Origin of the sequence: Actinomadura sp. NBRC 104425 (assembly GCF_030269545.1) — a bacterium.
Lineage (GTDB): Bacteria > Actinomycetota > Actinomycetes > Streptosporangiales > Streptosporangiaceae > Spirillospora > Spirillospora keratinilytica.
Map to the genome: position 1 here is coordinate 1 of NZ_BSTN01000036.1, position 54,443 is coordinate 54,443.

Genomic DNA, 54,443 nt, shown 5'->3' on the forward strand with positions numbered 1-54,443 from the left:
CATCCGGATACTCGTCGCGGCGTCGTGCGCTGAACCCGCCGCCGTCGCCCTCCCCCCAGATGAGGTCCGGGACGAACCGGTGCCGCGGCATGGCCAGGAACGCCGGACGCCACCGGTCGGACAGCACGCCGCGGTTTTCGAGTTCGCCGATGAGCTGCTGGTTCAGGGCTTCGGCCTCGCTCACTTGCCCTTGCCGCCCTTGCCCTCGTCGTCCTTGGCCCTCTTGCCTTGCTCGGCTGCTTGGTCGGGTCGACGAACGTGCCGTGCTCCTCCTTGGGCCTGTAGCCGTCGCCGCTGTGGCCATCGGTGCCGCGTTTGCCCATCTGCTTCCTCCATGTGGTGTCGCTGCTGATCGAAGTCACGGCGGTTGACTGGTGGCTACCTCCCCTCAGGGTCCAATCCTGTAGCGGGTCGGCTGCTCGCCTCGCTGCCCGCGCTCGGACTGTGCCGAGCCGAGCCGCCGTATGACCTCGCGGATCTGCCGGGCGGGGAAGTGCAGGCTGGCGAACTCGGTCAGGCCCGAAGAGCGGAGGCGGATGTTGGGGGCCCAGCCGTTGCCCTTGGCCAGGTCCGCGGTGAGCGCGAGCAGCCGCTGCATGTCGCCGACCGGCATGGTCAGCCAGGCGAAGCCGTCGTAGAACGCGGCGTACCGCTCCCGCCGCTCGGGCGGTATCCGGGTGCCGCCGCCGCGGATGGCCTCGCCGGCGTCCTGGCAGCACATCAGCGTCTGGTAGCCCTCGGCCCAGAGCGCCTAAACCAAGTCGGCCATGCCGACGTCGACCTGGATGGTCTCGCCGGTGGGCGTGCGCAGGTTTCGTGCGGGGTGAATCTGCGGGGCCCGGCGGGCGCCTGCTGCGGGCGGACGGCCCGTACCCCGGCGGCGGCCAAGCACCGCTCCAGCTGGGCGGGCGTGGCCGCGGCGACCACCTGGTCCCCGGCCGGGTGACCGGTCGGCCGCAGCACCATCGCCACACGCCGCGTTGCGGTCGTCCCACCACACCGGCACCCGGTACCGCCGCTGCAAGTGGGCAGTGACGGCGGCGGTGTCCCAGCGCACCGGTTTCGCGTGCACCGATGGCGCGGTCACCGCGCCGCCTCTTCGGCGCGTCGGGCGAGGCGGCCGAGGATGTACAAGGCCGCGTCCCGCTCGTGCCCGCCACCGGTCTCGGAGATCGGCTCACCGTCCCCGGTGAAGAACCAAGTGAGGAAGGGCTCCAACCGGCGTACGGCCACGCGGGCGAAGCCGGCCAGGCTCAACGGCCGGATCCGCGTCCGGCGCGCGGACTTTTGGGCGTGGACGGCCAACCGGCTCACCCGTGGCCACGGGCTGGTCGTGGTCGAGGGTCTGAAGGTCGGCGACATGACGGCCGGTGCGAAGGGCACCATCGACGGGCCCGGTGAGAACGTCCGCCGGAAGGCCGGGCTGAACCGGGTCATCCTCGCCGAAGGCTGGGGTGGACTGCTGCCCGCCCTGGAGCACAAGGCCCGTTGCAACGGCTGCGGCATCGTGCGGGTGCCGCCTGCGTACGCTTCGCAGCGCTGTTGGGCATGCGGAGTGGTGGATGCCGAGTCCCGCGAGAGCCAAGCGGTCTTCGCCTGCACCTTTTGCGGCCATACCGGAAACGCCGACGTGAACGCCGCCAAGAACATCCTCGCCGCAGGGCTTGCGGTGACAGGGCGTGGAGACCTCGCCGCCGGGCGGTCTGTGAAGCGCCAACCACCCGTCACGGTCGCGGCCTAGCCGCAGATCAGCCACGGGAATCCCCCGCCTTCAAACGTGGGGGGGAAGTCAATGGCACCTTCGAGCAATCGGCGGGCCTGCACGAAGTCTCCAACGTGTCGCGTCACTCGTCGGTGTTGGGCCTGCGTGCCGGTCCATCGCCGCCCCGACTCGGCAGTTGCCGGTCGGGCTGGTTCCCTCGGGCAACGCTGTGTCGAGCGCCGGGGCGTAAAGAAGCCGACCGGCGAGCTCCCGAAGGTGGCCGACAAGCGCGGCAGTCTGCCGAAGATGGTCAACGCGGCGCTGGACCGCCCGGACGAAACTGTACGGGGCGCCTACCCGGTGGTGCCGGGCGGGCGCCGGCTCGCCATACCGGCGCCGCCTCGGCTACCCGGCTCTACGGCGCTGAAGAGTGCTCGCCCATCGAGGACGTGGCGCTCAAGACCTGGCCCGATGCGGAGTGTGCTTCTTGGTTTCGTCGGTATGCGCTGGGGGTGAGGCCGTAGGCGGCGTGGAAGGCGCGGGTGAAGTTGCCCGGATGTGTGTAGCCCCAGCGTGCGGCGATGGTGTGGATCGCCAGATGCCTGTGGTCGACGCTGGCCAGCTCGCGGCGGCACTGTTCCAGACGTCGGGTACGGATCCAGTCCGAGACGGTGGTGCCCTGCTCGGCGAACAAGCGGTGCAGGGACCGCAGGGAGATGTGATGAGCGGCGGCGATCAAGCCCGGAGACAGTTCGGGGTCGCCCAGGGACCTTTCGATGAAGGCGTGGATCCGCAGCAGCAGCGTGCGTTTGCGGCTGTCGTGGGGCACGGCGTGCTCGGTTTCGAGACGGTGGGCGAGCACGGCGGTGAGCAGGTCGACGCAGACGCCGCCCAGCCGGGCGGCATCCGCCGGTCGGTAGGTGCCGGCGTTGCGCGTGACCTGGTTGAGGAACTGCACCAGCAGACCACCGACCCCCTCTCGCCCGGGAACGCGGACGGCGCACAGTCGGCCGACCTGGTCCGGGGGCAGTGGGATCAGCTTCCTGGGGACCATGACCTGGATACCGTCGACTCTGCGGTCGCCGGTGTGGGTGCCGTGGAAAGGCCGCCAGGTGTCGTGCAGCATCAGATCGCCCGGTCCGACCGTGGTGTCCCGGCCTGCCTGGGTGGCGTTGGTCGTTCCTCGGCGGACCAGGGTGAGGTGGTAATGCTCGGAGTCAGACTGCCGGATCAGCTTCGCTGTCCGACGCACGTGAATCGGCGACTGGATATGCGCGGAGATCTGAACTGCGCCGAGATTCAGCACGTGCATCGTCGCGTCGAACTCGTCGGCGTGATCGCTGCGGATCTCGTAGGGGACGGGGGCGACCGCCGACGCCACGGTCTCCCGCCACAATGCGAAGCGATCGCGCGCTGGCAGGTCGTTCAGGGTGAGCGATTGGTACATCGACTGCTTCCCGCGGGTGGCGGAGCCCCTTGGGACGGTGGCGCTTGACCACACGGCCAGGGCCGCCTCCTATGGGGGCTTCGTACAGCTTCGGGGGTAGATCGTGTACGGACATGGACCGACGCATACGCGGCAGCAACCGCTGTGCATCTGGACCATCGTGAGCTTTGCTTGACACCTGGCGCCGCGCAACGCCTTTCAGCTGTGCCTGAAAACGGTGGCTGGTAATCGAACAGCAGCGAAGGGCGAGCAGAGCAGCCGCGCCCGTGAAGATCATGCGACTGTTCGGTCACGCGCACGCCGACGCGTCTTTCGAGTCGGCACCTTTCAGCTACCGACTCGGTGATCTGCGGGAACGCTCTGATTTGCGCTCAACGCACTGCCCGGCCACAGGCCGCTGCGCCCTCATGACCCGCCAGGCTCAAGGGTTCTGCGATGCGGGCGCTGCAGGCTCTGGTCAGGACGGGCGGGGAACTGCCGCCACACCGAAGCCCGCGACAGCCGCACCCCGCACACTTGCGCGACCATCTGCCGCATACGCTGCAGAATCCGTAGGTTGGTGGAAACCGTGGTCCTCAGCGTCCCGCTCCAACACGGCACGCACCCGCTCGACCAGGGCGTCACCGACGCTGGGCGATGGCCAGATGGAGCCGCATCGCCACTCCCCTACCTCCATACGCCGCTTCCAGCGCGCGGGCTCTCAGCCGACAACCGGCGGTTCGTGAGCCGACCCGAACACATGTGGGTGGTCGGCACGGCCGAGCACGTCGTCCTCTGCCGGCCTGCGCGGTGGCAGCGCGCCCAGTCGGCGAGGTCGGTGGCGAGGAAGGCGGCGGTGGTCGCGGCCGGCGCGGGTCCGGTAACCGAGTGCGGGCCGCTGACGACGGTGCCGGCTCAGCAGGCGGCCGGTTCGTGGTGCGCCAGTGACAGCGAGGCGGCGCGCGGCCAGCGGGCCGTGCAGGAGGCCGTCGACAGCGGCAAGAAGGGTCACGTTCCGCAGTGCCGGCCACTGCTCAAAGACTTCACCGCCGACCCCGCTGTACAGGTCGTCATCGACGACCTCCGCCATGACCTCCGCGCACTCCACCCGGCCCGCCGTGCAGCGTCCAGGCGGCCTCGGCCTCAGGAACGGACCTGCTCGAACGGTTCGGCCGCACACATCCGCCGCACCTCGGCCGGGGTCAGCGGTGAGATGGATTCCTCCCGGTCAGCAGACCCGCCTCTGGCGGGGCATACGCGATACCAAAAAGTCCCATGTCTCCACCCGTAAGACCAAAGAAAACCTCAGTAAGCCTGCCAGATCGCCTGGTTGGCGTGCCGGCATAAGGAATTGGCGCCGTATGAGAACGACAGCTTCAACGCCATTCATGCAGTCTGGGGGCGCAGAGCAAGCTCAAGATCGCCTTCTCTGCTGAGCCCGAAGCCGCCCACACCAGGTCAGACGGCTTCTGAGTGCTGCGAGGGCTCAGACCGTAAGGGGCAACATGGCACCCCCTCTTCCTCAAGGAGGCTGAATTGCTGTGAACAACCAGCGTCACTCAGGTCATGCATCAGTTCCTGCCAGCGGACGGAACCTACCGCGCCGAATGCTCCGGCTCGGCGTGGCGGCCGCCACCCTCGCCGCCGTGACGGTGCCGATGGCAGGACCGGCCCAGGCCGCATCCGGAGGCGGCTGCAAGAACACCAGCGCAGTCCGATCGTGCATCAGCTTCGCCGGCAGGCCGAACCGGCTCATCGGCGACTTCTACATGCTCCAGTCGCCCGACGCCAGCTGGTGCAAGTACGAGCTCACCATCGTCAAGAACGGCCGGGTCGTTGCCAGTTCGGGACTCCAGAGGATCGCGGGGCTCGGCCGCCACGGCCCGATCGTCAATTACACCGACACACTTCCACCCTCGAGGGGTACCGCGTACACGCGGGTGAACGTCTACACCTGCAGCAACATGTTCCACTTCTACGCCAACAGCCCGATCCAATACTGGCCCTGACCGCGCCCGTCGGGTGACCGAGGCCGCCGGAGGCGGACAGTGTCCCGCCCCGGCGGCCTCGGCCTGTCGGGGTGCAGGTCGGTCAACCGCCGCATGGTGGGGTCGGATAGGTGGGTGACGGCGGCCGGGTGGCGTGTGGCCCGCTCCACGTTCGGGTCGCGTGGTGACGGCCACGCGCACCGCCGGCGCGGGAGCCGTGAGGGGTGGTGTGCCGATGGAGGCGGGCCGACGGTCACCACCAGCAGCAGTAAGGCATGCTGCGCGAGCTGCTCGAAGAGTGCCCGCAGCCGGGCTTCGTCGTTGGGCGGCGGTCTGGTGCGCTGGGGGCGAGGATCCTGGCGGGCGGCGGTTCGCAGTACCGGTAGGGGGCGCGTCCGTGCTGGTCACAGGTCGTGCACGCCGCCTGGTGACCGGGCCGGGTTGTGGTCCGGGCACACAATGATGAGTGGTGACGGTGCCGACATGGTCGGAAACCGCGCGGTCGTTCTCGCTCCCGGGTTGATGCGCCGATCTGCTCGGGTCACTGCCTCAACCCGGGGGCGAGACCAGGAGAGCTGTGCGCCGGTCGGGCGGTGTCACGCCCCTGATGGCTGCCGCCGAATATCGCCGACGATTGTCCGACGGACAGTGGCTCAGGACTGAACTTCACTGGAAGCATCGCCGCGACCATTCCCGAACGCGCCGACCGGCAGGCCGGGCGGGCCCGCCGCGGTTCGCCCGGCGGACGCCCGCCGGCGTTCGACCCGGCCGTCGACCGGCGCCGCAACGTGGTCGAACGCTGCCTCAACCGGCTCAAGCAGTGGCGTGGGATCGCCACCCGGTTCGACAAGCTCGCCCGCAACTTCAGGGCGGCGATCGTGCTGGTCACCGCGTTGTTCTGGATCAACGCATGATCCACCGGACATCCTCTGGAGCGCTCTAGTTGCTGGCCGATCATGGCGCACTCGGTGACGCGAACCTCGAACGCCCGTTCCATCGCCCAGATGCATGCAGTCAAGCCAGGGGTGCTGCCGCCATCCGTCCGCTCGGTGCCAGGGAGTTCCACGATGGATGCGTGTGGCTGGTGGCTGCGGGGCGCCTGCTCCTCTGCTCCTCCCCTGCTGCCCGGCCGGTGGCCGCCGAGGAGTTCGGTCTGGGCCCGTCCTCGTCTGCGTCCCTGCTTGGCAGGGTGGGCCACGCCGGGGGTGGTGGTCGTCGGTCGCCGCGACAACCCGGCATGGGACTCCCCCGCCGAGCCAGGCAATGCTGCAGGCGCTCCAGGACCTGCTCCAGCACGACGCGCTGTTCACCGCCTGTATCGAGCAGCCCCTGGCCACAGGGCTCCACGCGCTCAGAGGTGAACTCCACGCTGGCCGGGGAAACTCGCGTACTGCGGGTCGCTTCAGTGTTCGGCCTCGAGGTCGGCAGTGTTCGGCCGCTGTCACCTCGGTGCCGTAGGTCGGCCGCATCGCCTCGAGCCGACGACTTCTGCCAACAGAGCGGGACCGTCACGGCGCTGCCGTGGACTCCCCCGCGGGTGCATCGCTCCTGCCCCCTGCGAGCCGTCCTGTGACCTCCTCCGGCGCGGCGGTGTCGATCCCGATGCCCGGGGCGCGCGACCGGCATGGCGCCGAACAGATCGTCGGTAGTCACACCTCCGGCAGATCCCCTCTGCGGCCTGCTCGAACCACATGAAGGGGTGTTAGCGCCGTTTCCACGCCCGGACGCATTCTCGGCTGTCTCTGCGGCGACCCCCGGTAGGTGCCGACGCCGAGCACCACCGGAACACCTACACCGCCCGCTCCGGCTGATGGCCGGGGTCGCCACCAGGCAACCCGCTACTGGGCAAGGCGCACGCTTCCAGAGCGGTGTTAACGCCGTTCCCACCTAAGCGCTGCGCACCCCCATTCGCTGAGGAGTGTTAACGGCGTTCCCACTTTCCGCTGTGCCCGAGTCGGGGCTCACACACTTCACCCGGGCCAGAACCGCCGTGCGAGAACTGGGGGGCTTCGGCGAGGGCAACACCCGGAAGGTGCCGATGCCGAGCACCACCGGAACACCTACACCGCCCGCTCCGGCTGATGGCCAGGGGCGCCACCGGGCAACCTGCTGTCGGGTATCGGCCAATCGTCAGGAGCGGGTGTTAACCGCCGTTCCCACCCAGCTGCGCCGACCCGACACGCACGCACTTCACCCGGAGCAAGGACCGCCGGGCGCGAGCTGAGGAGTTCGGCGCTGTCGCGAGGTGTGCCGGTGGAAGTCCAGAGTCGTTCACCGCCTCTCGTGCCACACGCACGTCCGAGTGCTCCTGCCGTCTGTAGTCCGCACGGAGACATCAGCCGGTCATGCCCGAGGCGCTTCGCCCCAGAGCGTGGCTGAGGTTGCCGCCAGGCAACCTGCTGAGCATGGACCACGCTTCCGGGCGCAGGTGTTAACGCCGTTCCCACCTCCCGCTGTGCCCGATCCGGCACCCACGCACTTCACCCGAGGCAAGAAGCGCCGCGCGGGAGCTGAGATGCTCGGCGACGGCGGTACCCGGGGGTGCCGACGCCGAGACCGCCTGAACAGCTGCACCGCCCGCTCCTGCTGGTGGCTGGGGTTGCCGCTCGGCAACGTGCCACTGGCTATGGGCCAGGTTTCCGAGGCGGGTGTTAACGCCGTTCCCACCCGAGCGTTGTGCGCGCCTCTGCGCTGAGGAGTGTTAACGGCGTTCCCACCCTGCGCCCGACCCGACAATTACGCACCCCCTTCCCCAGGCCGAGAACCGCCGCGCGAGAGCTGGGATGTTCGAAGATGGCGACATCCGGGAGGTGCTGACGCCGGGCAGCATCTGAACAGCTGCACTGCCCGCTCCTGCTGGTGGCTGGGGTTGCCGCTCGGCAACTTGCCACTGGCTATGGGCCAGGTTTCCGAGGCGGGTGTTAACGCCGTTCCCACCCGAGCGTTGTGCGCGCCTCTGCGCTGAGGAGTGTTAACGGCGTTCCCACCCTGCGCCCGACCCGACGCCCACGCACCTCACCCGAGGCAAGAACCGCCGCGTGAGAACTGGAGAGCTCGGCGACGGCGGTACCCAGGAGGTGCCGACGCCGAGCCCCTCAGATCGCCTGCACCACCATGCACCACCTGCTCTGGCTCATGGCCGGGGTTGCCGCCTGGCAACCGCCGTTGGGTGTGGGGCCGGTCTTCGGGAACGAGTGTTAACGCCGTTCCCACCGGGGCTTGCGCGCCCCCTTCGCGGAGGGGTGTTAACGGCGTTCCCACCGCATCCCTCGCGCCGTACGTCCGAGTGGTCCTGTCGTCTGTGGCCCGCGCACGGAGGCATCAGCCGTCATGCCCAGAGGTGCCTCGCCCAAGGAGCGTGGCTGGGGTTGCCACTCGGCAACCTGCTGCTGAGCATGGGCCAGTCTTCGGGGTCGGGTGTTAACGCCGTTCCCACCGGAGTGTTGCGCGCCCCCAATGCGGTGAGGAGTGTTAACGGCGTTCCCACCCCCCTGTGCTCGACCCAACGTCCGCGCACTTGACCGAGAGCCGCTGCGCGAGGGCCGGGTTGTTCGGCGGCGACATGCAGGAAGTGCTGAGGCCGGGCACCGCCTGAACACCTGCACCGCCCGCTCCTGCTGATGGTCGGCGTTGCCGTCGGCAACCTGCCGCTGGGGATGGGCCAGTCTTCGGGGGCGGGTGTTAACGCCGTTCCCACCCGGGTCTTGTACGCCCCCTTCGCGGAGGGGTGTTAACGGCGTTCCCACCCAGCCCCGCCCGACCACAGGTCCGCGCACTTCACCCGAAGGCAAGAAGCGCTGCGCGTAGCTGGGCACTTCGGCCGGTTCACTCGCGGGCGGGTGCCTTCGGTGCGAGGAGGTCGGCCATCTTGTACGCGGCGTGCTGGTCCAACTTGGTGGCGCCGCGGTCGTAGCGCTGGGTGGTGACGGGGGAGGCGTGGCCGAGCAGTTCCTGGACGTCCTCGACCGGCACTCCGGAGCCGAGTAGCAGGGTGGCGGCGGTGGCGCGCAGCACGTGGGGGGTGAGCGCGGTGGGGTCGAGGCCGGCGGCGCGGGCGGCGCGGCGTAGCGCGGTGGTCTGCCGCCAGCGGTCGAAGGGACGGCCGTCCTCGCGCACGAGCAGCGGGTCTGCGGCGGCGCGGCCGACGGTCAGCGGACGCACCAGCGCGTGCACGCGGTCGGCCAGCGGCACCCGGATCTCCTTGCCGCCCTTGACGCGGAACTGGATGACGGTGTGCCCGGCGTCGGCGCCGATCCGGCCGACGGTCAGCCCCTCCAGTTCGGCGGCGCGCAGTCCGATGGTGACCAGCAGCGCCACGGCGGCGGCGTCGGCGGGATGGTCCGGTGCGATGGTCTCCGCACCGGCCAGCAGCGCCGCCGCGTCTTCCAGGGAACGCGCCGGTGTCCGGCCCGCCTTGGAAACCTCGGGGCGGTCGACGTGGGCGGCCGGGCTGGCCGGGATCACATGGCGGCGCACCGCGTACCGGTACAGCGACGACAGCGTGGACAGTCGGCGTGCCACGGTGGCGGCGCGCAGGGGGCGTCCGCCGCGGGTGAGTTCGGCGGCGGCGCCGGTGCCGGTGCCGAGTTCGTCGGCGTAGGCGACGAGCATGTCCTCGGTGACCTCCCACAGGCCGGTGCCGGGGGAGGCCAGGGCCAGCCAGCGCAGGAACGCCGCCGTGTCGGCCAGGCGGGCACGGCGGGTGGCGGCCGTCCTGCCCGCGCGCAGCCAGGCCGCGACCGTCGGCCAGCTGGCGGACGGACCGGAGCGGGGAAGCCTGTCGATCAGGTCGACGTCGGCGCCTGCGACCTCGCCGCCGTCTCCTCGGCGTCGGCGCGGTCGCAGGCCGGGGATGTCTCCCACCGACACCAGCAGCGGCGCCGGCGGGGGAGCGGAGTGGAGGTGGGCGGGCTGGAGGCCGCTCGGCCGACCGTCGGGAAGGCCCGGCGTCCCGGCGGACAGGCGGGGGACCACGGCAGTGGGTTCCAGCGTCGGCGGCTCGTCATCCATGGCGGCTCCGGTCAGGGCTGTTGCCGAATCGTAGACGTGTCTGCGATTAGCGTCGGCGGTCGAGTGGGAACGGCGTTAACACTGGGGGACGCGCTCCACCACCCCGGGTGGGAACGGCGTTAACGCTTCACCGCGGGCATGTCCTCCACTGCGGCGGGGGTGGAAACGGCGTTAACACCCTCCGGCGCAGAGAGGCTCGAGAACGGCAGCGAGCAGGGACGGCGTGATGGCTCACCGCGAGCACGCCGCCTCACTAGCCGAGTGGGAACGGCGTTAACACTCAGGACGCCCTCCACCGCTGCCGGTGGGAACGCCGTTAACACCTCCCGCACGGGTGGGCTCGAGGACAGCGGCAGGTGGGAACGGCGTGACGGCTCGTCACGGACGGAGCGCTCCCTCAGCCGGGTGGGAACGGCGTTAACACCGTGCAGGCCGTCAGGGCGGGGCGCGTGGGCGAGAGTGGGGGAGGGGCTTGCCTCCCCCACGTCCCGTCCGTTCGTGGTGGGCACGTCTCCGCACGGCATGACGCTGTGCGGATCAGTGTTCCTGGACGAGCAGCTTCGCGAGCTCCTCGCACTGCTCGCGGGTGAGCCGGGACCGCAGCTCCCGGGCGAGTGCCGCAACGTCCTCGCCGTCGGACGCGACCCGCACCGAGGCGGAGCGTGCGGGGGCGCCCTCGGTGCGCGCCTTCGGGGTGGAAACGGCGTTAACACCCTCGGCCGCGCTCGCCGGCCCGTCGTCTGCGGGACGGGGCCTCTCCCGCTGCCGCGGCACGCGCGTCTGCCGGGCGGCCTTGGCGTCCTGGGCCGCCCCGGCCTGCTCCTCCTTCGGCAGCTTGCCGATCTTCCGGGCGTCCTCGACCGTCAGGTCGCCCGACTTCAGCTCCTCCTGCAGCTCGGGCGTGAGCTCCAGGAGGGCGAGGCGCTGGCTGACCCAGACGTTCGACTTGCCGATGCGCCGCGCCACCTGCCGCTGGGAGCCGTGCACCTCGACGAGCTTCGCCAGCGTGCGGGCCTCCTCCAGCGGGGTGAGGTCCTCGCGGTGCAGGTTGGCGATGAGCGCGGACTCCAGCATGTCCTCGGAGGAGCCGGCGAGCGCGTCGTTGACGTCGGCCCGCAGCTCGTCGAGTCCGGCGAGGCGGGCGGCCGCCAGGCGCCTGTTGCCGTCCAGCACCACGTACGCGGCGGAGCCGATCGCGTCCTCGGACCCGGGATGGGCCTGCAGGAAGGTCTTGCGCGTGACGACGGTGATCGGCTGGATCTGCCCGCGCGACAGCAGGCTGTCGGCGGTCTCCTGGATCTCCCCGACGTCGTTGCGCGGGTTGAAGGGGTTGTGCGCCAGGTCGCCGATCGGGATCGTGCGCGGCGGCCCCTCCTGCGGGGGCGCGACGGCGGCCGGCGCGGCCTCGCCGGTGGCGGTGGAGATGAGCTTGCCGCGCATGCTGCGGGTGCGGGTCGCGGCGGCGAAGGACGGCGAGTCTCCGAGCTGGTCGGCCTTGCTCACGCGATCTCCTTGGCGAGTTCCCGCATCACGGCCGCCTGCTCGCTCTTGGGCGCGTAGGCGAGCAGCGGCTGGTGCTTGCGCACGGCCTCGCGCTGCTCCTTCAGGTCGGGGATGACCGCGACGACCGGCGGGTCTCCGAGCTTCTCCCAGTTGGACAGGGACGAGGTGGCGATGAAGCCGCGGCGGGCGTCGTACAGGTTCACCACGATGCCCAGGTGGTCGATCTGGATCTGCAGGTCGTCCTGGAGGTCGGCGATCTGGTCCATCAGCATGCCGAAGGCGTCGGCGGAGCTGTCCTCGGCCTGCACCGGGATGAGGACGCCCGAGCTGCGCGGACGTTCGCCGTCGCGGCGCCGCCCGTAGTACAGGCCGGCGTCCATCGCCAGGCCGAGGCTGGGCGGGCAGTCGATGATGATGACGTCGTAGTCGTCCTCCAGCGGCGCCAGCGCCCGCTCCAGCGCGGCCTCCCGCGCGCGGACCTGCGACAGCTTCACGTCGAGGAGGAAGCCGTCGGCGCAGGCGGGCAGCACGTGCAGGCGCCCGCCGAAGCCGTCCAGCCGGACGACCAGGTCGCGGATGTGGCCGGTGGCCTCGCCGGACATGTGGCGGGCCAGGCTGTCCTCGCCCGCGGTGATGGGGGAGACCCCGAGCTGGTTGGTGAGGTGGCCCTGGGGGTCGTAGTCGACCACGAGGACGTTCTCGCCGCTCTCGGCGTATGCGGCGCCGATGCCCGCGGAGACGGCCGTCTTGCCGACGCCGCCCTTCTGGTTGCCGACGACCTTCCGGCGCGGCGCCTGCCGGACCGCGGCCCGGGGGGAGGGGTTGCTGTCCAGCCAGAGGCTGACGGCCTGCGCCAGCCCCTGGACGTAGGAGACCCCGCGGGACGCGCAGGCGGGCTTGAATTCGTCGTCGTACAGTCCCGGCGGGAGCCAGGTGCTGAAGGACTCGGCACCGGATGTGTCGACCTCCGCCGGGGGCGTCTTGGCGGTCAGCCATGCGCGGATGCCCGCTTCGACCGCGTCCTGGATGTCCATGCGCAGCTCGGCGGCTCGGACCTTGAGGTCCTGCCGCAGCCAGGTGGGGAGCTTGGAGACGACCTTCTCCCGCTCCTCGCGTTCGTTGTTGCCAGCCATGCGCGTTACCTTACTAACGTCTCATGATTCACTGCAGCAACACGCCGGTACCTATTCCCCAAGCGACGGTCAAAAGGGTGTTAACGCCGTTCCCAGCCAACGACAGCGGGCGCAGTCCACCGCCGGGGCGGAGAGCCGTGCGGGGGCAGGAGACGGCCGTCGTCCCCGATCGGCATCCCAGCGGCGCGGCCGCCGGTCCCGGAGACCGACCATCCCGCCCATCGCCGTCTCCCCGGCGAATGGTCACCGCAGGTCGCCGCAGCGGGGTGCCCCCGCCTGCGCATGGGCGACCGCGCTGCTCGGGGGTATCGGCAGTGCGGCGCTCCCGAGATCGCGCGCATGACCTCGACAAGACGTCAGGGTGCTGCCGGGACGGTCCGGTACGGCGTCCAAGATCAGATCAGTTGGCGCCGCACGGCCCACACCACCGCCTCGATCGGGGTGCCGACCTCAAGCCGCTCGCAGATCTGGCGCAGGCGGCGGTGCACGGTCCGAGCGGACAGTCGGAGGTTGTCGGCGGCGTCCTTGGCGGAGACACCGGAGGCGATCTGTGCCAGTAGCCGGATGTCGTCTTCGGACAGGTCAGGTGCCTCTAGCATGCGTCGGGCACGGGGGGATGGGGGCGCGACGGGTTGCATGGGCGCATCCGAGGTCGTTAACGCGCTCGCGGGCCTACTCGGGCCATGGTGCTGTTCGGGACGACGCCCGCTTGCTCAGACTGTGACGCGCAGACGCCGGAGGACACCGGGAACAGTTATGGCTCTTCGCCATACCGGTGGACCTGAGACGCGTTCTCCTGCAGGCTTCAACATGATGTTGAAGCCTGCAGGAGGGGTCCTCGCATGGCCGCACGGCGCCCGCTCGATCCGCCTCCCTCTCCGGTCGAGGTGGAGCGGATCGTGGAGGAGATCCACCGGCGACGCCTTGCCGAAGACGACGATGACCTGCATCTTTGGTCGGACGCTCCGGCCGACGTCATCACCTACGTCCTCGAGCACCGGCGCGTTGCGCGCCGCGTGCAGGTGGCCGACGCCCGCGCGGCGCTGCGGCTGATCCGCGCCCAGCGCGCCCGGCTGGACGAATTGGAATTGCGGGCGCTGGACATCTGCCGCCAGGACGGCGACCAGCAGGTGCCGTGGAGCGCCCTGGCACGAGACCTGGGAGTGGCCACCCCCCAGGCCGCCGACCAGCGACGCGACCGGCTGCGCGCCACCGTCGCCGACCGCGCACGTCGAACCGAGGAGCCAGCGGACGCCGAGCAGGCCGAGCGGGCGTGGACGCTGCGCAACGGGGCCCGCATCCGGACCGCGGCCGCCGCACTGGTGCGCGCCTTCGACGACATCGCCGCAACGGGCAACGGCGAAGCCCTCGACGTCCTGGAGGACATCGAGGTCGCCCTGGACGGCTACCGGGCCACGCACCGGCAGCACGCCGCGCTGGTGTACTACTTCGGCATGCTCGGCCGGGCGCTGGGGGAGAAGGCCGCCGACCTGCCCGCCGTGCGCACCGCGGTCACGCTGTACCACGAGTTCGACGCCGTCACCACACCAGACGACATCGCATAAGAGAGGCAGACCGCTCTTCCCACATGACCCCCTGGCGCCGCTGGCACCAGGCTTCAGACGATCGGGCTGCTTTCCACCCGCTTGCCGTGACCGTAGCCAAGCACGCAGTGGCTCGCCGCCGTCAGCGGCACGGTGGTGACCTATGCCGCGTGCGGCGAGGGTGCTTGCAGCATCCTTCCCGAGTTTTCGGCAGCCCCCGGCTGCTTCCCGGCGACCGTCTCCGCCTCCTGCAGCTGGGCCAGCACCGGGCCGGGCAGCCCTCCGGTGATCCGGGCCTTGGAGGGGGCGGCGGTCTCCCAGTCCACCGAACCATCCCCGCGTGCGCGGGGCCGACCGCCCGTCCGTCCACAGACGCCAGTGGTCCGGGGGGCCATCCCCGCGTGTGCGGGGCCGACACGGGCGAGACCGTCGCCCGCGCGCTGGGGTACGGGCCATCCCCGCGTGCGCGGGACCGACCCGATGATGTCGAGCGTCCCCACGTACCGGTGCGGGCCATCCCCGCGTGCGCGGGACCGACACTTGCTGACCTGCGAGTCTATGACGGCGAGTTCGCTTTTCATTTAGTTTGATTTCTGGATGGTCTCGGAGGGTGGGGCGTCGTGGTGTGCGGCCGCCCTGTGCAGGCGGGTGAGTACAACCTGCAACATCGGCGCCCGCGCGGCATCGGCGGGACGTCGCTCGCGGAGGCGAACTCGCCAGCGAATCTGGTGGTGGTGTGCGGGACCGGCACGACGGGCTGCCATGGCCGAATCGAATCGAACCGAGCGTGGGCGGAACACGCCGGGTACCTGGTGCGGCACGGCGTAGTCGGGCCAGCGGAGCGGCACGTGCTGGTCGCTGGTGTCGGCTGGGTGCTGTTGGACGGCGATGGTGCTCGGCATCCTGCGCCACCGCCGTCTGCGGCGGGCTGAGCCCGCCGTTCTCCCGTCGAGCCCGACCAACTGCCGGTGATCCGTCGGCGCGTCTCATGCTGCCCGCCGCACCACCGCTCGTCCCAACACCCGTGCCACCCGGCTCCAGCCGTGTCGAGCGATCACAACGTGCTGTCCCGCGCCGGGCGCGTCCCGCATCGACCGCCCAGCCCCCGCCAGGGCCTACGCTCACGCCCGTGCACGTGTGCCGCCTGTTCACCGAGATCGACCAGCTGGTCGATTCCGGAGCGATGCAGCCGGTCGCGTTCCCCAGCCCGCCTCCGGTCGACGACCCCCACCAGATGCACCATGCCCGGCGCGTGCCAGGGCTGGTGCGGCCGTCCACCGACGGCGATGGGGTGGTGTCGGCGGTCACGGTGTGGGAAGAAGGCGCCGCCTACCGGCGGCTATCGGCGCTCCTGGTGATCAACCCGTACACGGCCGGAATGCGCGTCGCCAAACGCGCCCACGTCTATCCGCAGCCCGGCGACTGCCCCTGCGTCACGGTGATTGCGAGGGTGCCGTTGCAGGCTGGGGAACCGGTCGGCCACCGTCACGTCGCCGACTGGCGCCGCGCCCGCCACAGCCGCCGGCACACAGCCGCCCCTCCGCCCTACCCGGCGCCGTGACCCGGCGGTCAGCAGTCCGCACCGAGGATCGCTTCCTTGGCCGCCTGCGCGAGCACGGCCTGCGTGGCGCCCATGAGTCCGATCCGGTTCCAATGGAAGATCACGTGGTGGGCGGTCACTGCGCGGATCCCTCGTGTGAGCCGGCCGCGTTCCCGCAGGTCTTTCAGCTGTCGGCCAGCCTCCTCGAACGCGGCGAGCCAGTCGCCGGCAATTGCATCGGGGTGGACCTTGCCGAGGAGGAGCCGCCGGACGTCGCCGGTGAATGACGCCCACGTCGCGGGCGGCTCACCGCGCAAGGGGGCGCGCCGCTCGGCGATGCGGGCCCACACGTCGCCCTGCTCCTCCAATTCCAGGCCCGCGGCCCGCATGAAAGCGGTGCAGAGGATCAGCGACCGTTCCCTCCGGTCGGTGGGGGTGCCGCTGAGGAAGGAGAGCAGGTGACGGCTGTCGGCGTGGAACAGTCCGTGCGCCGAATCCATGCCGGCGGGGCCGCCGAAGGCGTGAATCTCGGGCTCGTAGATGTCGCCGGTCCAGTCGACGCCTCGGGTGAGCAGGCGATGTACAGGGCATGCGGTGCGGCTGGTCGCCGGCTCGGCCGTCAGGTAGCGGACGCGCCAGCTGCCCTTGCGGATGAACCACCACGAGGTGAGCCCGTTGGCCTCGGCGGCGGGCAGGACTCGGGCGAGGTGGGCGACAGCGTGCCGTTCACGCTCACGGGCGTCGTGGCCGGGGAAGGCGATGTTCACCTGCGTCCAGGGGGTCTCGTCCACGCGATGGCCTTTCGTCAGCAGGTCAGCAGAGCAGCAGGTCAGGTCAGCAGAGCAGCAGGCAGGCGTCCCAGCAGGTCGCCACGCCCACGGCGGTCAGGGTCGCGCCGGCTGTCCCGTCGAGGAAGCCGGGCGGTTCGTCGGGTGCGGCGGGGGCTTGCCGGTGCAGGTTCAGCAGCGGCGTGAGGGGGATCGAGGTGAGGGCATCGGCGGCGATCCGGCGTCCGGTCGCCACCAGGCCGCCGGTTCCGTGGCACAGGCCGCGGCCCGTGAGGCGGTTCAGCTGCGCCCGGTCGCGTACGCTCACGGCAAACGCGGTCTCGGCCTTGCGCTGGCGGCCGATGTCGCCCAGGACGCGGGCGGCGAGTTGCTGGGCGCGTGCGATGCCGGGAGTTCCTAACACCAGGACGGCCGCTGAGGGCCTGGCTGGCGGGTGTCGTCCCGGCGTACCTCATCGAGCGTGATGACCTCCGGCCACCATGCGCCGCCATCGGACTGCCGTTCCCAGTGATCCAGCCACTGGCAGATGCGGGTGATCGCCGCGTGTTGTCCGTCGACCTGGACGCCGTCGCTCACCGCGAGGGCCAGCAGAGCGAGCGGGCCGGTGATCCCGTGCGCCATCCCATGGTTGCTGTGGCCTCTGCCGGGCCGGTTGCGGTCTCGGCCGTTTGCACACCACCAGCCGGGGAGCCCGTCAAGGGGTTCGGTGAGCCGGACCAGGTATTCCAGTACGTCGCGGAACAGGGGGAGGTCGCCGATGCGGCGCACGGCGACGCCGAGTCCGGTCAGCCCGCGGATCAAGTCGAACTCTGCGTAGGTCGCCGGCCGCTGGCGTTGGTCGATGCGGCGGTGGGCCGCCTGCAGGCGACGGCGCGTCACCGTCGCGGTCCCCACAGCGGCGACGGCCTGGGCGCGGGTGAGGCCCGGATGGTCGCACGCGGCGAGGACGAACGCCAGGGCCGGAGCGCCGTAGTAGAGGCTGGCGCCGCCGCCGATGCTGACGCCGCCGGTGACGGCCTCGTCCAGGCTGGCGTACGCCGCCTCCCAGTCACCGGCTTCCAGGTGCAGCAGGGCGATGCCGACGGCTCCCTCGGCGAGGTTCTGTCGGGCGGTCGTTCTGTCGGTCATGACGTCCCCCGGATCAGGTCGGTGTGCGCGACGGCGCGGGCCAACCGCAGACACTGCTTTTCGGAGGCGGTGTCGACACCGATCGTGCGAGCGTGGTGCAGGTGCAGCAGGTCAGCCAGCACCTGATCGGTGTCCAGGCCGTCCCGCTCGGCGAGAGCCCGGTACATGGCCAGCGCCCTGGCCAACTCCGCAGCCAACTCCGCGGGCAGGGCTGGGGGGCGGCGGACGTGGGCGAGCTGGGCCGGCTCCAGGCGCGGGCCGCTGCGGTGCGGCACATGGTCGACGAGCCATCGCAGGCCCGCGCCGCCGGTGAACCCATCAGCGATGGTGATCATCCCAGCGGCTGTGGCGGCCTGCCGGTCGCCCGACAACCGGCGGACGACGGCGGCCGAGTCGGCGGCGAAGACCGCCTCGGCCGCGGCCAGGGTCGGCCCGCTTCCATGACGGGTCTCGGGCCGGTAGGTGGCCAGCGTGTAATCGGCCAGCACGCCGTCGTCGTGCAGTCGCTCCGCCCACCGGGCGAGATCAGCGGCGGCGTCGGCGAAGTGGTCGGCGGTGCGCAGCGGAATCCGTAGCCGCAGGTGGGGCTCCGGGTCGGGGTAGCGCAGGAACCACCAGCCCGCGGGCAGACCGGGGTGCCCGGCCAGGGAGGCGAGGATGTCCTCGGCGCGGCCGTACAGCCGGGCGTCGAGCCAGCGGGACCGTCCGGGCCGGTGCTGGAGCGTGCAGGCGGGACGGGCCGGCCGGGGCGGGGGCCGGCGTTGCGGCGGCGTACGGGTGAGGGTGAGCAGGAGTTCGGCCGGTCGGCCACCGAACCACCCGGAGGGTTCGGGCGCTTCGGTGAGGACGGCGCTGGCGTGCCGGTCCAGGTGGCCGCGCAGCAGCACCAGATGGGCGTCCTCGTCCAGGTCGAGACGCAGCCGCACGTCGCCGTCCCCGTTGGCGCCGCCGGCGCCGATCAGCACCTCACGCGGCAGCCGCTGCCGTTGGCGGAGCTGCTCCCAGGCGGCCCGCCACTGCGGCCACGTCGCGGTGCGGCCGGGCAGCGCGGCCTGGGAGATGATCCAGCGGGCCGGGTGCAGGATGGAGCGGCCCCGCCGCACTCGCGGCAGGAACGGCAGACGGCGGGCGTGCCCCCAGTCGAACCTGGCGCACGGCGCCGCCCACGCCGTCCAGATCTCCGTCAGGAACCGTACGAGCGGCTGCTGCAGGTGCGGCAGCAGCACGCAGTTCAGCAGCAGCGGTTCGACCGGCCGCCCGGTGGCGGCCGACACCAGCCACAGCCGCTGCCCGTCACCGGCCACCGCCAAGTCGTCCACGGTCCACCTCGGGCCGGGGTGAGGGTCGTGAAAGTCGCCGACGGGCAGGACCGGCAGCAGCTCGGGGGCGCGGGCGACGGTGGCCAGTCGGGTGTCCAGCGGAGGCCCGGACAGCTGCAGAATGTCCGCACCCGGCATGGCGGTCGGCAGGCCCGCGTAGACGCCGCGGAAACGCTCCAGCTCCTGGGGGGTGAGCAGGTGCAGGAAGCGCGCGGCCGCCACCCCGGCGTGGCGGGCGCCGCTGACCACCGTCAGCGTGAACGCGCCCCGGTCGAGGTCTTGCAGGGTTGCGGCGGCCAGGGTGAACCGCAGTTCGGTGTGCGGGATCGGTGGCCGGTCGTCGCCGCCGCGCAGCCGACCGATCAGTTCGTCATCGAGCACAACTTCGGCGCAGCCGTCCAGCGCGGACCGCTGGGCGAGTTCGGCCAGCACGGCGTCGCGGGCGGTGAACCCTGCCGTGTCACGACGGGGCGCCCCCCGGTACCCGGCGGGGAACCCCAGGACGTGCAGGACGGTGCGCAGCGGCACGGCGGCGCCCGGCCCCCACCGGTCGATGAACGCACGATGGTAGGCGGCCCAGCCGGGCAGGTGCGGCGCCACGGCGACCAGCGCGCCGGCCGCCTCCTGCGCTTCGCAGATCACCGCGGGGGGCAGCGTCACCGAACAGTCGACCCGCAGATCGACCGCGACCTTGTCGCCGGGGTCGGGCAGGGTGATGTGGCGGGCCAGGTGCGCGGCCGGGTCGGTCACGGTCATCGGCGGCCGGACCGCCGACAGCAACACCCCCGCACGCACCAGCGCGGCCAGCAGCTGCTCGGCCTCCGCCATGCCGCCCGGCACCACATCGGCCACCCGGGCGGCCGCCTCCCCGAACGCGATCGGGCAGGCGGCCGTCTCGACCGCCACCCGCACCGGGACGGTCAGGTCGATCTCGACATCCCACACACGGCCGCCCTCGGCGCGGGCGCAGGGCAGCACCCACACCCCGCCGCGGGCGTATCCAAGGGCGTTCGTCATCACCGCGACCGTGCGGAGGATCGACACGTCCGCCTCGGCCAGCGCGGTGTGCTCGGCGATGAAGCGGTCGTCGGGGCGGGCCACCGCGTGATGCCGCTCCCCCCAGCGGACCGCCGCGCGCGGGCCGAACTCGACCGCAGCCACCCCGGCGAAACGGCCGAACGGCGTCGCGCGCGTCGTCCACCTCAGCAGATACCGGATCGTGGCCTCCACCAGGCGCCGCAACCGGCGTACCCGGATGGCCTGCCCGTCCAGGGCGCGGGTGATCTGGGCGGCCAGGTCGGGAGCGGCGGGCGTGACGGTGGCCGCGAACCCCGGCAGCGTCCACGCCTGCCGCAGCCATTGCAGCCATTGCTCGGGCCGGTCGGCGGTCAGGTCAGGCCAGGCGGGCAGGACCAGGCCCTCGGGGTAGGCGGCGGCTCTGACCAATGCCGCACCCGCCGCGTCGAACATGCGTCGCTCACCGCCCGGAGGTTGGCAGAAAGGGTTGGGCCGGACCAGGAGGCCGGGCCCGACCCCACGTACGGGGGCCGGGCCCGGCAGGGTGAAGCGGGTGTCAGTAGCCGCCGCCGGCGTCGGCGTTGGTGGTGCAGGCGTTCGACCCGGTGTTGCCCGAACCGCAGTCGTCGTCGGTGTTGGTGGCGTACCCGCTCGCCTGCCCGGCGTCGACCAGGCGGACGTTCAGCTCGTAGTCGGTGTCGTTGTCCATCACAGGGTTCCCTCCTCGGGATCGGGAGTGAAAGCCAGGACCAGGCGGCTGTGCCGCTTGTCCAGGACCGCCCCCTCCGGCAGGTCGCCGTCGGGGGTACGCGCCGGGAGGACGTGCAGCACCGGAGCCGGGCTGCCCGCATCCACCCACGCGAGCATGTGCTCGACCAACCGCCCGGCCGCCGCGGCGGCCTCCGGCCCGTGGGCGTATGCGCCGAGGTCGAACATCCCGCCGGTCCAGCGCAGCGCCGACCGGTAGGAGAATGTGCCCTCATCGAGGGCGGCCGGGGTGCCGAACCGCCACGCCGGCGCGACGATGCCGGACTGGACGGCCTCTTCCTGCGCCGACAGGACCACGAACTCGGCCACCTCGCGTGTGAGGCGGGCCGGCAGCCACAGGTCCAGGTCGGCCAGCACGGTGCGGGGCGGCAGGCTCACCCCGGCCCACGCCTCCCGGCGGGGCTGGGTGAGGAGGCCGGCGACCACGGCAGGGTCGACCTGCTGGCCCTGGTCCAGCCGCAGGTGGACACCATCGGCGATGTCGACGTACCGCATCTCGTGGGCTCCGTCGCCCTGCATGGAGACGAACCCGCACAGGCGGTGGCTCTGGCTGACCAGCCGGTCCCCCGAGCGGCGCAGCGCCCACGACCGGGTCATCCCGAACGTGCGCAACGGGACGACGATCACACCGTCGTCGGTGAGCTGCTCGCGCCACGCGGGCGGGATGTCCCACGCCCCGGCCGTGACGATGATCAGGTCGTAGCGGCGGCCCGGCTCGATCACGTGCTCGGCGTCCGCGCACACGACGGTGACGCCGTTATAGCCCGCCGCGGCCAGGCACGTGGCCGCCCGATCAGTCACCTCGGGAAGGATGTCGACGGTCGTCACCCGTCCGGTGGGGCCGACGAGTTCAGCGATCAGTGCTGCGTTGTAGCCGCCGGAGCCGATCTCCAGCACGTCGCGGCCTTCCAGACCGCCGAGCGCGTCCGCCGCCTGACCGAGCATCTCCGCGATCAGGTACGGCGCCGACACCGAGCTGAGGGTCTCCGGACCGCACCGGATCGTGATCACCGCCTTGTTCGCGTACGCGTCCTCTACCGGGACGCCCGGGGTGAACACCTCGCGCGGGACGGTCCGCAGCGCCCGCTCCACATCGGCGCGCATCGCCAGGCCCTTGGCCTCGTGGTCGGCGATGATCGTGTCGACCAGGGCGTTGCGAAGTTCCTCGGCCCGGCTCGCGGTGTCGACGCTACTCACAAGATGTCCTCCCTGTTCGGCCGACCCGCCGTTGGCGGGCGGCCCCGATATTCCTCCGGAAACCCCGGCGACGGGGTTGCACTCAGCGATTGATGACCGGTCGATCTCACCGTTCCGGGGGTCATGCTGCCCAAACGGCCGGCCGCGTCGAAACTGAAAAGGCCGACACGCGTTTTGATCCTGGGGGGAACTTCACCCTTGCTGGCGACGGCCTCTTGCGGCGGTTGACCAGGAACTCGCCGCCGTCGCCCCGGCTGATCAGCGCGAGCGCGCCGACGCGCCTCGCCGGCGGGTCCTTGAACCAGTCACGTTCTTGCTCGGGCACGGCAGCCTTCCTGGTCCGCGGAGTGAACACCGCCCCGTGCGATCCCGGGGACTGTCGCCGCTCGCCGTCGCCGTGGGGGTGCCGCAGTCGTCCTGTCGCTCGTCGCTGGGGGCAGGGCGGCACGCACCAGCCGGTGGGACAAGACAGAGACGGGGCCTGTGGCCAGGCTTCTATGAGGTCACCCCGCCACGTCCGGTGAGTGCACACGAGCACCTCCCGGCCATGGCCGACACATTCCGTTGAAGACCCGAAGTCAGTCAGGCGCTGGGTCAGACCTCGCCAGGAGGTGCTCATCTACATCATCTCTGTCAGGCGGCGGGCAGATCGAGGTCGCCGAGTTTGGCTCGGTCGATCAGCGCGGTGAAGTCGGCGCGGCTGAGCGCCAGCACGGGGCCTCGGCCGTGCTGCGTGCTGTCGCGTAGCCCGCGGGCCGAGCCGAGGCGAGCGATCTCCACACAGGTCACATCCCCGGCCTTGTCCGGGCTGCCGCTGTGGCTGCTCTTGCGCCAGCGAGGGCCGTCGTTCCAGACGCCGTTGAAGTGGTCGGCCATTCTTCCTGTTTCTGCTTCCTGCTTTTGGTTGCTTTGTCGTTTCGGTGGGGTGCGCCGTACGGCCGCGCGGCTCCATTCAGGGGGCAGGTGCGGCCGCCGGCCGTACGACGCCGGGCGCACCGCCGCGCTGTGGGGCTGCGCGGCGGTGCGCTTTCCGGGCGGTCGCGGGGGAGGGCCGCCCGGGGTCTGTCACGGTCCGCTGCGCCCCGCCGGTGCGCGCAGCACGCGCCGCAGCGGGGGCAGGTCGGCGGGTTCGTCGAACCGGGTCATGTCGCCTCCGTCTGGTCCGTCTTGCCCAGCACCCCGACACCGCACAGGAAAGGCAGTGGCTCGGTGTTGGGCGCCGGAGTGTCGGGCCGCCAGTCAGTGAGGTGCACCAGCCCGGGCTCGATGAGTTCCAGCCCGTTGAACAGGGCGCTGATTTGTTCGCGGGTGCGGACTTCGGCGTCTGCGGCTTGATACTTGGCCGCGGCCCTCGTCGTCTGCGGGGTCCGTAGACCGTGCGAGATCACGATGTGGCTGCCGGGCACCAGCCGGTCCCTGATCTCGCGCACGATCCGGTACGGCTCCTGGCCGGGCACGAAGTGCAGGACGCTGACGAGCAGCACGGCGACGGGCCGGGTGAAGTCCAGAAGGCCCGTGACGTCGGGATGGTCGAAGACCGCGCGAGGGTCGCGTAGATCGGCCTCGACCATCACGGTGTTCGTCCCGCTCGCCAGGAGCGCCCGCCCGTGGGCCAGGACGACCGGGTCGTTGTCGACGTAGGCCACCCGGGCCTGGGGGTTGGCGGCCTGGGCGATCTCGTGAGTGTTGCTGGCTGTCGGGAGCCCGGCGCCCAGGTCCAGGAACTGGGTGACACCGGCCGTTGCCAGGTGGCCGACCGCGCGTCGGTGGAAGTCGCGGTTCTGCCGGGCGATCAGCGGCAGTTCAGGCACCACCGCCTCCAGGCTTTCCGCCTCCCGCCGGTCGACCGCGTAGTTGTCCTTGCCGCCGAGCCAGTGGTCATAGATGCGGGCGATGCTGGGCCTGCTGGGGGCGACGTTGGGGGGCGGCTGCTCAGCGGTCGTCATCGTCGGTGTGCCTTCTTCGCACGCGCGGTCTTCGCGCGGTTGATGCGGGTCAGGTGAACGGGCAGTGCCTTGGTCCCGCAGGCGACCAGCGACGGCAGCGGTTCCAGTTCGCCGGGCTTCACCGTCAGGGCCACGTTGAAGCGGTCGAACAGGGCCTCTAGGGCGATGCGGGCTTCCAGCCGGGCCAGCGAGGCGCCGAGGCAGAAATGCGGGCCGTGCCCGAACGCCAGGTGCGCGCCGAGGGGGCGTCGGAAGTCGAAGACGTCGGCGTCGGTTCCGTAGCGGGCAGGGTCGCGGTTGGCCGCGCCGTAGCACAACAGCAGGGCCTCGCCGGCGGGAATGGTGACGTCGGCGATCGTGACCGGGGCGGTGGTGTAGCGCAGGGGCAGCGCGGCGATCGGGGAGGCCCAGCGCAGAGTCTCCTCCACCACCTCCTCCCACACGCCCCAGTCGTCCAGCTGCAGCCCTCGCAGGAGGGTGTACTGCGTCGGGTGGGTGAGCAGCCCGCGCACGGCGTTGGTGATGAGATTGACGGTGGTCTCGTGGCCGGCGCCGACCAGCAGCACCAGCGTGTCGACGAGCTCGGCGTCGCTGAGCCCGCTGTGGGCGTCGTTGGCCAGGGCGCTGGCCAGGTCGTCACCCGGGGTGCGCCGTTTGGCGGCGACCAGGTCGGCGACCGCAGCCCGCAGCTCGGCGAACGCCGCGGCGTGGTCAACGCCGGGCCGCCCCTGGTCGAAGGCGGTGTCGCACAGCCGCTGCATGTGGGGCCGGTCGGGCTCGGGGACGCCGAACAGCTCGCAGATCACCTGCAGCGGCAGCGGCAGGGCGAACTGTGCTTTCAGGTCGATGGGCTGGCCGTCGGCGGCGTGCTCGGCGAGCTGGTCGAGCAGTTCGCCGACGATGGCGGTGATGCGGGGGCGCATCGCGTCCACCCGCTTGGGGTGGAAGGCTCGTTTCACCGGGTCGCGCAGGCGCCGATGGTCGGGGCCGTCAGCAGTGAACATGTTGCGGGGCGCGACCCAGGAGATCAGCGGCCAGTCCCGGGGGATCTGCCCGGTCGTCCAGGCGTGCCAGTTCCGCGGGTCCTTGCTGATGGTGGAGTCGGCCAGCACCGCTCTGACGGCGCGGTGGCTGATCATCGCCCACGCCGGGACGTCCCCCGGGAGCGCGATCCGAACAACCGGGCCCATGCGCCGGAGCCGCGCGGCGATGGAGCCGTCGAGGTCGGAGCGGGCCGGGAGTTCCCAAAGGGCTGGGGCTGCTGCCATCCGGGGCCGCCTTTCTGAGCCGGGTGTGAGACGGGGAACGAGGGGGAGCGCGGGGTGAACTCGACGTCGAGCCGGTACAGCGCACGGGCGAACGGGGAGGCCCGCCAGGTGACCTGGTCGGCGGGGACGGCCAAGCGCAGGTCGGGCAGCTCGCGCAGCAACGTGGTCACCGCGGTCTGCGCGATCGCCAGCGCGTGCCGGTCGGCCGGGCACCGGTGCTCCCCAACACCGAACGCGGGGTAGGCGCGGTTGTGAAGGGGACGTCCGTGAGCTTGGTGGATTCGGTGGCCGGCGGGGCCCAAGCCGAGCAGCACCAGCGTGCCCCGCGGGATGGTGACGCCGTCGACCACGGTGTCGCGGCGGGCCACCAGGGGCGGGTAGTGCGCGATCGGCGGCCGCGCCCACAGCACGTGGTGCACCACGTCCGGTACTCGCAGCGCCGAGGTTCTCAGGTCGTCGCGGACCTGCGGGTCGGTGACGATCTCGTACACCGTGTTGGCGATCAGGTTGGCCGCAGGCTGGCTGCCCGCCCCGACCGTCAGCACCAGCGTGGCAACGATCTCCTCATGTCGCAGGGTGTCGGACGACGCGAGCAGACCCGTGGTGAGCGGGCCGCTGGCATGGCCGCGCGAATGCCGCCGGACGGTGCTGTCCATCAGCCGCGCCAGGTCGTCAGCGGCCCGCGCTGCATCGCCATCGGCGTCCCAGATCCGCCGCATGATGTCGGGCAGCCGCCACCGCTCCATTTCGTCCAGGCCGAACAGCCAGCTCATCGCCATCAGCGGCAGCACCACCGCGTACTCACCGACCAGCTCGGCCCGCCCGTGCTCGGCGCACCGATCGATCAAATCCATGGCGGCCTGCTCGACGCGGGCCTGCAGCTCCCGCATGTCGATGCGTCGCAGTGCGGTGTCGACCGGGGCGCGCAGTCGGCGGTGCTCGGGGCCCTCGGCGAACAGCATGTTCGGCCGCTGGGCGACCATCGCCGCGGTCTCCGAGTCCGGGCGGACCAGACCGGCGGACCAGGCGCTCCACCGACTCGTCCTGCGCGTCCAGGTGTCGCTGGCGTCCCGGGAGATGACCAGGATCAGGTCGTAGTCCAGCACGAGCACCGCACGGACACCGGGCTCGATCTCCACCCACGCCACCCGCCCGCCGGCGCGCAGTCTCTCGTAAGCGGCATCGGGATCAACGTGGAACGCCTGGTCGTACAGCCGCGCGTACGGCGGCACCTCGTGCGCGCCGCCCACCGGCTGAGCTTCACCCCCGCCGTAACGCTCGTCAACCATGGCCCACACCCCGTCCGGTTATCGCGTCGGGCTGGGCAGCCGATTGGAGCCCCTGCGCCAAAAGAACGGGGTCGGTGAGGACCACGTCACCGGCGAGGGCGACGAGGGGTGGCTGGGGCCAGTGCGGCACCGGCAGGTCGCATCGCGCGATTAGGTCGGCCACGGGCCGGCCGTCGGCTATGCAGGGGGCGTCCACGGTGGGCGCCGGAACCGGGACCGGTCCGTCGGCCAGGCATACGGTGCCGGGAACCGCCCAGGTGGCACTGGTGCCGACCGGCACGAGGAACGACAGGGTTCCTTCGGCGGGGTCGCAGATCACGGGCCAGCCGCCGACCTCGACGCCCATGCCCAGGGCGAACCCGCGGGCGATCACCGCCTGCCCGAGCCTTCCGGGGACGCGAACCGCTTCCCAACAGCGGCCGGCGGGCAGTGACGCCGTGCCGCGTTCCCATGCCTCCGTCACCTGGTCGGGGACCTGGTCTGCGCCGATCAGGAACCGGGCTGCGTCGCGCAGTCGTAGAGGGTCATATTCGGTCATTGAGTCGGGCTTTCTAGTGATCCGGCGAGGTCCCGAGGGTTGCCGCTGTTCGCCCAACGGCCCGGGGGCGACTTGCTCGGTGAAGCCGCACGGCCCGGCCAGGGCGCCCCCTGCCTGGGGCCGGGCCGTGCGGCGGTGGGCGGCTCGGGGCGGTGGCCACCCACCCCGTGACCGCGCGCCCGGGGGAGAGAGTGCGCGCGGTACGCCATCAGGCCCCGCGGCCCACGACGTCCGCTGGCCGTCCGTCAGGGCGGCGGTGGAAATTGGAGGCTGCGGTCCCGGCATAGCCTGCGCGCCATCGCCCCGGCCCTGGGCCGCGGCGTCCGTGGAGCCCGTCACCGGTGCCTCCGAGGCGGGTTGGGCTGCAGGACGGACGGGTGTGCGGCGGCCTGGTGGGCGATGTGCGGGCGGGTCTGCCGGACTCGTGTGATCTGCTCGGCGAGCTGTTGCGGCGTCAGGGCCTGCAGCATCGGGCCGGTGCGGTCCCAGGCGCACCAGGTCTTCGTGTGCTCGCCGTACCAGACCTGCACGCCTGGAAAAGCGCGTTCGAGTTCGCGGGTGATCCTGGCGCGTTCGTCGTCCCACCACAGGCTATCGGGGGTGTCCTGCGGGCGGTGCCGTCCGGTGTCAACGTTCATCGGGTGTCGTCCCTAGGGGTGGGGGTGCAATGGACGGCCGGTCGTGTGTCCCGGCGCGGTGTTCCGTCTGCTGCGCAGCAGACCGGTCGAGTACGCGGCGGGCCTGCTGGCCGACGGCCCGGGGCACCGTGCGTAGTTCGGCATCGACCACGGCGCCGACAGCGTCAGCGATCTGCTCGGAGTCGTCGTCGCGGCGTCTCAGGAGTCCCCGGACACCGGGACGCAGGGACGCGACGATCCACTGGGCGACCGCGAGCAGATCGGTGCGGGTGCCGATGCCACGGCCCTCCCGTCGGGGCATGCCGCCGCGGGTGACGACGGCGTCGATGTCCTGGTAGTGGGAGATAGTCAGCGTCGACCCGTCGGCGTCGACACCTATCTGGCGGAGCAGGGCCCGTAGGACCCGCAGCGTGTGCCGGTCGTCCGATCCCGCGACGGTGCAGAGCAGGTCGAGCAGCTTGCCGGCATCGAGGGTGGTGACCTCGGTGGATGCACCGTGCGGCTGCAGAGAACGGCGTGCCGCGGACGGGTTCGCGTCGGTCGAAATGCCCCAGTCAGGAAATACCTGTCCGAACCGTCCGCCGTCGATGACGGTCGCCACAGCAGCGATCTTGCGGGCGTCTTCGGCAGCCCGATGGATTTGTGCGCGAACGCGCTGGTGTCTCGTCGTCATCGAAGTGGCCTCCCGGACGAAAGGAAATCCGAGCGGGAGCGGCCGTCAAAAGGCGTGCGCACGGGGTGGATGCGTGAACTGGGGGGCGTGCGTGACATGGAAAGGCTCGAACACGCGCAATGATCCATGCCACACTGCAGCCACCGGCAGCCCTCAGGAGCACACCGATGGCGTCTAGGAACATCGAGCCCAACCGTCAGTTGGCGGCGTTGATGGAAGAGGCCGGGTTCTCCAACAAGGGTTTGGCCAGCCGCATTGTCAGGCTTGGGAAGCTACGCGGTGCCCCCCACCTGCGGTACAACCACAGTTCCGTGGCGCGCTGGTTGCGCGGAGAGCAGCCCCGCCGTCCCACCCCGGAGATCATCGCCGAAATTTTCACCATCGAGCTGGGACGGCGCATCACAGTCACCGACATCGGCATGTCCGCACCGGTGATTTCGTCCGATATAGGACTGGAACTGCCGACCACCCGGAGCGCGTGCGCCCGGATCGCGTCCCTGCTTTGGAAGGCCGACGCCGAACAGCAGAGGCTGCTCGTCGACGCCGACTTCGACCCGACCGCCTTCGCCTCGGCCGCACTGGGATGGCTCGTGGGCCCCTGGGACCCGCAGCCCGTCCCCGCTGCGGGACGACGCATCGGCATCGCTGATGTCGAGGAGATCCGGCAGGTCACCAACGCCTTCCGCATCCTGGACAACCGGCTCGGCGGCGGCCATGTCCGCGGTCCCGTGGTGGAGTACCTGAACACGCACGTCGCGCCCCTGCTGCGCGACGGGCGCTGCACAGAGGAAGTCCGGCCACAATTCTTCGCCGCCGTTGCCGACTTGACCAAGCTGGCCGCGTGGCTCTATCACGACCTGGACAAACAGGGGCTCGCGCAACGGTATCTGATCCAAGCCCTGGCCCTGGCCAGGTTCGCCGACGACTATGGACTCGCGGGCGAGATCTTGGCCGCGATGAGCCAGCAGGCCCAGTACGTGGCGCAGCCGCGACGAGCCGTCGAACTGGCCCGTGCCGCCCAGTCCGCCGCCCAGCGCGCGGGTATGCCCGTGCTGTTGACCGAGTGCCAGGTGATGGAGGCCCACGGGTACGCCGCCCAGCGGGAGGCCCGAGCGTGCGCGCTGGCACTGACAAGGGCCGAAAAGAGCTACGAGCGCGCTGCCGACGCTGAGATGCCGGCGTGGCTGGACTACTTCGACGAGGCGTACTTCGCCGCGAAGATCGCGCACTGCTTCCGCGAGCTCGGCCGGGGAGAGGAGACGGAGCGGTACGCGCTGCGGTCGCTGGACATGGACCCGTCGTACCGGCGGGGGAAGACTTTTAACCTCGCTGTCCTGGCGATGGCGCTGGCCCTTCAGGGGCGGGTCGACGAGGCCTGCGTCCATGTCCGGACGGCCATCGACATGGCGGCCGGGCTCACCTCGTCCCGCGTGTACCGGTACATCGGCGACGCGTGCCGCACGCTGGTCCCGTACGCCGCGGAACCCGTTGTGCGAGAACTCATGGACTACGCCGAGGATCGGCTGCCTGATCTGCGAGTACGTGGAGAACGCCCATGATCGTGGCAGCGCCGACGATCTCGCCGCGCTCGATGAGCTCCTGAGCCTCCTGCAGCGGCACCCACCGGATCGCCTCGGCTTCGTCGATGTGCGGTTCGCCGACCAGGTCGGCGCCCCGCGCCAGGTACAGATCCTGGGGTGCGTCGGCGGTCCCGACCATCGGCTGGAAGGAGAACAGAAACTCCAGCTTACGGGGACGCCACCCCGTTTCCTCCTCCATCTCCCGCGCGGCGGCCGCGGCCGGGTCTTCACCGGGGTCGGCGTATCCCCCAGGTATCTCCCAGTCCCACCTGTCGATGATGAACCGGTGGCGCCAGATCAGCAGCACGTTCTCGCCGGCGTCATCCAGCGCGATCGTCATGACGCATCGAGGGAGCCGAACGACGTACTGATCGAACTGAATGCCGTTGGGCAGTTCGACGCTGGCGATCGACAGGCGGATGTGGCGATTCTCGTCGACCACACGCTCGCCGTGGATCTGCCACTTGGTTCGTTCGGACGAGCTGTCGTGCGTCACGGATCGACGCTACAGCGTCGTCAGCAACGACCGCACCCAGACGCCCCCCTGTGCCCGCACCCGCGCCGCAGCCGGCGGCTGGCATTCGGGATGGCTGCCGACGCGCGGCGGCCCAACGAGGAAGATGCGCGGCTGCAGAGACAACGCCTTCACAGTGCCAGTCTCCAACTCGCCTCGAGAAGGCGCCAGCTAACCAAGACAGCGTCGCCGTGGTGTGCCGGGCGGCCGGTCTTGAATTTCGCTGACGCCCGTCTACTGCATGCCCGTGCCACTAACGCCTACTACCTGCCGCGCGCCGGGGTCGTGGTGCGCCTGCGCCACACCCGCGGCTCAGCGGATTGGGTGCGGCGGCTCAGCACGGCGGTTCAGGTCACCGCCTGGCTGGCCGCCCGTGGTTTCCCCGCCGTGGAGCCCGGGCCGGCTCCTGCGGTCACCATCGACGGGTGGACCGCCACGTTCTGGCGCTACCTGCCCGTCGACCCGGCCCTTCCCCCCGCAGGCGCGACGCAGTTGGCCGAACTGCTTCGCCGACTTCACGCGCAACCCGACCCTCCCGTGCGACTGGCGCCCACCAACCCGCTGGGCGCGCTGGTCGCCGACCTGGACCACGCCGACCAGGTCCTCACCGGGGCCCAACGCGACTGGTTGCGGGCCCGCGCCGCCAGGATCAGCGATCAGTACTCTCACACCCCGATGCCGCTGGGGCGCGGGATGATCCACGGCGACGCCCACAGCGGCAACCTGCTTCCCACCGCCGGCCGGTATGTGCTGGGAGACTGGGATTCGGTCAGCTTTGGCCCTCGCGCCCAGGACTTGGTGCCCACCCTTGATGGGGTGCGGCACTTCGGACGGCCCCGATCCGAATGGGTCGGGCTGTGCGCCGCCTACGGCGTCGACCCGGACGTCGAGCACCACCCTGGGATGCGGCTGCTGTGTGCTGCCCGAGAACTGCGCTCATTGGCGGCCTACATCCGCTCGGCCGGGGGCGCCCCGACATCCAGGCCGAGCTGACCAAACGTCTGCGCACCCTGATGGACGGCACGCCAGCCCGCTGGCAGGCGGTGTAGATCGCACCGTTCCAGCTGATCCGCGTGCTCGGCCGCTGGCCGTGCGACGCAGCAGACCAGCGGCAAGGAGCATCGCTGCATGCGCCACAGCCTGGTGGTCACCGCGGGTGGATCTTGAGGAAGGAAGTCATATTCCTCACGACGGGCGCTCCGAGACCTCCGCGAGCCGGGACACTCTCCGCTTTGAGCGCCTGCGAGACCGTAGCGTCGCGGGTGGATGTATTGCATCTCGTTACATTGCCCCGGAACCTTCGCTTCCTTGTTGTCCCTGTCGGCCCCACACCGACGGAGCCCTATGGTTCTTCCATTCCTGGAACAAACCGATCACGCCCGTCCACGATGTCGACGAGGCGGTCAGAAGGATTGTTCCTGCGGCGGTGAAGCTCTACGAGCAGGTCGCAGGGGACCCGGACTTGGCTCCGCGCAACCGCACGTTCTAGCTGGCGGCTCGTTCCAGTAGGGCGTGCAGCTGGCGTTCCGCTGCCGACACTGCCGTCGTTAGGTTGGTGAGCAGCGGTTCGGGAATCGTCCCGGCGTCGAGTCCAGATGCGTGGATGAGGTCGGTGAGGTCGCGGTGCCGGTCGGCTGAGATCGTGGAGCGGATCAGCGGATGGGTGAGCACGTCTCGCGCTGCGTAGGCGTCGTGCTGGGCAGTTGTGAGGAGCTTCCGGCGGAGAGGAGAGTTGCGGGGGTCACAGCAAGTCTCGGCGAAGTCGAGAGCGGTCAACCCGAGTCGGCTCTGGAAGACCGCAGTGTGAGGTTCGAACCGGTTCATCAGGGTGAGCACGGCGGTGAGCATCGCTTCGGTGTTGGCTTTATCGACGACTCCGGCGACTCGCTGGCAGAGGACGTGCAGCAAGCTCTGCACCGTCTGCTCCCATGGCGTGCAGATCGTGCTCTGCTCGACCAGCGCGGTCGCCTGGTCCGGTTGTCCGTTCTGTAGCAGGGCGAGGATGGTGATCTGTCGGCCGTCGAGCAACCGCGATCCGACGCCCCGGTGGGCGGCCGAGCGTTCGGCCGCCTGCTTCCAGCGGCCGGCCTGGGCAAGGGCACGGATGCCGTCGGCCAACAACGCTGCCCACACGAGCGTGCAGACGGTCATGTGGTCGTCCGGGCCGCTGGTGAGGCCCTCGAAGTTGACGGCCCTCCCGTCGATCACGGTGCGGGTCTCGTGACGCGCAGCGTGGAAGAGGGCTTCGAGCATGGCGTAAGCGCCGTCGCCGTTGCCTTCGCGGACGAGTTGTCGGGGAAGGTTCAGCAGCGGCTGAAGGGCGAGTTTCGCGGCCGATGCGGGGAGCGGTCGCGCCTGGGCGAACAGCTCGTATTGTGACCAGCACAGGTATCTGACGAGGTCGGGTAGTCCGCAGTCGGAGGCGATGAGGGCCGCCTTGTTGCAGACCTCGGCCGCCCGGGTCATCTGGTGGTGGGCGTCGCCAGTGGCTGGCCGGAGGGCCATGTCCAGCAATTCATCGATCCGGACTCTCAGCGGCAGGCCAGGCGGGCGCGATCGCCGCACCAACGGAAACCATGCCAATGTCCGACCAGGCATCAGTCCGCTGCTGGTGTCGTCCATGCTTCGGTGTCTTTCTGGGGTCGTGGTTCTGCTGTGGGGTCGGGGCCGAACACCACGGTTTTGGCGGAGTGCGCCAGGGCGGCTTGAGCGGACCGTGGAAGTCCGTGCCGATTCCAAGCGAAGATGATGTGATGGGCGAGGACGGCTCGTAGCCCCCGGTGCAGCTGTGCGGTTGCGGCCAGGCCGGCCAGTTCCCGGCCCGCTGTGCTGAATGCGTCGGCCCATCCGGCGGTGAACGCCCGCGCCGTGGCATGGTCCGCCGGGCTCGGAGCGTCAACGGTCATCAGCAGCCTCAAATCGTCGCGCAGTTTCCCGAGCCGACCCGTGGTGGGCTCTCCTGGTGGCTCGCGGTGGTCGGCGACACGTGCCCAGACGTCACCTTGCTCGTACCAGTCGAGGCCGGCGCCGCGCAGCAGACTGATGCACAGAAGCACCGACAACGCACGGCGATGCCCGCCACCGGCGCGGGAGTCGGCGAGGTAGGCGAGCAGGTGCCGGCTGTCGAGGTGGAAAAGCCGGTGGGCGCTCGCCATGCCCTGCGTACCGCCGAAGGCGTGGGTTTCGGGCTCGTACACGACCGGAGTCACCGTGACTATGCGCCGGGCCTGCTGGAGGGGCGACAGGCGTCGCAGCAGGCATGTCTCAGTGCGGGGCGGGTCAGTGGCGGGCAGGTAGCGCATGCGCCAGCAGGGTGCTTTGCGGATGAAGAACCAGGATCGGATGAGCCCTTCGTTTGCGGCTGCGACCATCAGCGGAGCGAGGTGGTCCACAGCGGTGCGCTCGGCGGTGGTCCAGGCGGGGAAGGCGACGTTGAGTTGCCGCCAGGAGTGGACGTCGTCTACTTCCATGTCGTCTGTGTTCGCGCGCTGGTCGGGTGGTCACGCCAGGAGGAGGAAGCTGTCCCAGCCGGTTGCGGGAGCGGTGCCGGTACCAAGGGTGTGCAGGGCGAGCGCGGCGCCTGCGGCGCCGTCGAGGAGTCCGGGGTCGGGCAAGGGTTGGGCTACCTGTGCGATGAGCCGGGCGGTTAGGCGGGGCAGTTCGGCGGCGACTTCGGGGATGTGGGCGTCGGCGGCGACCCGCCAGGCCGCCTGGAGCAGTCCTGCCGTGCCGTGACACAGCCCGATCTCGTCGCCGAGCAGTTCCAGCTGGGCCTGGTCGCGCAGAGCGGCGAGCATGCCGGTTTCGGCGGCGTGCTGCCGTGCGGTGTCTTCGAGCGCCATGCCGGCCAGTTGTTGGACGCGGGCGGTGCCGGCGATCCCGTAGCACCATGAGGGGCGTGGCCGCAGCACCGCGACGCTTCGGTTACGGACGTGTTCGGCGGTGATGAATCCCGGCCACCAGGGGCCCGCGCCGTCGTGCTGACGCCACTGGTCGGTATATGCGCAGATCCGTGCGATCGCCTCATGGCACCCGGGGATTGACAGGCCGCGCAGCAGCGCGAGCGAGAGCAGGGCAAGGACCGCGCCGATTCCGTGGGAGAGCCCGAAGTTGCCGTGCCCTCCCGAGTAATCCGGGCTCGGTTCGCCGTTGGGCGATACGTCGGTCCACCAAGGGGGAAGCCCGCCACCGAGGGGAAGCGGTTCGGTGAGGCGGATTAGGTAGGTCAGCACGTCACGGGTGATGTCGTGCTCGGGGTGGCGGCGGAGATGGTAGACGCCGAGACCGGCCAGGCCGCGGATCAGGTCGAACTCCTTGAGAGCGGGTCGTTCCCCTCGGTCGATACGCGCGTGGGCGTCGGCGAGACGCTTACGGGTGACCATGACGGTGGCGTCGTCCAGCGCGGTCAGGGCGCGCCGGTATCGACGGGTGGATCCTGCGGCGGCGTGGACCGCGAACGCCACGGCCGGTGCGCCGAGATACAGACCGGCGTTGGCGGCCGCGGTCAGGTCGTCGGCGGCAGCCGACGCCAGCCAGGAGTGCGCGGTGTTCCAGTCGCCGTGGCCGCTGCGGGCACGTTCGATGTGCAGCAGGGCGATGCCCGCTGCGCCTCCGGCTAGCGATTGGGGCCACGCCCGTTCGCCAGGTGGTGTCGCGGCCCAGGCGGTGCGAGGGTCGGACAGCGCCGCGGCGATGGCGTCGGCCGCGGTCAGTGCGTCGGTCAACGTGTGCGCGTCCGCGGTGTTCATGCCTCTTCCTTCGCCCGCGTGGTCCAGCTCAGGGCAGCGGCGCGGGCCAAGTGCAGGCACAGGCGTTCGCCTTGCGCATCAGGCCCGGCCATCCGGGTGTGGTGCAGGTGCAGCAGATCGGGCAGCAGAAGCCGGATGTGGTCTGTGTTCGCCCTCACCAGGACGGCACGGTAGGCGGCCAGTGCCTGATGCCGCCTCGCCCATTCGCCGATGATGCGGTCGCCGTTCGGCTGTCCGGCCAGGTGACGATGATCGTTCGGATTGGCCAGGGCGACGGCTTGGTCGTACAGCGTGCGGGGCGGCGCCTCCGACGCGGTGGTGGTATGTCGGATCAACCAGTTCATTGCCTCGGGCGGGTCCCCGATCAGGCCGATCGCGATGTCCAGCATGCTCGCGGCGGTCAGGGCTCGGGCGTCGGGGCCGTCCTTGGCGGCGCCGGCGGCGAGCTGCGCGACGGCGGCCGCGGAGTCCGCCGCGAAGTACGCCTCGGCGGCGTCGGTCGCCGTGCCGCCGCCGAAGCGGGCGGTCTCGGGAAAGTCGGTGTCCCACTGGACACGGTTGATCACGCCGACCTGGCGGAGGCTTCGGCTCCAGGCACCGATCGCCGCGGCGGCAGGCGCGACCCGATGGGCGGGGACGGTCAGTCTCAGCCGCAGATGGTCCTCGGGATCGCGATAACGCAGGAACCAGCAACGCCCCTGCTCGCCCAGACAATCGTTCAGTTCGCCAAGCAGGCGCGGCAAATGGCGGATGAGGATGCTGCTGTGGCGGTCGCGATGGCTGTACAGCTTGAGGAGGAATCGTCCGCCGCAGCCGGGCAGGTGGACGCGGTCGCGGCCGACCGGCTGCCCGTCGCGCAGCCACAGTGGGGCCGGCGCGGTGCTGGAAGTGGCCAGCGGCACGACGATCTCGTGTGCGTGCCCGTTGATCCATTCCGCTGCGTCGTCGTCCGGTGCCGCGCGCAGCAGGACAGTGCCCGCTCGTTCCAGCTCGGCACGCAGCAGTGTCCGATGGGATGGTTCGGACAGGTCAAGGGGGATGCGCTGGTCGCCGTCGCCGAGATGGACCACCGCTGGAGCGGCGACATGGTCTCGCCACGCCGCCAATGCCCGGCTCCACTGGTGGTGGTCGGCGTCGACGCCGGGTAGGTCGTCGGCTGTGAGCAGCCAGCGGGCCGGGGACAGGATGGTCCGTCCGTAGCGCACCGCGGGAAGGAACGGCAGACCGGCGGCGGCTCCCCAGTCGAAAGGACCGCACGGAACGCTCATCGCGTTGGTGACCTCGGTGAGGAACCGGATCAGCGGATGCGTCTGGTTGACCGGTTCCACCGCGTTGAAGGTGACGAATTCCAGTGGCCGCCGTTTCGAGAGCGACACCAGGTAGAGGCGGTTGGCATCAGCGGCGACGGCGACGTCCTCCAACGCGATCTGGTCCTGTTCGCGGCCGTGGCAGGCGCCGAGGGTCAGTATCTGGGGCAGCACCCGGGGGACGCGCGAAACGTTCTCGGTGCTGGCATACAGGGGCGGAGCGGCGATCTGGACCAGGAGCGCGTCCTGAGTCACGGTGGGCAGATTCTCATATGCCTTGCGCATCCGTTGCCGGTCACCGGTGCTGAACAGGTCCAGGAACCGGCCGGTGGTGGTTCCGGCGGCGCGTGACACTCCGACAACCGAGAGGGTGAACTGCCCATTCGTCAGTGCTTGCGCACTGGCTGCATGGACGCGGACGGTCAGCTCCGTGGTCGGCTGCACCCGTGCGTGCGGAGCTGCGGCCTCAAGCTCGGCGACCGTGGCCTCGTCCAGCACGATCTCGCGCTGCCGGTACAGTGCTGCCTTCTGGGCGAGCGCAAGGAGCGTCTGGTCCCGCCCGGTCGGTCCGCCGTCCCCGTGGGAGGCAGGTCCTCCCAGATAGCCGGGCGGGTAGCCCAAGCCGATGTCGGCGTCCACAACGTCCAGTACCGGCACCAGGGCGCGCGGGCCGTACCGTTCCAGGAAGCGGCCATGCCAGGTGACCCATCCCGGGCTCAGGGTTGGACGGGGAGCCAGCCGCACCAACATCGCCGCCGCTCGCGCCACCTCGTCGACGACCGTGCGGGGGAGGACGACATCCCAGTCCAGGCGCAGATCGACTGCGAGTGCGGGTTCAGCGGCGGAGCCGAGATCCCTCATCGCCGCGATCAGCCGGGCGCGTTGCCGGGATGCGGCGGCGGGGGCGGATGCGGTGTTGTGTCGGACCAGCCCGTCCGCGATCTCACGCAGCTGCGCGACGGGGCCCGCCACTTCCGCGATCTGTGCGGCAGCGGCGGTGTCGAGAGCGGCCAGCAGATGGCCGAGGGGATCGGTCGTGGTCATCGCAGCACGCAACCCGGTGACCAGGAAATGCTGTGCCACAAGGTCCGCCAAGAGCTTGTCGATGACATCCGCCGGGACGCCGGGGAAGTCGGCGGCGAGTGTGTCCGCCAGGTCCCGCATCAGGATCGGATCACGCGCGGCAGCCATCGCCGCATTGACCGGCCTGCTGGAAGCCACCCTGACGTTGGTCGGAGGTCCGCCGGAGCTACCGCTGGCGCGATGTTCCAGCACCAGATGGCCGTCCTTCTCCACCACCAAAGCGTTGGCCTGCACTGTCAGATGAGGCCGCAGAGCCGGTTCGGCCTCCAGGCCTTCGACCACCGCGGCCAACCAGGTGGCGTCGACACGGGCGATGGCGCGGTGCCTGCCGCCGACACGCACCGAGAGTTCTGAGGCGGCGGACTCTCGGGTGATCCGGGCTGGGGTCACCCCAGCGAACAGGCCGAACGGCGTGGCGCGGCCCGAGGCACGCAGCAGATAACGCATGACCGCGAGCACCGCCCGACGCACGGCTCGTTCCGGCACCGGCCCCCCTTCGCAGATCTGCCATACGCGGCGGGCCAGAACCGGGCTGGCCTGCTCCAACGCGGCGGCGAAACCGGGCCTCCGCAGCGTCCGCTCCAGCCACAGACGCCACGACGCCGCCGAAGCGGTTTGACCGTCCAAAACAGGCCACGGCCCCATTGCTCGGCTCGGCGGCCAAGCTGCTGCACGTACCACCGCAGCATCGACGTGCTGATACACCGGCGCTCCCATAGGGGTGTTCGACCACGTGGGCGTCTGACCGGAGGTGAGCTCTGTGAGGTGGTGCCCGGCAGGAAGGCCGCCGACCGGACACCACCGGCGCACGGGAATCGGTTTCAGGTGCTCGGCGTGTCCACTACGGGCAGGTCGTCGAGCAGGCGGACTGGCACGTCGAGCCGCAACCGTCGTCGGTCATCCGGATGAGCTTGTCGGCCGACGGACCGGACTCGACGATGGAGACATCCAGGTCCCATTCGTCCAAGTCCGCCTCCGGGATGGCGGCAGGCGGCGCGACCTGTTGAACGTTCAGGGTGTCGTCGAACTGGACGGACATCAAGCCTCCCTCACAAGCAGGAGCGGTGCGGACTTCCCGGACCCTCTGGAAACGTCGCTCGGGGCCGGAAACCTAGGACCAGCAGACCTCCACAGACCCGAGCCGCTTGGCCACAATCCTCGGGGCGGGTTCGGCCGTGCCCGCGGGCAGCGGGGTGTAGCGGATGCGGGCCGCGCCGCGGCGCCGGTGATCGCTCGCCCACCGGCGCAGCAGGTCGACGTACCGTGCCGCCAGAGCCTCGGCCTGCGGCCCGTGGGCGAACACGCCGCTTTCGAACCCTCCGGTCTCCTCGTTCGGCCGCTTGGTGCGGTAGGCGAAGCTCCCGCCGTCGATCAAAGCCGGTACACCGCGCGTCGCCGAAGCGGCGAAGACGCCCTGATCCGCCAGGGCTTGTTCGGCGTGCAGCATCACCATCTGCGGCGAGCTGGTCGCCAGGAACAACTCCAGCTCGTCCGGCAGGTCGAAGGCCGCGCCGGACCAGCGCTCCAGCCGTGGCGAGCGCACCGCGGCCGCCAGCGCCGCGACGTCGAACTCCTGCGGCTGGTCGTCGACCCGCAGCACCACCCCGTCGGTGACTGGGACGAGCCGCTCGGTGTGGGCGCCGGCGCCTTGCAGCGGCACAAAGCCGCACAGTCTGTAGCTGTCGCTGACCAGACCCGCGCCGTCCGCGTCGGGGGCGCGGTCGAACGCCACCGTGCGGGTCAGCCCCCTCATGCGCAGCGGGACGACGATCCTGCCGCCCGGGGCCAGCTGTTCCGGCCACGCCGGGGGAATGTCCCACGCTCCCGCCGTGACGATGATCCGGTCGAACGGCGCGTACTCGGGGACGCCGCCGTAGGCGTCTCCTCGCACCACCTTGACCCTGCCGTAACCCGCCATGTCCAAACATGCGCGGGCACGGGCGACGATCTCGACGTCGATGTCCACCGAGACAACTGTTCCGCGATTGCCGACGAGTTCGGCGATGAGGGCCGCGTTGTAGCCCCCCGAACCGATCTCCAGGACCCGCATACCGGGGGCGATGCCGGCCTGTTCCAGCATCACCGCCTGGATGTGAGCAGCTGACAGCGAGCTGAGGGCCATGCCGTTTCGGTCGCGCTTGATGACCAGAGCTCGGTCGGCGTCGTACACCGCCTCCAACGGCTCTTCGACGGCGAACAGGTGCCGCGGCACGGCCGCAACCGCGGCGGCGACGCGTGCGGAGGTGATCGCTTCGAGGTCGCGCAGTTTGCCGACCATGGCCGCCCGCAGCGAGGCCGCTGCGTCTTCCACATCCGATTCCCGGACTGTAGTCATGTCGTCACCCTAGTGAGTCGGTGCGAGGCTGGAGCCTGTCGTGGCCAACAGTAAGAAGAGAGGAGGGATGGTGCGCGGCGTCCACGGCGACACGCAACGAGGCCGGGGCACGGCGCACGATCGATTCGTCGCGGCCGCGGCCATAGCCCCAGGAGCGCCGATCAACGTGGGCTGGCCGACCTGGGGCATCGTGCGGTCCGGTCGGGGACGGAGGCGTGTCGGTGGGCACGGCTCCACGGTCCGTCCCGGTCGGTGGACAACTCAATGTCGCCGTCCGGTCAGGACATTGCCGCCATCATTGCCGAGGACGGCAATGTCGTATCCGTGGTGACCGGGCTACGCTCCGGCGAGAAGGGGATGCTCGAGGCGCACCGGAGGGCGCGCATGAGGATCAGCCGTCAACGTCGAGCAGAACTCGCCCGTGCCGGGCAGTTAATCCGCGAGCGCGGGCAGCGTGCCGACTGGCCGGTCCGGCAGATCGCTGCGCAGATCCGCAAAGAGCTCCCCGAGGTGCATCCCCTGGAGGCATGGCGGTGGGCCTACGGGTGGTCGCGTGCACAGACCATCGCGCAGGTCGCCCAGTATTACAAGGACCGCAACCTGGGCGTTCCCGGGCTCACTTCCTCGATGCTGTGCCGCTATGAGCACGGGGAGATCACGCCCGGCCCCGACTACGCTGACGCGCTCAGCAGCGTGTATCGGGCCGACCTTGCGGATTTGGGCTTGGAGAGGTCTTACCCGCGACGGGCTGTAACCGCGGGGGGAGCGGAGTACGGTGCGGGCTGGGAGACGGCCTCAACCGCGAGGAATGGACAGCTGATGGCCAACGGCAGCAGCAGCGCCCTACAAGCCCTACACGACTCGATCACTCTCGGTTTGGAGGTCGAAGGGCCTGCGGGCGGCCCTCAGACTCGAGAATCACTGCAGGCGGCCGTGGACTACTACGCCCTCCACTACTCCGCCTCCCCACCCGCAGTGCTGGCCGATGAGGTGCACCGTGTTCGGCACCTGGTCAACGGCATGCTCGCCCACCGCATGGCCGATGCGGCCCGCACCGAACTGCGGCGCCTGGCCGGATGGCTGTCGGCCCTGGTCGGCAACCTGGCCTTCCACCTGGACGACCGACCGGCCGCCATGGTGCACCTGCAGACCGCCGAACGCCTCGGCGACGCCGTCGGTGACCGGTGGCTGGTCTGCTGGACACTCGGCGCCCGCGCGATGATCGCCTGCAAACAGAACCGACACCAGGACGCCGTCGTTTTGGGCCGGCGCGCTCACGCACTGGCCGACACTCCGCTGCGACGTGCCCAGATGACCGCTTGGGCCGTTCTGCGCCCCACCGCCGCCCTCGGCACGTCCGCCGACGAGGTGGGCCTGCTCGCCGCAGAGGCCATGGACGCCATGGCGGCCGCCGACGGCGACCTGCCCGGCCGGTTCGGCTTCGACCTAGCCGAGTTGAAGCTGCACCTGGCCGAAGCGAGCCTGCTCGTCGGCGACCACACCCAGGCGCGCCGCCACGCCCGGGACTCCATCGGCCACCTTCCGCACGGCCGTCCCGGCTGGGCGGCCGCCCAGCTCGTACTCGCCCGAGGCGAAGCCGCACGCGACGGCGGTGACGCGGCCGTGCTCGCAGGCGAGGTCCTCGACACGATTCCGGCGGCCCACCTTCGGGCCAACAGCCGGGAACGCCTCACCGCGCTCGTCGGAGACCTCGCCGAGGTCGACACCGCTGCCGTTCGCGACCTCCGCGAACGAGTCGCGACACTTCCGCCGCTCGTGCCTGCGGCACGAGCCAGCGCCGAACCCAACGGCGCCTAGGCACCTGAGTGGCCCCGGGACGGTACCCGGTGTTACCGGTCCCGGCCGAGCAGTCGGCGGATGTTGTCCTGGCGGCCGCCCATGCCCTCCCTTGACCGGCGCGCGAACACCCCGGGGACGTCATGCGGCGGGAGCGCCGATGCCGGTCATCACCGTGTCCCGGCCAGGATGCCGTCTGCCTCCGCCACCTGCGGGTTCCCGCGGTACTGCCCGCACCGCGTCGGACTATCGCCGGGCACGGGCGGAGGTGACCGCAGCCAGGGCATCACGCAGGTCCAGTACGGTCGCCGCCGCGTCGTTTGGCCGTCCCTGGCGGAGCTGGAGCCGGGCGAGGCGGGCGCCGATCAGGACCCGCGACCGGCGCTCGGCTCCCCGGCGGACAATCTGCGCGTTCGACGTCGCGCTCGGCGCGGTGCAGCAGGTCGCGGGCCCGCCATCGGTCTCCGGTGGCCGCGTGCGCTTCGGCCTGCATGCCGGTGCCCCAGGCGCGCAGCCAGGGCGGTGCATCGTCCGGGAGCGCGGCGTCTGCGGCGTCGGCGAGATGGCGTGCGCCTGGGCGGCCAGGGCGGCGTCGACCTCGACGGTGACGACGTCGGCCCCAGGTGGGTCAGCAGCCCGGCGGTCCATCCGGTGCCGGTGCCGAGCAGCTGGTTACCTCCAGGCGAGCATCCCTGGCGCCCGCGACACAGCGCCGCCCGCACAAGTCCGGACCTCCCCGCGTGTGCGGGGCCGACCGCGTGGAGCTGCTGCCCCCGACACCGATCAACGGATCATCCCCGCGTGTGCGGGGCCGACTTGCAGTCCGGGCAGGGGCGTTCCTCTTCCCTGGGACCATCCCCGCGTGCGCGGGGCCGACTCGACACCGAGAACGTTCGCGATGGCCTGGAGCGGACCATCCCAGCGTGCGCGGGGCCGACATCGGCCTGTGCCCGTGCTCTATGCGGCTGACCGGACCATCCCCGCGTGCGCGGGGCCGACAGGTGCCGTAGCTGGTCGTGATCATGCGTCCGGGGACCATCCCCGCGTGCGCGGGGCCGACGTACCGGGCCTGCGCGAGCGCCTCGACGATCTGGGACCATCCCCGCGTGCGCGGGGCCGACCGCGTTCCAGGCGCCCCGCGCCGCCGTGACGAGGGACCATCCCCGCGTGCGCGGGGCCGACTGGACACGACCTCGGGTGTGCTGCGCCGCCGCAGGACCATCCCCGCGTGCGCGGGGCCGACGGGAACGGCCGGTCACAGCCAGCCGTTGCGCCGGGACCATACCCGCGTGCGCGGGGCCGACACTTGCTGACCTGGGAGTCTATATCGGCGAAGCTCAGTTTTCATTTAGTTGGATTTGCCAACCCTCGGCCGGGGCGGCAGCCTCGCAGGTACCACCGCGTCGCAGTTCTGGCAGCATGAGGCGGCGATGGACACGCCCCATGAGCCGTACTGGTGTGACCCGCACCCTGCCGACGTCGACCTGCTGCCCAGGGACGGGCGTCGTCACCTCGGGGTTTTGGAGCGGGTCGTGCGCCGGCAGTGGGATCCGGCCCGCGGCAATCCACCCGACGAGGTGATCGCGGTGGGGGACAAGTGATCAAGGTTGAGCGAGAGGCTCCTGGGTGGAATGCCGCCTCTGTCGTGCCGACAACCTTCTTTTCCGGTTCTCCCCAACTCTAGCTGGGGGCCTGTCCGGAAGGTTCGGGGCACTTCAGTATGGAGGCGAGGGCGGCGGAGCCGAGTCGAGGTCCAGGTATCCGAACGAGATCACCGTGAGCGTCATCGTTTGATCACGTTCTCAGGAGTGTCCAGCCAGAAATGCTCGCCGGTGGGGGTGACCGTCAGCCCGAACCGGTCGCGTGCGGGGCGGCCGGTTCGAAGCCACCACAGGTAGGCGGCTTGGGTTTCGTCCCACAGGCGGCGTTCCCCGGCCTGCTCGACGGTGTATTCGCCGGCGCCGGGCTCATAGTCCACCGAGGCCCACGATCCGCCGGGGCCGCGGTTGTCCAGCAGCCAGACGGTGACCTCGCCGGACCCGGCTGGGTCGGAGAACGCGCGGCACTGCACGCCGGGCACGTGCGCGGAGATCGCCAGGTCGGCCGCGGGCGGGCCGTACGCCACCGCGCGCGGGTCCAGGCGCGTGCGGGAGACCTCGACGGGGCCGCCGTGCTGGACCCACTCGTCGGCCGGAAGGCGGGGGCGGCGATGCGCGCGGGCCATCATGTACCCGGCGCCGCTGGGGAACCGGCCGCTCGCGGTGCCGTCGCCCAGCACGTCCAGGACGAGCTTGTGGCCCCAGCCGAAGCCGGGCTGATAGGGCGCGACGATCCGGCCGCCGGGCCGGGTCTGCTCCACCCACGCATACGGGACGGCGGCGATCGCGCAGGTGCAGTGCACCCGGTCGTAGGGGGCGGCTTCGGCGTAGCCGGCCAGACCGTCTCCGATGACCAGGCGGGGTGAGAACCCGGCGGCCTTGAGGTTGCGCGCGGCCTGCGCCGCAAGGCCCGGGTCGATCTCGATGGTGGTCACCTGGTCGGCGCCCACCCGCCACGACAGCAGGCCGGCGGTCCAGCCGGTGCCGGTGCCGACGTCCAGGACGCGGTGCCCGGCGTGCACATCGAGCAGTTCCAGGAACGTGATCACGACGCCTGGCGCCGACAGCGACGAGGTCGGGATCCCCCGGCCGTCTGCGACGCGTCCGGCGCCGTCGTCGTACTGGGTGATGATCGAGGCGTCGTCGTACACCGCGGCCCACCAGGTGCCGGGGTCGGTGTCCCGGTCGATCGGGTACCGTTCGGCGCCGGTCCGGTCCGGGTCGGCCTGCCCTATCGCCGGTGCGAACAGATGCCGGGGGACTTTGGCGAGCGCGGTCCGCCACCGGGAGTTGGGGGCCAGGTCGCCCTGCGCGGTGAGCAGGTCGGCGAGGGCGTCGATGCGGGCGGACAGGTCGGGCGGGACGGTCATCGGCTCTGCCTATTTCCGCTGGCCGTCGCTGGTGTTGCCCTTGGTACCGTCGCCGGTGCCGCGGCTGCCGCCTTGGGGGCGGCTGCCGTCGGTCGTGGTCTTGTCGTCGGAGTCTTTGCCTCCGTGCTTGCCCATGGGCTGCTGTCCTCTCATCCTTGAGGTTCGGCGGACACTCGTTCCAGGAGTTCGGGGCGTCCACGGCCGCGCCGAGGGTGGACGGACACCAGGGCGTCACCTCCAGCGCGGGCGGGCACACCGAAAGTAGCCGCCAAACGGCTGCCCAGAAGGTAAAACGTCACTTCCCTGCCCCTTCCGGGCCGCGACTCGACATAACGCTAGTTATCGCGCGTCGTTTCCCCAGATGACGGGGACCGCTGTCGGCCTGCGGACGATCATGCTGGTATTCCACGGCACCGTACCGGCCAACCGTAGGTCCGGGAGCCGCCCGGTCAACTTGGTGACCATGATCTGCAGCTCCAGGCGGGCCAGATGGAGGCCGAGGCAGATGTGGGCGCCGTGCCCGAACGACAGGTGGTCGGCGGCGTTGGGGCGGGTGAGGTCGAACCGGTAGGGGCTGCGGAAGACGGCCGGGTCACGGTTGGCTGCATCGTGCGCCGGGATGACGAGTTCGCCCTTGCGGATGGTGATGCCGTCGACGGTGATGTCGGTGGCTCGACGCCCGCGACCTGGCGATATTTCGCGGCCGGCATCTCGAAGAAATAACCGCCGCTGCAGCCGAGGTCGATCGCCCGGTCGCCGTTCGGCAGATGTTCGCTCAGATGGTCGCGTAGTTCGCGATTGATCAGTCTCCGAACCTGTCGTAGAGCCGAACAATGGAATCGGATGATCGGGCGTCTGTGGTCATGGCAGCCTTTAGGCGGGACGATCGCGCGTCGGCTCAGTGCGTGCGGAACCCGCCGCGACGTGGTCAAAAGGAGGACATATGTCCGCCATGTCGTGCCGAATGGAAATGTTTCGCGATTGGCCGGGCCCGGCCGCCGTTCCGCCTGGCTGAACGCTTGATTGACGGCGTCATAAGGCCGTCCATATGTTTGAATCCGGGCTCCTCGAGGCAGTTTTCGGCCGTTCGCGCGACTGTTTTCGGGGAAGTCTCTTTCGCGTTCGCGCCGGCAGTGTGGAAGGGGGTAGAGCTCATGCGCATCAAGCGTCGTAAGAAGGTGCCGTCGCTGTCCGCCGTCCACCTCTGACGTAGGAGCGCTGGCGGGCCGGCCTGCCGGGCGGCCCGCCGGTCTCCGGCCCGCGGCTCCGGGGCCGTCCCCGGAGCCGCACGGACGTCCTCGACAACAGAAGGGAACGGAGCTTGTCCGAGTCGATTCTGCCGGTCAAGCCCCGGCTGTGCGCCAGGGTCGAAAGTGGCGCGGCCGGTCAGGTGGAGCTGCACACCCCGACGGACGTCCTCGACGTCGAGCCGCCCGAAGGCGTCGGCACCGAGGCGTTCCGCGGGCTGCTGGAACGGCTCGACGGGGCGGCGACCCTGCCGGAGCTGGCCGCCGACACCGGGATCGAGACCGACACGGTGGCGCGGATCCTGGCGCCCGCGGTGGCGTGGGGACTCATCGAGGACGGAGCCGAACCCGAGGCCGGGTCCGGGCCGGCGGCGCTGTCCCGCCTCGAGGACGTGCTGAACCGGCTGTTGGAGGACCTGGTCTTCGCCGGGCCGTTCTGGAGGACCCTGCTCACCGAACCCGAGGCGCTGCCGCCGAACGTCTACTACGGGTTCGGGCTGGAGAACTGGTTCTTCCTCTTCCGGGAGAACGAGTTCGACTCCGCGGTGCTCGCCCTGCCCGAGAGCGCGGAGGTCAGAGGCATGCTCAACGACTTCTACCACGAGGAGCACCGGCACGACGACGTGGTCGTCCGGGCGTTCGCGTACCTGGGCATCGGCCGCGAGGACCTCCTGCGCGCCCGTCCGCTGCCGACGACCACGGCGCTGATCAAGATGCTGTCGTGGTGGGCCCGCACCGACCCCCTGTTCTTCCTGGCCACGATCGGCGTCCTGGAGGGCCGGCTGGACCCGGACGGCGACGGATCCGACGGCAAGGTCGCCTACGACTCCTTCATCGCCGCCTGCGACAAGGTCGGCCTCGCCGCGGAGTTCGTCGAGCCGCTGCGCGCGCACGCCCGGCTCAACGCAGGTCACGACCACGGTGCGGTGAGCCGCGAACTGTTCGCGTGCGTCCCCGGAGTCGACGCGGACACCGAGTCCCGCTGGCATGCCAAGGCGCACCTGTTCATGGAAACCTACGCGGCGTTCTTCAACGGGATCGCGTCCTACTACCGGGACCCGGCCAGGCCGCTGCTGCGCACGAGCGAACTCTGACAGGAGGAATCGATGGGGGACTTCGAAGGCTTCCAGCGGCCCATGCTCCGTCCCGGCGTCCGCTGGACGGACCACGGAAAGACCGGCATCGAGTTCTCCTACCTCGACGGCCGCAGGTTCATCGAGTTCGAGTTCGACGAGGACCGGGCGGCCGAGTTCCACGACTTCGCCGCCGTGCTCGCCGAGGGCAGGCTGTCGGCCGGGGAACTGGCCGCCGCGTTCCCCGGCACCCCGGACGAGTACGCCGAGATGATAGAGGCGTTCGACGAGCAGGGGATGCTCGCCGAGGGGGCGAAGGAGGCGGGACCGGGCCTGAGCGGCCTGTCGGCCTACGCGGTGCTGCGGCGGCAGGCCGAAGCGGTGCGCCCGGCGCTGCACAGCCCTCTCATCGCGGCGCTGGCGGACGGCACGGTCACGCGCGAGCAGCTCATCGGCTACGCGATCGAATACTGGCACATCACCCACCTGTGCCCCCGGGCGCTCGCACCGGCGCTCGCCCGCGACGACCTCGGGATCGAGGTGTGGGAGGCGCTCATGCGCTTCTACATGACCGAGCGCAACCACGACCGGATGATGGAGAAGTCGCTGAAGGCGGTCGGCATCGACCGGCGGCGGTTGCTGCGTGTCCAGCCGCTCCCCGCCACAATGGCGATCATGGCATCGCTCGGCGTCTACGCCTACAACTTCCCGCTCGCCCTGATCGCCACCCTGTTCCCCATGGAGGAACCGGAACTGGACTTCCTCGACCTGTTCACGGCCAGGTGCGCCGACCTCGGCCTGCCCGAGGAGTTCGTCAAACCCATCGTGGCCCATTCGGAGGTGAACGAGGACGAGGCGCACGACGCGGTCACGCTGGACATGCTGGCGGACGTCCCCTACCTGAGCGTGGAGACCGTGCGTGAATGCGCCAAGGCCGTGGCGGACGTGATGGAGCAGCGGTGCCGGGTCGACGCCGAGATCGTCGCCTGGTACGGCAACGGAGGCGGGGTGCGCGACTTCACGGCGGGCGAGTACCCGGTGGAGGCGGGCCGGGCTCTCACGCAGGTCGCATGAACTTTCTCGGCATTCTCCTCCTGGCCGGCATCTGGGGCACCAACTTCCTGTTCGTGGAAGAGGCGCTCGAAGGGCTCAACCCCGCACAGATCGTTATGGTGCGGATCGCGCTCGGCACCGCCGCGCTGCTGCTGCTGGCGTGGGTGCGGCGCGTGGGTCTCCCCTCGGGCAGAGCGGCCTGGTGGAGACTCGCGGTGATGGGGCTGCTCGGCCAGGCGATCCCGTGGCTGCTGTTCGCCTGGGGCCAGGAGGAGGTGCCGAGCGCGCTGGCCGGGGTCTACAACGGGATGACCCCGCTGCTGACGATCCCGATCGCGTGGCTCCTCCTGCGCAGCAGGCCGTCGCCCGCCGAGCTCACCGCGACCGGAATCGGCTTCGTCGGCATCGCCATCGTGCTGAAACCCTGGTCGGCGGCGGGCGGCGCGGCCTCGATCGCCGGCCAGGTGCTGTGTCTGGCGGGCGCCGCCTGCTATGCGTTCGCCTACACCTACGCCGCCCGGCTCATGCGCGAGCTGCCCAACGACAAGCTGGCACTGGCCGCCGCGCAGGCGCTGGCCACCAGCGCGCTGATGCTTCCGACCGGCACCGGCTGGTACCTGGAGCCGATCCGGCTGAGCTGGACGATCGTCGCCAGTCTCGCGATGCTCGGCGCGGGCACGGCCGTGGCCTTCCTGGTGAACTACTGGCTCATCGCACGGATCGGGCCGGTCCGATCCTCACTGGCGTTCTACCTCATTCCGGTGGTGGCGGTCGCCGCCGGGTTCGTCGTGCGCGGGGAGCGCCTGGAGTTCCACCAGTTCTTCGGCTCCGTCCTGGTCTTCGCCGCACTGCTGGTGATCTACGTCTGGCAGCGTTTCGGGGAACGCCGCGCCACCCCCGATGCGGTTCCGGCACGTTCATGATCGTTCGCCGAGCCGCACCCTGCGACCGGTCCGGCCGCGGAGGCATCGATCCCCTTTCCGCATGTCGGCGACTCCGCCGCGCCGGGGAGGGGCACCCTGACCGAACTCCGGAGAACAGGTGTGGCATGGAGATGAGACACGACGCCGGGATCGATGTCATGCTGCTCTCGGCAGAGGAGGCGCTGCGGCTCGATCGCCGCGCGATTCCACCGCGAACGGACGTCGTCCGGGTCGCCGCGCCGCCCCGCGAAACCTGGGGAGCGCTGGCCGAACGCGGCTTCGTCCGCAAACCGGCGTGGCTCGTCTGGTACTCCGACGTCGGGGCCGGCGAAGAGGAATGGCTGGCCAGGCTCTCGAAGGGCGTCCGCTACGACATCCGCCGGTGCCGCAGACAAGCCCACGACGAACTCCGGATCGAACTGCAGCAGCCGATCCGACCCGAGACGCTGGACCGGTTCCTGGAGGTGTACGAGTCGATGGTGGCCCGAATGCGGCACGGCGTGCCCTTCGCCACGTCGCTGCGGGACGCCATCCTCGCCGACGAGCGCCACTGGCTGTTGTACGCCCACTCCACGGACGGCTTCGCGGGCGGTCTGGTCTGCCGGGAGGACGAGGAGACCGGAACCGTCCTTTTCAGGTTCGCCGCGATACGGCCCCGCTGGCGCGAACGCAGCCTCCAGAAGGTCCTGTACGTCGAGGCGACGTCGGTGGCCCGCGCCAAGGGCTTTCGACGCGTGAGCGCCGGCAACGACCCCAACCTCTACGGCCATATCGCCAAGCCCGGCCTGATGACCTCCAAGGCGAGGCTTGGTTTCACTCCGTACCCGGCCGACCCGCCGACCGGGCCGGGCTCTTGGCGGGACGAGGCCGATCTGGTGATCGCACTGGATCGGCTCGGCGACCTGGCCCTGATCCTGGGATACCCGGATGGGTTGTCGGGCGGCGACGAACAGCCGTTCTTCGACCTGGCGGTCTACGGGGACCCGCGACTCGGGGGAGGAATCGAGAGCCTGCCCTTCGTCAGATCCGTGCGCCGTCACATCCCATGCCGGCCGGCGGCAAGCCCGGCACCCTCGTGACGCACCGAGGATTCGACGTCGGGACACCGGTAGGAATCCCATGGTGCGGTCGCTCGACCGCCAACGAAGCGAAGTCCGATCGGCGTGAGGTGCTCGGCGTAAGGCCGATGTCCGACCGTGTTCCACAAGCCGTCGTGGGACTCTCACGACCGTCTCCCAGGACGGTCGAAACGGAGCCGGGAGCAGGAGCGGTCCCGTCTCCGTCAGGTGCGCCATCGGCTGGGCCGGGCGATCGAAACCACCGAGAACGGGGAACGGGTCGACTGCGCAGTGCACTGAATCGCGGCAGTACGGCTTTCCGCCGCAGTGTGCCGCCGCCTGTCCGGCAGGTGGGCGCCGCCGGCGGCGGGAAAGGCGGCTCCGGGTGGAGAAGCCGACGTGCGAAACAAGGTCACGCTCGTTGTCGACGCGCGCATCTCAGTTCCCTGGACGCGGCGTCGGTCACCCGTCTCACGAGTTCCGCGGTCGGGCCGACATCGAGTCGTTGGCGCGGCGCGGACACCGTGAACGCGCACACCGCGTAGCGGTTGGCGTCGAGAACGGGTGCGGCGATCTCGATCACGTCGGCCAGACCCCCGGCGTGCGCCACGGCGATACCGATCCGGCGCACGTGGAACAGTTTGCTCCAGGTGACGGTGTCGTTGACGTGTCGGCATCCGCGGCCCGGCCGCTGGTGGAACGCCGGCGAGTACGCCAGCAGCGCGTGGCCCGCAGCGGTCTCGGCCGCGGGGGCGGCCTGCCCCTGGCGGAGCGGGGTGCTCGGCCCCCGCCGGTCATAGAGAACCTGGCTGCACAGGACCTCGTCATGGCGGAGGATGCCCATGTAGACGGTCTCGTGGGTCCGCTCGTAGAGATCCAGGAGATAGGGGAGGAGACGGTCCCGTAGATCGGCGTTCTGCATCGCGCGGGCCACCGACTGGGCCAGTTCGAACATGCGCGATCCGAGCCGATAGCCATCCTCCGTGCGGACGGCGACGCCGGTGTCCACCAGTATTCCGAGGGTGCGGTGAGCGGTGGATTTCGCCAGTCCTGCCCGATTCGCGAGAGTCGTCAGATTTATCGCGCTGCCGTCCGGTGGAAACGCCCGGATGAGGCGCTGCGACTTCTGGATCGCTCCATCCTGGGCGCTGACGCCCTTCTCCGACCGTTCGTCCGCTGCCTCTGCCGTGTTCTTCGCCGTGGCGAGTCTGCGCTTGCTTCTGGCGGTCAATGTGAACTCCATGAGGGGGAGTCGGGAGCTGTTGCCGCGATCTTCGAAGGGGTTGGTCGAACGGACGACGTGCATGCGGGACGGGCGAGGCGGCCTTCAGGGGACGCACCGGCGCGGGCTGTGAGAAGAGGCGGGCTCGCCGACCGGGCTTCGCGGACACCGCGCCTGGGCGCAGGCGCCGCCGACGTCATTCCTGGCCCCGCACCGACCTCCGGGCTCCGCGCACGGATGTCGGCGGCGGCGCGGACGCCCCCGCCGGTATGCGTCGACGGCATGTCGACGGCACAGAGAACGTCCACCATGGCCACGCCGGTCCCTCGCTCGACGACCGCGGCGAGCGGCGCGGTGCCGCGCGCCGCCCTCACCGGCCAAGCCGCCGAACCCGCCCACGCCGCCGTGCGCGGCTCCGTGCGGGTGGGCCTGCCCCGGCCGGCGAGCGCCGGCGCCGAGCCGGTCGGGCGCGGGCTGCCGAGGGACGGGTGACCGGCGTCGGTGGTCGTCGCGCCCCGATCCGCACCGGTCGGTCGGCTGCAAGACCCATGGGATGCCGGTGCCGCCGGGACTGACAGCCGTCACACGGGGGAGGTTCCGGGCGGCGGGCGGATCGCACTTCTCGCGCGACCTCGAAGGAATGATGCGACAGGGCTGAGGCGCGGCCGGCGGCAGCCGGGGAACGGCCTTTCCGCCCCTTCGGGGATCGCAACGCGGTGACAGGTCGTCCGGTACGGCCGTCATTCGCGCACGGCCGTCCGTCCGGCGCCCGCCATCCTGATCTCCTTGCTCGACATGCTGGTCCCGTCAACCTCTGACGTCAACATCTCGGGATCTCAGTCGCTCCCGAATCCGGTACGCCGCCCCCGAACATCGCTGTCGGACGGGATTCCGCGTTTTCGTGATCTCCTTCTCGAGGCCCCACGAAAGTCGACTTCGGTGTTCCCGTCAAAGGCCATTCCGGAAACCGGTCATGGCCGAATGCGGCACAGCCATATGCCTGTGACCGCGCGGATGAACGCGGTGTGCAGAACTTCCTGGCGGGGTCCGTCGCACCGTGTCGTGCCGTCGTGTCGCCGAGTCACGTCCCTTGAGCGCGACCCCGGAATGCGGACGATCGGGCATCCGAGAGAGGCGTGCTCGCTGCGGCCTTTGCGCGGCGGCCTCCGCCGCTCCAAGCTCCCTGCTACCGCGTCCGAACAGGTCGCGAGGGGCGGGCCGGCGCAGGCGCGCGGCGCGTCGAGGCGTCGACCGGTGGGCCAGACCGGGGCTCCGTCATGGCGGACCGAGCAGCACTCCCGCAGCACCGCGTAAGCGAAGTGACGATTTTGCCCGCGCTCTGGAGCAAGCAAGTCGGACCTGACCACGACGTGGAACTCCAAAGCGCCCATCCTAGCGTCCGGTGTTGCTTTCGTTGTCGGAAAAGCCGGCCCCTGCGAGCGTTCCTGATGATCTCATCCGGGTTCGGGATCTTGCAAGAGGACGATGTGGAGATCGTGAATCATGAAACGATCTTGCGTCTCTGGTTGCTGTCATCCGAAAATCCGCTGCAATGTCAACCGAAATGACGGGCGCGCTAGTAAAACGTCACTGTCCTGCCCCTTCCGGGCCGCGACTTGACATGACGCTAGCCGACAGCGGTCCCCGTCATCTGGGGAAACGATGCGCGATAACCCGCGGACGATCATGCTGGTGTCCCACGGCACCGTGCCCGGCTCTGCTGATGACGGCTCTGGGGATGGGCGAGGAAGGCCGGATTCGCCCGTTGACGTCTCACCTGCCGCCTGCGGCCGTCGCGGACGCTGTCGGTCGGGGATGAAGTGTCCCAGGCGTTGGAGGACGAAGACGCCGCAGCCGACCTGGCCTGGGGTCACGCCGCAGCCGGGCCGCATGCCGGAACTTCGAGCCGAAGCCTCGGGTCGGTCGTACTGGCGCGCGCCGAGGCTGCACTGGGCCGCCCAGGTGACGCCGCCGCGCTCCTGGACACGATCCCGTCCGACGCGTCGCGCTCCACCAGCAGGAGCGCCCGGACGCGCACTCGATGGCCGACGCGCCGTCCGCAGCGGTACGGGACCTGCATGAGCGGCTGATGGCGCTGCCCGCCTTGACACCGGTCGAGCAGACCGCGGACGGCACGTCCAGCGGCTCCCCGGCGCAGACGCCGTTTCATCGACCTCGGGGCTGGAGACCGGTGCAGCCACCGGCCGCAACGCCGCGCTGCCGCGCGAACTCGTCGGCGACGCCGGGCCGTCACGCCTCAACGGCACGTTACGACTTGTCCAGGATTTGCCGATCACCGACTGCTTGGTGTGATCACGTCGTTACCCTGCTGAGGGCGAGCGCCCGGCACCCGACCCGCAGGAGGCGGCATCCATGCGCGGACTCCCCGGCCCGGCCTGGGCCTACGTCGGCACCACCATGGCCGTTGCCGTGGCTCTGATCACCGCCTCCGTCACCGCGGCGACCGCGCAGTTCGATGCCCGCGCCTGGTCGACCCTGGCCGTGCTGGGCGTGCTGTTCTGGGTCTGCGACTCGGCGCCGGCCCGGCTGAGCGTCTCCAGCGCCAAGGTGTCCCTGGCGTTCGCCGCCAGCCTCGCCTCGGTCGTGCTGCTCGGCCCCGCCGGTGCCGCCCTGCTCGGCCTGGCCGCCATCGTCACCGGGCAGCGGCTGTTCGCGCCGGTGAAGCGGCTGTTCAACGGCGCCCAGTTCGCGATCAGCGGATACGCCGCCGGCGCCGTGTTCGAGGCGCTCGGCGGCAGCCCGCCCCGGCAGAGCCAGGCCGGCTGGGTCGAGCAGGTCATCGTCCCGTTCCTCGGCGCCCTGGTCACCTTCGTCGGCGTCAACCTGCTGCTGCTGGCCGGGATCCTGCTGTTGTCCAGGCAGGCGCGGTTCGGGGAGCTGGCTCACGAGAGCCGGGACCTGACGGTCGGGTGCCTCGGATACGGCATGTTCGGGCTGCTCATCGCCGGATTGTGGCCCCACGTCGGTACCGGCGCGGCGGTGCTGGTGCTGCTGCCGCTGTTCATCGCCCGGTGGGCGCTGGAGCAGACCCACGCCCAGCAGCAGGCGCACGCCGCGACGCTGGCCGCGCTGTGCCAGGCGGTGGAGACCAAGGACTAC

Annotated in this window: 47 protein-coding genes, 2 pseudogenes and 1 CRISPR repeat array; of the genes and pseudogenes, 15 read left to right on the forward strand and 34 right to left on the reverse strand. The window is 70.6% G+C overall.

Going from position 1 to position 54,443, the window contains the following annotated elements:
- From QSK22_RS30770 to QSK22_RS30780, 3 genes and pseudogenes are all read right to left on the reverse strand, one after another.
- A pseudogene (locus tag QSK22_RS30770) lies at positions 1-184 on the reverse strand (methyltransferase domain-containing protein); the annotation flags it as partial.
- A 204-nt stretch (positions 185-388) separates the two neighbouring features.
- Positions 389-721 carry a hypothetical protein gene (locus QSK22_RS30775; protein WP_285497977.1) on the reverse strand — a complete coding sequence of 111 codons (333 nt, stop codon included), beginning with the start codon at positions 719-721 and terminating at the stop codon, positions 389-391.
- A 362-nt stretch (positions 722-1,083) separates the two neighbouring features.
- Positions 1,084-1,257 (reverse strand): hypothetical protein, encoded by a 174-nt coding sequence (locus QSK22_RS30780; protein ID WP_285497978.1) that lies wholly within the window; start codon positions 1,255-1,257, stop codon positions 1,084-1,086.
- Between the two features lie 76 nt (positions 1,258-1,333).
- On the opposite strand from QSK22_RS30780, the gene QSK22_RS30785 reads away from it, so the two are divergent.
- Positions 1,334-1,741, forward strand: a complete 408-nt coding sequence (locus QSK22_RS30785) for a zinc ribbon domain-containing protein (RefSeq protein ID WP_285497979.1) — start codon at positions 1,334-1,336, stop codon at positions 1,739-1,741.
- Between the two features lie 376 nt (positions 1,742-2,117).
- Here QSK22_RS30785 and QSK22_RS30790 read toward each other — a convergent pair whose 3' ends face one another.
- Together QSK22_RS30790 and QSK22_RS30795 are read right to left on the reverse strand one after the other, a co-directional pair.
- The gene (locus tag QSK22_RS30790; RefSeq protein ID WP_285497981.1) at positions 2,118-3,149 is read right to left on the reverse strand and encodes an AraC-like ligand-binding domain-containing protein; all 1,032 of its coding nucleotides are present in this window, start codon (positions 3,147-3,149) and stop codon (positions 2,118-2,120) included.
- Positions 3,150-3,849: 700 nt separating this feature from the next.
- A complete protein-coding gene (locus tag QSK22_RS30795) occupies positions 3,850-4,218 on the reverse strand; it encodes a hypothetical protein (RefSeq protein ID WP_285497982.1) in 369 nt (122 codons plus the stop codon).
- Positions 4,219-4,735: 517 nt separating this feature from the next.
- Between QSK22_RS30795 and QSK22_RS30800 the strand changes: the two genes are divergently transcribed.
- Together QSK22_RS30800 and QSK22_RS34100 are read left to right on the forward strand one after the other, a co-directional pair.
- Positions 4,736-5,137: a hypothetical protein gene (locus QSK22_RS30800; RefSeq protein ID WP_285497983.1), complete on the forward strand. Its 402-nt coding sequence runs from the start codon at positions 4,736-4,738 to the stop codon at positions 5,135-5,137.
- A gap of 767 nt (positions 5,138-5,904) precedes the next feature.
- Entirely contained in the window at positions 5,905-6,030 is a 126-nt protein-coding gene (locus QSK22_RS34100; protein WP_502872391.1) for a hypothetical protein, read from the forward strand.
- A 2,911-nt stretch (positions 6,031-8,941) separates the two neighbouring features.
- On the opposite strand, the gene QSK22_RS30810 is transcribed toward QSK22_RS34100, so the two are convergent.
- From QSK22_RS30810 to QSK22_RS30825, 4 genes are all read right to left on the reverse strand, one after another.
- Positions 8,942-10,126, reverse strand: coding sequence for a tyrosine-type recombinase/integrase (locus QSK22_RS30810; protein WP_285497984.1), 1,185 nt, complete (start codon positions 10,124-10,126; stop codon positions 8,942-8,944).
- 537 nt (positions 10,127-10,663) lie between these two features.
- On the reverse strand, positions 10,664-11,629 hold the full coding sequence (locus tag QSK22_RS30815; protein ID WP_285497985.1) for a ParB/RepB/Spo0J family partition protein: 966 nt from the start codon (positions 11,627-11,629) through the stop codon (positions 10,664-10,666).
- The gene (locus QSK22_RS30820) at positions 11,626-12,762 is read right to left on the reverse strand and encodes a ParA family protein (protein ID WP_285497986.1); all 1,137 of its coding nucleotides are present in this window, start codon (positions 12,760-12,762) and stop codon (positions 11,626-11,628) included. The genes QSK22_RS30815 and QSK22_RS30820 overlap by 4 nt, the downstream gene beginning before the upstream one ends.
- Positions 12,763-13,157: 395 nt before the next feature.
- Positions 13,158-13,361 carry a LuxR C-terminal-related transcriptional regulator gene (locus tag QSK22_RS30825; RefSeq protein ID WP_285497987.1) on the reverse strand — a complete coding sequence of 68 codons (204 nt, stop codon included), beginning with the start codon at positions 13,359-13,361 and terminating at the stop codon, positions 13,158-13,160.
- 243 nt (positions 13,362-13,604) lie between these two features.
- Here QSK22_RS30825 and QSK22_RS30830 point away from each other — a divergent pair, with 243 nt between their 5' ends.
- Positions 13,605-14,327, forward strand: coding sequence for an FAD-binding oxidoreductase (locus QSK22_RS30830; protein WP_285497988.1), 723 nt, complete (start codon positions 13,605-13,607; stop codon positions 14,325-14,327).
- Positions 14,328-14,467: 140 nt separating this feature from the next.
- On the opposite strand, the gene QSK22_RS30835 is transcribed toward QSK22_RS30830, so the two are convergent.
- Positions 14,468-14,632, reverse strand: coding sequence for a hypothetical protein (locus tag QSK22_RS30835; RefSeq protein ID WP_285497989.1), 165 nt, complete (start codon positions 14,630-14,632; stop codon positions 14,468-14,470).
- An 803-nt stretch (positions 14,633-15,435) separates the two neighbouring features.
- Between QSK22_RS30835 and QSK22_RS30840 the strand changes: the two genes are divergently transcribed.
- Entirely contained in the window at positions 15,436-15,867 is a 432-nt protein-coding gene (locus tag QSK22_RS30840) for a hypothetical protein (RefSeq protein ID WP_285497990.1), read from the forward strand.
- Positions 15,868-15,875: 8 nt separating this feature from the next.
- Here the strand turns inward: QSK22_RS30840 and QSK22_RS30845 are convergent, their stop codons facing one another.
- The 13 genes from QSK22_RS30845 to QSK22_RS30905 all read right to left on the reverse strand — a co-directional run bounded on the left by QSK22_RS30845 (position 15,876) and on the right by QSK22_RS30905 (position 28,343).
- A complete protein-coding gene (locus QSK22_RS30845; RefSeq protein ID WP_285497991.1) occupies positions 15,876-16,613 on the reverse strand; it encodes a thiopeptide-type bacteriocin biosynthesis protein in 738 nt (245 codons plus the stop codon).
- Between the two features lie 67 nt (positions 16,614-16,680).
- Positions 16,681-17,037 carry a glycoside hydrolase family protein gene (locus tag QSK22_RS30850; protein WP_285497992.1) on the reverse strand — a complete coding sequence of 119 codons (357 nt, stop codon included), beginning with the start codon at positions 17,035-17,037 and terminating at the stop codon, positions 16,681-16,683.
- Positions 17,031-17,762 (reverse strand): lanthionine synthetase LanC family protein, encoded by a 732-nt coding sequence (locus tag QSK22_RS30855; protein WP_285497993.1) that lies wholly within the window; start codon positions 17,760-17,762, stop codon positions 17,031-17,033. The genes QSK22_RS30850 and QSK22_RS30855 overlap by 7 nt, the downstream gene beginning before the upstream one ends.
- Positions 17,759-20,551 (reverse strand): lantibiotic dehydratase, encoded by a 2,793-nt coding sequence (locus QSK22_RS30860; RefSeq protein WP_285497994.1) that lies wholly within the window; start codon positions 20,549-20,551, stop codon positions 17,759-17,761. The genes QSK22_RS30855 and QSK22_RS30860 overlap by 4 nt, the downstream gene beginning before the upstream one ends.
- 103 nt (positions 20,552-20,654) lie before the next feature.
- Positions 20,655-20,807, reverse strand: coding sequence for an FxLD family lanthipeptide (gene fxlA, locus QSK22_RS30865; protein ID WP_285497995.1), 153 nt, complete (start codon positions 20,805-20,807; stop codon positions 20,655-20,657).
- Positions 20,807-22,063, reverse strand: a complete 1,257-nt coding sequence (gene fxlM / locus QSK22_RS30870; protein WP_285497996.1) for a methyltransferase, FxLD system — start codon at positions 22,061-22,063, stop codon at positions 20,807-20,809. The genes fxlA and fxlM (QSK22_RS30870) overlap by 1 nt, the downstream gene beginning before the upstream one ends.
- Positions 22,064-22,696: 633 nt before the next feature.
- Positions 22,697-22,939 (reverse strand): DUF397 domain-containing protein, encoded by a 243-nt coding sequence (locus QSK22_RS30875; protein ID WP_285497997.1) that lies wholly within the window; start codon positions 22,937-22,939, stop codon positions 22,697-22,699.
- 266 nt (positions 22,940-23,205) lie between these two features.
- On the reverse strand, positions 23,206-24,009 hold the full coding sequence (locus QSK22_RS30880; protein ID WP_285497998.1) for an SAM-dependent methyltransferase: 804 nt from the start codon (positions 24,007-24,009) through the stop codon (positions 23,206-23,208).
- The gene (locus QSK22_RS30885; RefSeq protein WP_285497999.1) at positions 24,006-25,199 is read right to left on the reverse strand and encodes a cytochrome P450 family protein; all 1,194 of its coding nucleotides are present in this window, start codon (positions 25,197-25,199) and stop codon (positions 24,006-24,008) included. The genes QSK22_RS30880 and QSK22_RS30885 overlap by 4 nt, the downstream gene beginning before the upstream one ends.
- The gene (locus QSK22_RS30890; protein WP_285498000.1) at positions 25,145-26,566 is read right to left on the reverse strand and encodes a cytochrome P450 family protein; all 1,422 of its coding nucleotides are present in this window, start codon (positions 26,564-26,566) and stop codon (positions 25,145-25,147) included. The genes QSK22_RS30885 and QSK22_RS30890 overlap by 55 nt, the downstream gene beginning before the upstream one ends.
- Positions 26,559-27,104 carry a hypothetical protein gene (locus QSK22_RS30895; protein ID WP_285498001.1) on the reverse strand — a complete coding sequence of 182 codons (546 nt, stop codon included), beginning with the start codon at positions 27,102-27,104 and terminating at the stop codon, positions 26,559-26,561. Before QSK22_RS30895 ends, QSK22_RS30890 begins: the two co-directional genes overlap by 8 nt.
- A gap of 335 nt (positions 27,105-27,439) precedes the next feature.
- A complete protein-coding gene (locus tag QSK22_RS30900) occupies positions 27,440-27,742 on the reverse strand; it encodes a hypothetical protein (protein ID WP_285498002.1) in 303 nt (100 codons plus the stop codon).
- The gene (locus tag QSK22_RS30905) at positions 27,732-28,343 is read right to left on the reverse strand and encodes a hypothetical protein (RefSeq protein WP_285498003.1); all 612 of its coding nucleotides are present in this window, start codon (positions 28,341-28,343) and stop codon (positions 27,732-27,734) included. Before QSK22_RS30905 ends, QSK22_RS30900 begins: the two co-directional genes overlap by 11 nt.
- Before the next feature lie 239 nt (positions 28,344-28,582).
- Between QSK22_RS30905 and QSK22_RS30910 the strand changes: the two genes are divergently transcribed.
- The gene (locus QSK22_RS30910; RefSeq protein WP_285498004.1) at positions 28,583-29,974 is read left to right on the forward strand and encodes an NsdA family TPR-like regulatory protein; all 1,392 of its coding nucleotides are present in this window, start codon (positions 28,583-28,585) and stop codon (positions 29,972-29,974) included.
- Here the strand turns inward: QSK22_RS30910 and QSK22_RS30915 are convergent.
- Positions 29,916-30,491 (reverse strand): NUDIX domain-containing protein, encoded by a 576-nt coding sequence (locus tag QSK22_RS30915; RefSeq protein ID WP_285498005.1) that lies wholly within the window; start codon positions 30,489-30,491, stop codon positions 29,916-29,918. The two genes, QSK22_RS30910 and QSK22_RS30915, sit on opposite strands and share 59 nt — an antisense overlap.
- A 231-nt stretch (positions 30,492-30,722) precedes the next feature.
- Here QSK22_RS30915 and QSK22_RS30920 point away from each other — a divergent pair, with 231 nt between their 5' ends.
- Positions 30,723-31,502, forward strand: a complete 780-nt coding sequence (locus tag QSK22_RS30920) for a phosphotransferase (protein ID WP_285498006.1) — start codon at positions 30,723-30,725, stop codon at positions 31,500-31,502.
- Positions 31,503-31,994: 492 nt separating this feature from the next.
- Here the strand turns inward: QSK22_RS30920 and QSK22_RS30925 are convergent, their stop codons facing one another.
- The 6 genes from QSK22_RS30925 to fxlM (QSK22_RS30950) all read right to left on the reverse strand — a co-directional run bounded on the left by QSK22_RS30925 (position 31,995) and on the right by fxlM (QSK22_RS30950) (position 39,958).
- Positions 31,995-33,131, reverse strand: coding sequence for a hypothetical protein (locus tag QSK22_RS30925; RefSeq protein ID WP_285498007.1), 1,137 nt, complete (start codon positions 33,129-33,131; stop codon positions 31,995-31,997).
- Positions 33,107-33,979: a thiopeptide-type bacteriocin biosynthesis protein gene (locus tag QSK22_RS30930; RefSeq protein ID WP_285498008.1), complete on the reverse strand. Its 873-nt coding sequence runs from the start codon at positions 33,977-33,979 to the stop codon at positions 33,107-33,109. The genes QSK22_RS30925 and QSK22_RS30930 overlap by 25 nt, the downstream gene beginning before the upstream one ends.
- Positions 33,980-34,009: 30 nt before the next feature.
- Positions 34,010-35,257: a lanthionine synthetase C family protein gene (locus QSK22_RS30935; protein WP_285498009.1), complete on the reverse strand. Its 1,248-nt coding sequence runs from the start codon at positions 35,255-35,257 to the stop codon at positions 34,010-34,012.
- Positions 35,254-38,352, reverse strand: a complete 3,099-nt coding sequence (locus QSK22_RS30940; RefSeq protein WP_285498010.1) for a lantibiotic dehydratase — start codon at positions 38,350-38,352, stop codon at positions 35,254-35,256. The genes QSK22_RS30935 and QSK22_RS30940 overlap by 4 nt, the downstream gene beginning before the upstream one ends.
- A 136-nt stretch (positions 38,353-38,488) precedes the next feature.
- Complete coding sequence (locus QSK22_RS30945; protein WP_285498011.1) at positions 38,489-38,686, reverse strand: FxLD family lanthipeptide; 198 nt, start codon at positions 38,684-38,686, stop codon at positions 38,489-38,491.
- 72 nt (positions 38,687-38,758) lie between these two features.
- Positions 38,759-39,958: a methyltransferase, FxLD system gene (fxlM, locus tag QSK22_RS30950; RefSeq protein ID WP_285498012.1), complete on the reverse strand. Its 1,200-nt coding sequence runs from the start codon at positions 39,956-39,958 to the stop codon at positions 38,759-38,761.
- Between the two features lie 276 nt (positions 39,959-40,234).
- Between fxlM (QSK22_RS30950) and QSK22_RS30955 the strand changes: the two genes are divergently transcribed.
- Together QSK22_RS30955 and QSK22_RS30960 are read left to right on the forward strand one after the other, a co-directional pair.
- Positions 40,235-41,800: an NsdA family TPR-like regulatory protein gene (locus QSK22_RS30955; protein ID WP_285498013.1), complete on the forward strand. Its 1,566-nt coding sequence runs from the start codon at positions 40,235-40,237 to the stop codon at positions 41,798-41,800.
- A gap of 706 nt (positions 41,801-42,506) precedes the next feature.
- Positions 42,507-43,083: direct repeats of the CRISPR family, unit length 28 nt; unit sequence GGACCATCCCCGCGTGCGCGGGGCCGAC.
- Positions 43,084-43,209: 126 nt separating this feature from the next.
- Positions 43,210-43,380, forward strand: coding sequence for a hypothetical protein (locus tag QSK22_RS30960; RefSeq protein WP_285498014.1), 171 nt, complete (start codon positions 43,210-43,212; stop codon positions 43,378-43,380).
- Positions 43,381-43,562: 182 nt separating this feature from the next.
- Here the strand turns inward: QSK22_RS30960 and QSK22_RS30965 are convergent, their stop codons facing one another.
- The 3 genes from QSK22_RS30965 to QSK22_RS30975 form a co-directional block, all read right to left on the reverse strand.
- The gene (locus QSK22_RS30965; RefSeq protein WP_285498015.1) at positions 43,563-44,747 is read right to left on the reverse strand and encodes a methyltransferase domain-containing protein; all 1,185 of its coding nucleotides are present in this window, start codon (positions 44,745-44,747) and stop codon (positions 43,563-43,565) included.
- Between the two features lie 9 nt (positions 44,748-44,756).
- Positions 44,757-44,882, reverse strand: a complete 126-nt coding sequence (locus QSK22_RS30970; RefSeq protein ID WP_285498016.1) for a hypothetical protein — start codon at positions 44,880-44,882, stop codon at positions 44,757-44,759.
- A 204-nt stretch (positions 44,883-45,086) separates the two neighbouring features.
- Positions 45,087-45,581: a cytochrome P450 gene (locus tag QSK22_RS30975; protein ID WP_285498017.1), complete on the reverse strand. Its 495-nt coding sequence runs from the start codon at positions 45,579-45,581 to the stop codon at positions 45,087-45,089.
- 487 nt (positions 45,582-46,068) lie between these two features.
- Between QSK22_RS30975 and QSK22_RS30980 the strand changes: the two genes are divergently transcribed.
- The 4 genes from QSK22_RS30980 to QSK22_RS30995 all read left to right on the forward strand — a co-directional run bounded on the left by QSK22_RS30980 (position 46,069) and on the right by QSK22_RS30995 (position 50,122).
- Positions 46,069-47,088, forward strand: a complete 1,020-nt coding sequence (locus QSK22_RS30980) for a hypothetical protein (RefSeq protein WP_285498018.1) — start codon at positions 46,069-46,071, stop codon at positions 47,086-47,088.
- A 12-nt stretch (positions 47,089-47,100) separates the two neighbouring features.
- A complete protein-coding gene (locus tag QSK22_RS30985) occupies positions 47,101-48,141 on the forward strand; it encodes a thiaminase II/PqqC family protein (RefSeq protein ID WP_285498019.1) in 1,041 nt (346 codons plus the stop codon).
- A complete protein-coding gene (locus QSK22_RS30990; protein ID WP_285498020.1) occupies positions 48,138-49,043 on the forward strand; it encodes a DMT family transporter in 906 nt (301 codons plus the stop codon). The genes QSK22_RS30985 and QSK22_RS30990 overlap by 4 nt, the downstream gene beginning before the upstream one ends.
- A 131-nt stretch (positions 49,044-49,174) precedes the next feature.
- Positions 49,175-50,122 carry a GNAT family N-acetyltransferase gene (locus tag QSK22_RS30995; RefSeq protein WP_285498021.1) on the forward strand — a complete coding sequence of 316 codons (948 nt, stop codon included), beginning with the start codon at positions 49,175-49,177 and terminating at the stop codon, positions 50,120-50,122.
- 391 nt (positions 50,123-50,513) lie between these two features.
- Here the strand turns inward: QSK22_RS30995 and QSK22_RS31000 are convergent, their stop codons facing one another.
- Positions 50,514-51,344, reverse strand: coding sequence for an IclR family transcriptional regulator (locus QSK22_RS31000; RefSeq protein WP_285498022.1), 831 nt, complete (start codon positions 51,342-51,344; stop codon positions 50,514-50,516).
- Between the two features lie 288 nt (positions 51,345-51,632).
- Here QSK22_RS31000 and QSK22_RS31005 point away from each other — a divergent pair, with 288 nt between their 5' ends.
- Both QSK22_RS31005 and QSK22_RS31010 read left to right on the forward strand, forming a co-directional pair.
- Positions 51,633-51,815, forward strand: a complete 183-nt coding sequence (locus QSK22_RS31005; protein ID WP_285498023.1) for a hypothetical protein — start codon at positions 51,633-51,635, stop codon at positions 51,813-51,815.
- 1,881 nt (positions 51,816-53,696) lie between these two features.
- Positions 53,697-54,443, forward strand: a pseudogene (locus QSK22_RS31010) (metal-dependent phosphohydrolase); the annotation flags it as partial.

Bases quoted from the DNA above. Each gene is read 5' to 3' on its own strand.
- QSK22_RS30775 (WP_285497977.1), bottom strand. From the start codon at position 721: ATGTGCTGCCAGGACGCCGGCGAGGCCATCCGCGGCGGCGGCACCCGG.
- QSK22_RS30790 (WP_285497981.1), bottom strand. From the start codon at position 3,149: ATGTACCAATCGCTCACCCTGAACGACCTGCCAGCGCGCGATCGCTTC.
- QSK22_RS30795 (WP_285497982.1), bottom strand. From the start codon at position 4,218: ATGGCGGAGGTCGTCGATGACGACCTGTACAGCGGGGTCGGCGGTGAA.
- QSK22_RS30800 (WP_285497983.1), top strand. From the start codon at position 4,736: ATGCTCCGGCTCGGCGTGGCGGCCGCCACCCTCGCCGCCGTGACGGTG.
- QSK22_RS30810 (WP_285497984.1), bottom strand. From the start codon at position 10,126: ATGGATGACGAGCCGCCGACGCTGGAACCCACTGCCGTGGTCCCCCGC.
- QSK22_RS30820 (WP_285497986.1), bottom strand. From the start codon at position 12,762: ATGGCTGGCAACAACGAACGCGAGGAGCGGGAGAAGGTCGTCTCCAAG.
- QSK22_RS30825 (WP_285497987.1), bottom strand. From the start codon at position 13,361: ATGCTAGAGGCACCTGACCTGTCCGAAGACGACATCCGGCTACTGGCA.
- QSK22_RS30830 (WP_285497988.1), top strand. From the start codon at position 13,605: ATGGCCGCACGGCGCCCGCTCGATCCGCCTCCCTCTCCGGTCGAGGTG.
- QSK22_RS30855 (WP_285497993.1), bottom strand. From the start codon at position 17,762: ATGACCGACAGAACGACCGCCCGACAGAACCTCGCCGAGGGAGCCGTC.
- QSK22_RS30860 (WP_285497994.1), bottom strand. From the start codon at position 20,551: ATGTTCGACGCGGCGGGTGCGGCATTGGTCAGAGCCGCCGCCTACCCC.
- fxlA (WP_285497995.1), bottom strand. From the start codon at position 20,807: ATGGACAACGACACCGACTACGAGCTGAACGTCCGCCTGGTCGACGCC.
- QSK22_RS30875 (WP_285497997.1), bottom strand. From the start codon at position 22,939: ATGGCCGACCACTTCAACGGCGTCTGGAACGACGGCCCTCGCTGGCGC.
- QSK22_RS30880 (WP_285497998.1), bottom strand. From the start codon at position 24,009: ATGACGACCGCTGAGCAGCCGCCCCCCAACGTCGCCCCCAGCAGGCCC.
- QSK22_RS30885 (WP_285497999.1), bottom strand. From the start codon at position 25,199: ATGGGCCCGGTTGTTCGGATCGCGCTCCCGGGGGACGTCCCGGCGTGG.
- QSK22_RS30890 (WP_285498000.1), bottom strand. From the start codon at position 26,566: ATGGTTGACGAGCGTTACGGCGGGGGTGAAGCTCAGCCGGTGGGCGGC.
- QSK22_RS30895 (WP_285498001.1), bottom strand. From the start codon at position 27,104: ATGACCGAATATGACCCTCTACGACTGCGCGACGCAGCCCGGTTCCTG.
- QSK22_RS30900 (WP_285498002.1), bottom strand. From the start codon at position 27,742: ATGAACGTTGACACCGGACGGCACCGCCCGCAGGACACCCCCGATAGC.
- QSK22_RS30910 (WP_285498004.1), top strand. From the start codon at position 28,583: ATGGCGTCTAGGAACATCGAGCCCAACCGTCAGTTGGCGGCGTTGATG.
- QSK22_RS30925 (WP_285498007.1), bottom strand. From the start codon at position 33,131: ATGGACGACACCAGCAGCGGACTGATGCCTGGTCGGACATTGGCATGG.
- QSK22_RS30930 (WP_285498008.1), bottom strand. From the start codon at position 33,979: ATGGAAGTAGACGACGTCCACTCCTGGCGGCAACTCAACGTCGCCTTC.
- QSK22_RS30935 (WP_285498009.1), bottom strand. From the start codon at position 35,257: ATGAACACCGCGGACGCGCACACGTTGACCGACGCACTGACCGCGGCC.
- QSK22_RS30945 (WP_285498011.1), bottom strand. From the start codon at position 38,686: ATGTCCGTCCAGTTCGACGACACCCTGAACGTTCAACAGGTCGCGCCG.
- QSK22_RS30960 (WP_285498014.1), top strand. From the start codon at position 43,210: ATGGACACGCCCCATGAGCCGTACTGGTGTGACCCGCACCCTGCCGAC.
- QSK22_RS30965 (WP_285498015.1), bottom strand. From the start codon at position 44,747: ATGACCGTCCCGCCCGACCTGTCCGCCCGCATCGACGCCCTCGCCGAC.
- QSK22_RS30970 (WP_285498016.1), bottom strand. From the start codon at position 44,882: ATGGGCAAGCACGGAGGCAAAGACTCCGACGACAAGACCACGACCGAC.
- QSK22_RS30985 (WP_285498019.1), top strand. From the start codon at position 47,101: ATGGGGGACTTCGAAGGCTTCCAGCGGCCCATGCTCCGTCCCGGCGTC.
- QSK22_RS30990 (WP_285498020.1), top strand. From the start codon at position 48,138: ATGAACTTTCTCGGCATTCTCCTCCTGGCCGGCATCTGGGGCACCAAC.
- QSK22_RS30995 (WP_285498021.1), top strand. From the start codon at position 49,175: ATGAGACACGACGCCGGGATCGATGTCATGCTGCTCTCGGCAGAGGAG.
- QSK22_RS31000 (WP_285498022.1), bottom strand. From the start codon at position 51,344: ATGGAGTTCACATTGACCGCCAGAAGCAAGCGCAGACTCGCCACGGCG.
- QSK22_RS31005 (WP_285498023.1), top strand. From the start codon at position 51,633: ATGGCCACGCCGGTCCCTCGCTCGACGACCGCGGCGAGCGGCGCGGTG.